Source organism: Pseudomonas sp. NPDC088444, assembly GCF_044900175.1.
GTDB lineage: Bacteria > Pseudomonadota > Gammaproteobacteria > Pseudomonadales > Pseudomonadaceae > Aquipseudomonas.
Map to the genome: position 1 here is coordinate 1 of NZ_JBJDNK010000021.1, position 53,116 is coordinate 53,116.

Here is a 53,116-nt window from a genome sequence, read left to right on the forward strand (position 1 = left end):
GAAGGGGCGTCAACCCCTTTTTTCACTTATTTTGTCATATCGGTCAGAAACAGCCCAAAAGCAAAGGGGCGAGCCTTGCGGCTCGCCCCTTTCTTGCATCTATATAGCCAATGCCTTTCTCACTTCAACGTGACGCGCCCGAATGCCTTCTTGCCAGCCTGGCAAACATGGGTCGCGCCCACTTTGAAGATAAAGCCACGATCAACCACCTCGCCATCGACACGCACACCGCCAGATGTCAGCAAATCGCGAGCAATCGCAGAGTTCTTCACCAACCCGGCCTTATTAAGAACGGCAGCAATTGGCATATCCTCGGCAGCCTCCACGGTAATCTCTGGTAGATCCTCCGGCAGCTCACCATCCTTCATTCGGTTGCCCGCCGAGCGATGCGCCGAAGCGGCCGCTTCTTCACCATGGAAACGAGCAACGATCTCTTCCGCCAGCTTGATCTTGATGTCCCGCGGATTCGCACCCGCCTCGCAATCGGCCTTGAAGGCATTGATCTCTTCCATTGAGCGGAAGCTCAACAGCTCGAAGTAGCGCCACATCAACGCATCCGGAATGGAGACCAGCTTGCTGTACATGACGCCCGGCGCTTCCTGAATACCGACATAGTTGCCCAAGGACTTGGACATCTTCTTCACACCATCCAGACCTTCGAGCAGCGGCATGGTCAATACGCACTGCGCTTCCTGACCGTAAGCGCGCTGAAGCTCACGCCCCATTAGAAGGTTGAACTTCTGATCAGTACCACCCAGCTCCACATCAGCGCGCAAGGCAACAGAGTCATAGCCCTGCACCAATGGGTAAAGGAATTCGTGGATAGCGATGGACTGGTTCGACTTGTATCGCTTGTCGAAGTCATCGCGCTCAAGCATGCGCGCAACGGTGTATTGGGAGGACAAGCGAATGAAGTCGGCCGGACTCATTTGATCCATCCACGTGGAGTTGAACGCCACCTCGGTCTTGGCTGGATCGAGAATCTTGAAGACCTGCGACTTGTACGTTTCGGCGAAGTCGAGCACTTGCTCGCGAGTCAGCGGAGGACGGGTCGCGCTCTTGCCGCTTGGGTCACCGATCATGCCGGTGAAGTCGCCAATCAGAAAGATGACCTGATGCCCCAGGTCCTGGAACTGGCGCAGCTTATTAATAAGCACCGTATGCCCGAGGTGCAAATCCGGCGCCGTAGGGTCGAAACCGGCCTTGATGCGCAGAGGCTGACCACGTTTGAGTTTCGCGACCAGTTCGGACTCGACCAGGAGTTCATCCGCGCCGCGCTTGATCAGCGCCAACTGCTCTTCAACCGACTTCATAACCGCCCCGTAATGCCCTATTTCAAAGGGAAACAACCATACAAGATCACCGCCCAAATACAAGTTCCGGAAACAGCCATGCGACGAATCGGGGAGCGATCCGCACGCGAGCTTGCCTCAGGCATGATTTGGTTATATTTTATACAGTTATTTCATCTTCATCATGTCATTCATCTTTTCCATTTCATCTTTTTTCAAAGTCAAAATCACTTATGAACGACACTCCGCCTAAAGCGCCCCCGCTTTATCCGAAGAGCCACCTGCTCGCAGCCAGCGGTATCGCGGCCCTGCTGAGCCTGGCCCTTCTGGTTTTCCCATCCAGCGATGTCGAAGCCAAGAAAACCAGCCTCAGTCTCGAACCAGAAACCCCGATTGAGCAGTTGAAGCAAGAACAAGACGCTCAAGATCAGTCTCAGGCCACAGAACTCCCCGCTGAATCTCCATTTGCACAAATCGAAAATGGCGACGACGCGACTGACGACACAGCCAAGACGGAACCTGAAACTGTGCCCGCCAAAAAGGCTGTCGCCGCCGCAAAAGGCCCCAACCATAAGGAAGTCGTCGTCGCCAAAGGTGACACGCTCTCGACCCTGTTCGAGAAAGTGGGTTTGCCGCCTGCGGCTGTCCATGAAGTCATGGCCAGCGACAAACAGGCCAAACAGTTTAGCCAGTTGAAAAATGGCCAGGTCCTGCAGTTCGAGCTGACGCCAGACGGCAATCTCAAGCAACTGCACAGCAAGCTGAATGATCTGGAAAGCATCAGCCTCTCCAGAACGGAAAAGGGCTACGCGTTTACTCGCGATGTCAGCAAACCTAACGTGCGCACAGCCTACGTTCATGGCGTGATCAACAATTCGTTGTCGCAATCGGCCCAGCGCGCTGGCCTGAGTCACAGCATGACCATGGATATGGCCAACATCTTCGGCTATGACGTGGACTTCGCGCAGGACATCCGCAAGGGTGACGAATTCGATGTGATCTACGAGCAGAAAGTCATCAACGGCAAGACTGTCGGCACTGGCAACATTCTGTCCGCCCGCTTCACTAACCGCGGCAAGACCTACACCGCCGTGCGTTATACCAACAAGCAAGGCAACACCAACTACTACACCGCGGACGGCAACAGCATGCGTAAAGCGTTCATCCGCACGCCGGTTGAATACGCGCGCATCAGTTCGCTGTTCTCGATGGGCCGCAAACACCCGATTCTGAACAAGATCCGCGCCCACAAAGGGATCGACTATGCTGCACCTCGCGGCACACCGATCAAGGCGACTGGCGACGGCAAGGTCATTCTGGCGGGACGTCGCGGCGGCTACGGCAACACGGTGATCATTCAGCACGGCGAAACCTATCGCACCCTTTATGGGCACATGCAGGGCTTCGCCAAAGGCATTCAGAATGGCTCAGTGGTCAAGCAAGGTCAGGTCATCGGCTATATTGGAACGACCGGCCTGTCGACAGGTCCGCATGTACATTACGAGTTTCAGGTAAACGGCGTTCACGTTGACCCGCTGGGTCAGAAGCTGCCCATGGCAGACCCGATCGCCAAGTCCGAAAAACAGCGGTTCATGCAAGAGAGCCAGCCATTGATGGCACGCATGGACCAGGAAAAGGCCACCATGCTGGCCTCGAGTAAGCGCTGACCCATGACTTTATATGTAGGTGTAATGTCCGGAAGCAGTCTTGATGGACTGGACTTCGCGCTCGTAGAACAGAGTGACCGCCCACGCTTGCTCGGCACTCATTACATTCCCATGCCGGATGATCTGCGCGCCGAACTGCTCGGGTTGTGCGCCAGTGGCCCGGACGAACTGGCCCGCGCGGGTATCGCCGAACAGAAATGGGTGCATCTCGCGGCCCAGGGCGTGCTTGCGCTACTGGACAAACAGAATGTTTCCGCCGGAGAGATTCGCGCCATCGGCAGCCATGGTCAGACTATTCGTCACGAACCGGCGCGCGGCTTCACCATTCAGATTGGTAACCCTGCCCTGCTTGCTGAACTAACGGGCATTACCGTCGTCAGCGACTTCCGCAAGCGTGACATCGCGGCGGGTGGCCAGGGCGCGCCTTTGGTGCCCGCGTTCCATGAAGCACTGTTCGATGACAACAAAGACTATCGTGCGGTCCTGAACGTCGGCGGTTTCAGCAATCTCAGTCTGATCGAGATCGACAAACCCGTATCCGGTTTCGATTCAGGCCCGGGCAACGTGTTGCTCGATGCCTGGATTCAGGCCCAACGCGGATTGAGTTATGACAAGGATGGGGCTTGGGGTGCGAGCGGGTCGGTCAACGCTGACCTGTTGAAGTCGATGCTGAGCGATCAATTCTTCCAGACCCGTGGTCCGAAAAGCACCGGTCGTGAGGTTTTCAACCTTGGCTGGGTTCATCACCACATGTTCCAGTTACCGACATTGAAGCCTGAAGACGTGCAGGCCACGCTGTTGGAAGTGACGGCACTCAGCATCACCGAGTCGCTACAGTCGGCTCAGGCTCAGACCAAAGAGTTGCTGGTCTGTGGTGGCGGCGCTCACAACAAGGCACTGATGGCTCGACTGGCTGCGCTGCTGCCAAACACCAAAGTGTCCAGCACTGCCGAGTTCGGTGTTGATCCTGACTGGGTCGAAGCAATGGCCTTCGCCTGGCTGGCGCATTGCGCGCTGGAAAGCGTCCCGGCCAACCGCCCAAGCGTCACTGGCGCCAAAGGCCTGCGGGTACTGGGTGCTATCTATCCCGCCTGACCTCAGTGCAAAATGCAAAAAGCCCGCAGCGATGCGGGCTTTTTTGTGCAGACACGATTCAGATCGAGAACGACGACCCGCAACCACAGGTTGTGGCAGCATTTGGGTTTTTGATCACGAAACGCGAGCCTTCCAGCCCTTCCTGATAATCCACCTCTGCGCCTGCCAAGTACTGGAAGCTCATCGGGTCGACCACCAGGCTGACGCCTTCACGCTCAACGATGGTGTCATCATCGGCCACATCTTCATCGAAGGTGAAGCCGTACTGGAAACCGGAACAGCCACCACCGGTCACGAATACACGCAACTTGAGGCGGTCATTGCCCTCTTCATCGACCAGGGTTTTCACTTTGTGCGCTGCACCTTGCGTGAATTCCAGAGCCGTAGGTGTGAAGGATTCAACACTCATGCTCGATATCTCCCGGCGGTAAGCCGTCATAATGCGTAATGACGGCCATTATCCGCTTGTCCTAGAAAACCGGTCAACTATTCCGAGTACAGCTGGAAGCTTCAAACGACAAGCTGCAAGCGAAATGCATACGACCTGACGTTCTCCTGAAGCTTGCCGCTTACGACTTGAAGCTGCCGTCAGGGCAGCATGCCCGCATGAGACAAGCCCAGGCGCTCATCCAGTTCGAACATGATGTTCATGTTCTGCACCGCTTGCCCCGACGCACCTTTGACCAGATTGTCGATGACCGACAGCACAACCACCAGGTCGCCATCCTGCGGACGGTGAACGGCAATACGGCAGACGTTTGCGCCACGAACGCTACGCGTCTCCGGGTGGCTGCCCGCAGGCATCACGTCGACGAACGGCTCATTGGCATAGCGCTTTTCAAACAGCGCCTGCAAATCGACGGACTTGTCGACCACGGTCGAATACAGTGTCGCGTGAATACCACGAATCATCGGAGTCAGGTGCGGCACGAAAGTCAGGCCAATATCCCCACCCGCTGCGCGGCGCAGACCCTGGCTGATTTCCGGCAGATGGCGATGCCCCTTCACAGCATAGGCCTTGAAGCTTTCGCTGGTCTCGGAATAGAGCGAACCAATGCTGGCACCACGACCTGCGCCGCTGATGCCGGACTTGCAGTCAGCGATCAGGCGTGTCGGATCGGCCAGCCCCGCTTCGAGCAACGGCAGGAAGCCCAGTTGAGTCGCCGTCGGGTAGCAACCCGGAACGGCGATCAGGCGAGCACCCTTGATTTTTTCGCGATTGACTTCAGGCAGGCCGTACACCGCCTCAGGCAGCAACTCTGGCGCGCCGTGAGGCTGGTTGTACCATTTGGCCCATTCGATCGGATCTTGCAGACGGAAGTCGGCGGACAGGTCGATGACCTTGGTGCCCGCCGCCAGCAGTTCGCCCGCCAGCGCGTGGGCGACACCGTGAGGCGTGGCGAAGAACACCACGTCGCAAGCGCCCAGCACCTTTACATCAGGAACACTGAACGCCAGCCCGTCGTAATGACCGCGCAGGTTTGGATACATGTCGGCCACTGGCAGACCTGCTTCGGAGCGCGAAGTGATCGCAACCACTTCAGCTTCTGGATGTTGTGCCAGAAGACGCAGCAACTCGACGCCGGTGTAACCCGTGCCACCGACGATACCGACCTTGACCATAACCTGCCCTCAACGAAACCACTGGAAAGCCGCTGATAATATGAGCCAGACGCCCTTGGGACAACCGTGAACGTGACGTACGGGCACACGAGCCACTACTATTTGCGCCACCGTGATCCTGGAAAAAACCAAAATGCTCTATCTGTGGATAAAAGCACTGCACATCGTTTCCATCGTCTGCTGGTTCGCCGGCCTCTTCTATCTCCCCCGCCTGTTCGTTTACCACGCCATGAGCGAGGACGCGGTCAGCCGTGAACGTTTCTGCACCATGGAGCGCAAGCTGTATCGCGGCATCATGGGACCGGCGATGATCGCCACGCTGTTGTTTGGTATCTGGCTGATTACACTCATCCCCGGCTATCTCCAGCAGGGCTGGCTGCACGCCAAGCTGACATTGGTGGTGATCCTGATCGGCTATCACCACATGTGCGGCGCCCAAGTGAAGCGCTTCGCTCGGGGCGAAAACGGCCGCAGTCACGTTTTTTACCGTTGGTTCAATGAAATCCCTGTACTGATTCTGCTGGCGATCGTCATTCTGGTAGTCGTCAAGCCGTTCTGATCTCAGACAAGAGACGCATTTAACCCCTGACAAGGAAGCCAAGCATGGCCGAGCACTTCAAGATCGTTTTCGAGGGACAACTGCGAACGGGTGTCGATTTGGAAACCGCGCGCCTGAATCTGGCGCAACTGTTCAAAAGCGACGTTTCCAGCGTAGACCGGTTGTTCACGGGCAAGCCGATTATTGTCAAACGTGGCCTGACTCACGATGATGCGCAGCGCTACCTGAAGGCGTTGAACGACGCGGGCGTGGACGCGCGGATCGAGTCCGAGCAGCCTGTCGCCTGGACCCTTGAAGAAATCGAAGAACCCGCGCCAGTGAAGCCGTCCCTCGAACCTGCCGCATCGCCTTACGCACCACCCCGGTCATCTGTCACCCCGGATTGGCCAACCGAGGGTGAACTCAAGGTGTTCACCGTTCAGGGTCGAATTGGTCGGCTACGCTACCTGGCCTGGACCATGGTACTGACGTTCGTGGGTCTGCTGCTCGCCGCTCTGTGCTTCGGCATCATGAGCCTGTCACTGGTGGCGGGAGGCCTATTAGGCGCAGTGCTGCTCGTTGCGCTGATCGTCGTCAGCATCCAGATGGGCTCACAACGGCTGCACGATGCCGGTTGGTCGGCGTGGCTGCTCTTGCTCAACCTCGTGCCCTTCGTGGGCAGCTTCTTTCCGTTTCTGATGATGGTCATTCCCGGCAATAGTGGCCCGAACCGCTACGGCCCATCGCCGCCACCCAATAATAAAGGCGTAAAGTGCCTCGCCGCGCTCTGGCTGATCTTCCTGGTGCTGGTGTTTATCGGTGGATTGACAGGCGGCTTACAGAAAGTCAAAGACGAAGTCGAAATCACCACCGGCGAATACGAACAATCGTTGCCGTATGACGATGACGCCGACAGCGCTGCACAGCCGGTCGTTCCGGTAGACCCGGCCGACGACCCATCCGACACCGACGATAATCAATAACTGCCTGGCAGCAAGGATGCTGTTTCGACACTCGCAACACGCTCATTGGAGAACTGCATGACCCGTTACGCCTTGGTCACAGGCGCATCCAGCGGCATTGGCCTGGCCATTGCCGAAGCCTTGGCCCGTCGTGGTCGCCCTTTGATTCTGGTTTCCCGCCACCGGGACATGCTGGAAAGCATCGCGATCGAATTCACCCAACGCTTTGGCGTGGAGGTGCTGTTTCGCGCCTGCGATCTGGGGGAGCCGCTGCGGCTGTCCGGTTTCTTGTTGGAGCTGGAGGATGGCGAACGGCAAATCGACCTGCTGGTGAACTGCGCAGGCATCGGCAACAGCGGACCGTTTCTGGCTCAGGAATGGGCGCAAGAACAGGATTTGCTCGACTTGAACGTGCTGGCGCTGACTCGTCTGTGTCACACCGTCGGCAACCTGATGGCAGTGCAGGGTGGCGGACAAATCCTCAACGTTGCCTCAATCATGGGTTTTCAACCCGGCCCATGGATGAGCACCTACGCGGCGAGCAAGGCGTTTGTGCTGCACTTTTCGGAAGGCCTGCGCGAAGAGCTGAAAAAAACCGGGGTAAAGATCTCCGTGCTGTGCCCTGGCCCGACACGAACGTCGTTCTTCCGGACCGCCCAGTTGAACGCTGATAAATTCACCGATGACAAGACCATGACCGCTGAAGAGATCGCGCTCTATACCGTGCGCGCGCTCGACAAGAATCGGGCGATCATCATTCCGGGCTGGCGCAATCGGTTCATGACCCGCCTGCCTCGGCTTGTTGGCCGCTGGCTCACGCGCAAAATCTGGGGCTCGATGCTGAAATCCCGGACACCGATCTGAACGCACGACCGCAAAGAAATGGCTGGGCGCAGCAGGAGCTGCTCAGTACACTCGGCTCATTCCTCTCATAAGGAGACACACGGCTGTGACAACTCTGTTCACCAAGATCATCAACCGGGAAATCCCGGCAAAGATCATTTATGAAGACGACCAGGTACTGGCCTTCCACGACATCGCCCCTCAGGCGCCGATCCATTTTCTGGTCATCCCGAAAAAGCCCATCGCGACCCTGAACGACGTCACTGAAGAGGACAAAGGCCTGTTGGGCCACATCTTGTTCACCGCGCAGCGTCTGGCCAAAGAGCAAGGTTGCGAGGACGGATTCCGCGTGGTCATGAACACCAATGAGAAAGGCGGCCAGACCGTCTATCACATTCACATGCACGTGTTGGGCAAGCGTCAGATGACCTGGCCGCCGGGCTGAGTCGCGATTTCAACGAGTTACATCCGCCGAGCGTCTATCTGGCGCTCCGGCGGGCTGACGCAAGACAAGCCTCGTCACATTGATTGAGGTAGACTGGCCGCCGTGGATTTATCCGGAGGTGCCCATGGCTACCGAACGTCACTACTCCCCTATCGACCGTTTCCTTCTGCAAGCCGATGCCGCGATGAAAACGCTGCTGCCTGCCAGCGCGCATTCCCATCGTCCGTCGCCGGCCATCGTCCAGCCTGATTCGAAGATGAGCGAGACCGACAGCAAACATGTCGCCGGCCTCATGCGCATCAACCATACCGGCGAGGTCTGCGCTCAAGCGCTGTACCAAGGCCAGGCCCTCACGGCCAAGTTGCCCCATGTGCGCAAGGCCATGGAACACGCCGCTGAGGAAGAGATCGACCATCTGGTGTGGTGCGAGCAACGTATTCGCCAACTGGGCAGCCACACCAGCGTGCTCAATCCGCTGTTTTACGGGATGTCGTTCGGGATTGGCGCAATGGCCGGTCTGATCAGCGACAAAGTGAGCCTCGGTTTTGTAGCCGCTACCGAAGATCAGGTGTGCAAGCACTTGAACGAGCACTTGGAGCAGTTGCCGGTAGAGGATGAAAAGTCTCGGGCGATTCTGGAACAGATGCGCACAGATGAAGAGCAGCACGCTGAAGGTGCCATCGAGGCAGGCGGTTACCGCTTCCCGGCTCCAGTCAAATTCGGGATGAGTTTGCTGGCCAAGGTGATGACCAAGAGCACGTATCGCATCTGAAGGTAGTTCTGTGCGGCCAACGCAGCTCTTGTGGGAGCCGGCTTTCGCCAGCAAGCCGGCTCCCACAGCATATCAACAAGAGCCCTTAACCCAGCTCGATGATCTCGTAGTCGTGGGTGATCTCAACGCCCGCCGCGCCCAGCATGATCGACGCCGAGCAATATTTCTCGGCCGACAGCTCGATCGCACGCTTCACTTGCGTCTCTTTCAGCCCACGCCCCTTGACCACGAAATGTAGGTGGATCTTGGTGAACACCTTGGGGTCTTCGGTGGCGCGTTCGGCTTCCAGAAACGCTTCGCAGCTTTCAACCGGCTGACGTGCTTTCTTGAGGATGCTGACGACGTCGAAGTTGCTGCAACCGCCCAGGCCAATCAGCACCATTTCCATCGGGCGCACACCCAGGTTGCGGCCACCGGCTTCAGGCGGGCCGTCCATCACGACCACATGGCCGCTGCCCGATTCGCCGAGGAACATGGCCTCACCCGCCCATTGAATACGCGCTTTCATCCCCAGGACTCCCATGTTTGAAAAAGGCGGCCAGCTTAGCACAAGGTCGAGGTGTCGCTGAGCGGGTCAGAAAATGCCGATAAGCGACAGAAATGTAGGAAATTTCTGAAAAAATGGCTAATTGCCGCTGCCGAACTGCGACAAATCGGAAATACTGCCGATACCTATAAGAATGCCGCAGGGCGCAGTTTTTTACGGGATACCTCTATGGTTGCCATGACCCCTCCGAACAAAGTGAAGCTGGTCGACAAACTTCTTCCCCACGCCCAACGGCGTCGCTGTCCCGCCAAGAGCAACATCATTTGTGCGGGCGAGCAATCCGAATCGCTGTATCTGATCATCAAGGGCTCGGTCACGATCCTGATTGAAGACAGTGACGGACGCGAAATGATCGTGGCCTACCTCAACAGCGGGGATTTCTTCGGTGAATTGGGCCTTTTTCAACCCGTGAACAGCGGTTCACGCAGTGCCTGGGTGCGTGCCAAAACCGAGTGCGAAGTGGCTGAAATCACCTACGCCAAATTCCGCGAACTGAGTCAGCACGATCCTGAACTGATGTACGCCATGGGCGGACAAATGGCTGAACGCCTGCGCAATACCACGCGTAAAGTCGGCGATCTGGCGTTTCTCGACGTCACCGGTCGTGTCGCCCGCAGCCTGCTGGACCTTTGCAAACAGCCCGATGCGATGACTCACCCCGACGGCATGCAGATCAAGATCACACGCCAAGAGATTGGTCGTATCGTAGGTTGTTCGCGTGAAATGGTGGGGCGCGTGTTGAAGTCGCTGGAAGAACAAAAGCTGGTGCACGTACGTGGCAAGACCATGGTGGTCTACGGCACTCGCTGACCGCGCAGTTACAAGCGGGCGAAAACGTCCGCGTAGCGCTCACCCAACCGGTCGAGAAAATCGGGGGCGGCGAACAACTCATGCAAGGCAATGTGACTGTCAGCGCGGCAACGCTGCTCAAGGTCGCACATCTCGTTGAAGCGGTTGACGGCATTGACCATGTCGACCCGCTCATTGTCCAGCAGCATCGCGCCATGGGCGAGCACCACAGGGCGCTGCCCACCTTGACTCTGACGCCAGCGCTGAGCGGTGCCCACCATCTTGCGACCATTCAGGTTGACATTGAAGCGACCGTCACAAAACGCCCCTTCGACTTCACCCAAAGACGCGGCGCCACCCAATTCGCTCAACACGTCGAGCATGGGCTGACACAAACGCATGTAGGCATTTTCGATGCGATCGCGATCGTGGTCGGTCGTAGGCTGAACATAGACCAGCGCGACGTTTACAGTGGCCGGGGATTGCGGAACCGGTTCGCCGCCGCTTTCGCGCAACAGAATGGGCCAGCCGATGTCGGCCAGTGTTTCGCTGGCTTCGGTGAAGCCTTCGAGGCGGCTGAGGCGACGAGGCATGACCAGCGCATGAGCGGTGGGGCGCCAGAACAACAGCCCGTAATCGGCATCACCGGCGCAGACGGAAGCCAATAGATCCTGTTCGGCCTTGAGGCCTGCTTCTACGCAGATGTCGGTTACACGCATGTTCATAGAAATCCTTGATGAGCCTCAACGCGGTCTTGAGTGAGCGGGCTCTCAGAGGATTACTCCGTTACTGATCCACCGCATTCGCCAGCAAGCGGAGCGCCGCCCGGCCGGCTCCCACAGATTCAGTGTCGAGCACAACCATTGAAGTCGGCGTGGCGTTTGTGGGAGCCGCCTTGGTGGCGAATGCCGTTAAGCAGCCACCACAGAATCTCCCCTTTGGCACGGGTCGTCTTGGCGAATGCTCCAATCACTCAATCCAGCGTGCTGGACTTGATCGCCGCTGTGCCCTTCTCCGGGAAAAACAGACGCTGCAATTCCACACCCGGCTTCTCGGCGCGCATGAACGCTTCGCCAACGAGGAAGGAATAGACCTCGTTGATTTCCATCAGCTCAACGTCTGCGCGGTTCAAAATGCCGCTTTCGGTCACGACCAAACGATCACGCGGGATGCGCGGCAGCAGGTCCAGTGTGGTCTCCAGGCTGACGTCGAACGTGTGCAGGTTGCGGTTGTTAATGCCGACCAGCGGGGTGTCGAGGGTTTTCAAGGCCCGCTCCAGTTCGTCACCGTCGTGCACTTCCACCAGCACATCAAGTTTGTTGGCCTTGGCAACGGCGGCCAACTCCGCCATCTGCACATCATCAAGGGCCGAGACGATCAGCAGGATGCAATCGGCCCCCAAGGCGCGAGCTTCGACGATCTGATACGGGTCGATCATGAAGTCCTTGCGAATGACCGGCAGCTTGCACGCCCCACGGGCTTCTCTCAGGTAAGCATCGGCGCCCTGAAAGAAGTCGATGTCGGTCAGCACGGACAAACAGGTCGCGCCGCCCGCTTCATAGCTCTTGGCGATTTCGGCAGGCTGGAAGTTCTCCCGGATCACGCCTTTGCTCGGCGACGCCTTCTTGATTTCGGCAATAACCGCAGGTTGCTTGCGCTTGGCCTGCTCGATCAAGGCGTTGGCGAAGCCGCGTGGTGCGTCGGCGGTGGCGACCAGGGTTTCCAGCTCGGACAAGCTGACGCTGGCGCGGCGCGCCGCAACTTCTTCGGCCTTACGGGCCAGAATCTTTTCCAGTACCGTCGGCACGCTCATCCTTCATTCTCCTGTTTGAATACCGCTGTAAAAGCACCCAGCTCTTCCAGTTTTTCACGGGCAAGCCCGGTGTGCAGCGCATCGTGGGCCAGCTCGACGCCTTCTTTCAATGTAGAGGCATGATCAGCAGCATAGAGCGCCGCGCCCGCATTGAGCACGATCATTTCGGCCGCTTTCTGACCATGTTCGGTTTTGCGGCGACCCAGCGCGTCCCGGATCAACTCCAGTGACTGCTGCGGGCTGTCCACCACCAGACCGAACAGGCTCTGGCTCTTCATGCCCAAATCTTCCGGCTGCACCCAGTATTCAGTGACTTCGCCGTTCTTAAGTTCGGCGACGAAGGTCGGCGCGGCGAGACTGAACTCGTCCAGACCGTCCTGCGAATGCACCACTAGCACGTGCTTGCTGCCCAGACGCAGCAACACTTCCGCCAACGGGCGGCACAAGGCCTGATTGAACACGCCGACCACCTGGTGTTTAACACCTGCCGGGTTGGTCAGCGGACCGAGCATATTGAACAGAGTGCGCAGCCCCAATTCCTTGCGCGGTCCCGCCGCATGCTTCATGGCTTGATGATGGGTCTGAGCGAACATGAAACCGATGCCGACGCTGTCGATACAGCGTGCGACCTGAACCGGCGTCAGGTTCAAATAAACGCCTGCCGCCTCCAGCAAATCAGCACTGCCGCTCTTGCCCGAAACCGCGCGGTTGCCGTGTTTGGCGACCGTGCAGCCTGCTGCCGAAATCACCAGAGAAGCGGCAGTGGAGACGTTGAAGATATTCGCGCCATCGCCACCGGTGCCGACGATGTCGACCACGCGATCCAGCGATTGCAATTGAACTTGATCGGCCAGCTCACGCATCACCGAAACGGCACCGACGATTTCGTCGATGGTTTCGCTCTTCATGCGCATACCCATCAGGAAAGCGCCAATCTGCGCCTGAGTGCACTGACCGGTCATGATTTCGCGCATGACGTCGCGCATTTCGTCGGTGGTCAGGTCCAGTTGATTCACGACCCGGCCCAACGCCGTTTTGATATCCATTGCCATATCGAAGTGTCCTTAACCCTGACGCGTGCCGCCGGTCTGTTTGAGGAAGTTGGCGAACAGCTCATGGCCCTGCTCGGAAAGAATCGACTCAGGGTGGAATTGCACACCCTCGACGTTCAGGGTCTTGTGGCGCACGCCCATGATTTCGTCGACAGAACCGTCTTCAAGCTGAGTCCAGGCGGTGATTTCCAGGCAATCGGGCAGGGTTTCGCGCTTGACCACCAGCGAATGATAGCGGGTCACGGTCAGTGGGTGCTTCAGGCCTTCAAAGACGCCCTGATCTTCGTGGATCAGGTCACTGGTCTTGCCGTGCATGACCTGACGCGCACGAACCACATCGCCACCAAAGGCCTGGCCGATGGCTTGATGCCCCAGACACACGCCCAGAACCGGCAACTTGCCCGCGAAATGTTTGATCACGTCGATGGAAACGCCCGCCTCGTTCGGCGTGCAAGGGCCTGGCGAAACCACGATTCGCTCCGGGTTAAGGGCTTCGATCTCAGCGACGGTCATTTCGTCGTTGCGGATCACTTTAACATCGGCGCCCAGCTCGCCCAGGTACTGCACGACGTTATAGGTAAAGGAGTCGTAGTTATCGATCATCAGCAGCATGGTGTGCTTAACCTCTTGAATTCTGACTTGGTGCGAACCTTCGAAATCCGTGCCCGATTTCATCGCAGCGTGCCCGATCACTGAAATGATCATCCGGCAGCGGGGGCGTCACGGTTTGAAGGCAGGGTATTGCGAAGCCGGAGGGTCCGGCAGGAGAAAAGTCAGGCGCGCCAACGCCAGCGGGCGTGGGCCTTGATAACGCGCATCAAGAGTTTGCTGACAGTCGTCACGGAAGGTGTCTCATCTAAACGTTTCGGGACATTAGCGTACCGGGTCACACGGCGCAACCGCATTCTACGATAGAAAAATCCCATTGGATGCAGTCAGAACAGCGCACAGAAAGCGGATCAGCGCACATCGAGACAAACGGCGCGCGAGGCGCCGTTCCCGGCAGCGATCAGGCCTCAGGCGTCTGCTCTGCCAACGCCACGGCGCGGAACATCGCACGGCGCTTGTTGAGGGTCTCTTCCCACTCCAGCGCAGGCACAGAGTCGGCCACGATACCGCCGCCCGCCTGCACGTGCAGTTCGCCATTTTTGATCACAGCGGTCCGGATGGCGATGGCGGTATCCATGTTGCCGTTCCATGCCAGATAGCCCACCGCGCCACCGTAAACGCCACGTTTGACCGGCTCCAGTTCGTCGATGATTTCCATCGCCCGAATTTTCGGCGCACCAGACAACGTGCCCGCTGGCAGAATCGCCCGCAAAGCGTCCATCGCACTCAGGCCTTCCTTCAACTGGCCGGTGACGTTGGACACGATGTGCATCACGTTGGAATAACGCTCGATGACCATCTTCTCGGTCAATTTCACCGAACCGATCTCGGAGACGCGCCCGGTGTCATTACGGCCCAGATCAATGAGCATCAAGTGCTCGGCAATTTCCTTGTCGTCGGACAGCAGGTCGACTTCCAGCGCGTGGTCGGCTTCTTCGGTCGCGCCGCGAGGGCGTGTCCCGGCAATAGGACGCACGGTGATCAGGTTGTCTTCGACCCGCACCAGCACTTCCGGCGAACTGCCGACAACGTGGAAGTCGCCGAAGTTGAAGAAATACATGTACGGCGTTGGGTTAAAGCAGCGCAGCGCGCGATACAGATCGATCGGCGCGGCCTTGAAATCGATGGACATGCGCTGCGACGGCACCACCTGCATGCAGTCGCCCGCCAGGATGTATTCCTTGATGGTGTCGACGGCTTTTTCGTAGTCGCCCTGAGTGAAGCTGGAGCGAAATACCGGATCGGCCGCCTGTGGACGAGTCAGGTCCAGACCGCGACGTGGCGTGATCGGCTGACGCAATTTATCCATCAATCGATCGAGGCGCGCGCGACCATTTTCAAAGGCTTCCGGTTGCGTCGGATCGACCAGCACGATGGCGTGCATCTTGCCCGCCAGGTTGTCGAACACCACCACGGCGTCGGACACCATCAGCAGAATGTCAGGCACGCCCACTGGATCAGGGTTCGGGCATTTGCCCAGACGCGGTTCGACGTAACGCACGCAGTCATAACCGAAGTAACCCACCAGACCGCCGTTGAAGCGCGGCAGGCCAGGGATGGTCGGCACGTTGTAACGCGCTTTGAAGGTCTCGACGAAAGCCAGCGGGTCTTCAACCTCCAGACGCTCGGTCTCGACACCGTCATGGGTCACGCTGACGGTATGATCGTGCACACGCATCACGGTGCGGCACGGCAGGCCGATGATCGAATAACGCCCCCACTTCTCGCCGCCCTGCACCGACTCCAATAGATAGGAGTTCGGCTCATCGGCAAGTTTCAGGTAGATCGACAGCGGCGTGTCGAAGTCAGCGATGGTTTCAAGGGCAAGCGGAATGCGATTGTAGCCTTCAGCGGCCAAACGCAGGAATTCTTCGCGGGTCATGATCAGCCTCGTGGTCTGAGGGTAAAACGGTCAGGTGTGCAAACGCGCCGCAGGTGCGGCCAGATTCAAGTCAGGCGCGCCAACGCCAGCGGGCCAAGGCCTTGATGACTTTCATCCAGAGTTTGCGAGTGACCACCACGATGGATTCTCTAAAGGAGGGGGCTTGAACGTCGGGCAACGTTATCTCAGCCCCAGCCTCTAAGCAACCGGGAATCAGTTTGCGCAAGTCGTCGATGACCAGCGCCGGAGATTCTTCGGCAATCGGGCGTCCATGGTTGTAGCCGTAGCTCAACGCGACACACGCTACGCCAGCGGCCTTGGCCGCCAACACGTCATTGCGCGAGTCACCCACGAACAGCGATTGCGACCCCGGAATACCGGACATTTTCATGACGAAAAACAGCGCAGCCGGATCGGGCTTCTGCTGGGGAAGCGTGTCGCCGCCGACGATCCAGCGGAAGAATCGTCCCAGCTTCATGTCATCCAGCAGCGGCGCGACAAAGCGTTCCGGCTTGTTGGTGATCAGGGCCATTTCGACACCCTGCTTTTGCAGCCACTTGAGCGTCTCACGCACGCCCGGGTAAACCCGGGTCAACGAGTGATTGTCGCCGTAGGCTTCCATGAAGATGGCCAAGGCTTGCTCGGTCTCGGCCTCATCGACCGCCGAGTGATCCATGTCGTTGGCCAGCGCGCGACGTACCAGTACCCGCACGCCATTGCCGATCCAGTCGCGAACCCGCTCGATACCGGCAGGTGCGCGACCGAGCTGGATCAGTGTCTTGTCTACAGCTGCGGCCAGATCCGGCACCGAGTCGACCAGCGTGCCATCCAGATCGAACATGATCAGTTTGGGCAGGCGACCTGGAAACAGCTGTTCGAAGCCGCTCATCAGCGCGCCAACGCCAGTTCTGCACGCATCTTTTCAATGACTTCTTTGTAGTCAGGCGCATTGAAAATGGCCGAGCCTGCCACGAAGGTGTCCGCGCCAGCGGCGGCGATTTCGCGGATGTTGTTGACGTTGACGCCGCCATCGATTTCCAGACGGATGCCACGACCGGACGCATCGATCAGCGCGCGGGCTTCGCGCAACTTGTTGAGCGTGCCGGGGATGAATTTCTGACCGCCGAAGCCTGGGTTGACGCTCATGAGCAGGATCATGTCGACCTTGTCCATGACGTACTCAAGCAGGTTCAACGGGGTCGCCGGGTTGAATACCAGACCGGACTTGCAGCCCGCTTCGCGGATCAGTTGCAAGGAACGGTCGATGTGCTGGGTCGCTTCCGGGTGGAAAGTGATGTAGGTCGCACCGGCTTCGACGAAGTCGCCGATGATGCGGTCGACCGGGCTGACCATCAGGTGCACGTCGATCGGTGCAGTGATGCCGTATTTACGCAGTGCCGCGCAGACCATCGGGCCGATGGTGAGGTTGGGGACGTAGTGGTTGTCCATGACGTCGAAGTGAACGATGTCGGCGCCAGCGGCCAGAACATTGTCGACTTCCTGCCCCAGACGGGCGAAATCGGCGGACAGAATCGACGGAGCAATAGCGAAGGGCTGCATGACGCACCTTTTTTGAGCGAAATCACGGTGGCGCGCATTGTACTCCAAGAGTTTGAAACATGGTGTGTGTGGCGGATGAATGCGGGGGCATGTAGTCGCAATGTAACTGATGCGCACGCCCCTGCAGCAGTCCGCCGGACTTGATCGTACCCACGCTCTGCGTGGGCACGATCAACATGCGGTGGTACATCCGAAAGAGATGGATTGGATGTACCGGCCAATCGCGAATGAATTCGCTCCTACAGGGCCCGTGTTTATAGCTCACAGGGGATGTGTCTCGATCAATCCACCAACGCTTCTTCCTTTACGCGCTCAGCCTTGGCCGCTGGCTTGGCATCCACCGCTTTCAAGTCCTTGCTGAACGTGCCGTCCACTTCGCCCTTGAAGAAATTCTTGCCGTAGATCAGCAGGCACAGCACCACGCCAATCCCGAACGCCCAGCTCGCGCCCTTGATCGCCAACACTGCGCCGATCACGCCCGCGATCCCCAAGTCGCGCTGGCTACGGGCTTCGAGGATACCCAAACGCACGCTTACGTAACCTTGAATCAGCAGAGTCAGCGACAACGCCACACCCAAAATTGGCTGCACCAGCGTCACGACTGGCAACAGCAGCAAACCGGTGTTGGTGCCCCAACGGAACGAGCCCACGCCGCCGATGATCGACTGCATGGCTTTCGGGCCGCCTTTGAAACGCTCGATCACCACGACCAACATCGCCGCCCATTTCGGTCCACACATGGCGACATCCGGGCCAAAGATGCTCATGAAGGCGTTACGCGCGCCAAAGATCCAGTGAGCACGATCCGGGTTGTAATCGACGACTTCGTCGGTACGCACCGTTTCCGCCTCATCGAGCAGCGATTTCGCACTCAGCACGTCGCCAAACACGATGATGTACACCGCCAGCATGGTCGGCAGGGCCGAGATGAACATCGACAGTGGCGGCATGCCCAGCCCAAAAACGGTGTAGTTGTGCCACAGCCCGGCGAAGTCCGGCTTGCTGATGCCCCATTGAATGGTCGGCCACGGCGCTTCGCCGAACAACGGTGCAATGACCACGGCCAGCAGGATGATCGGCAGAATCCCCAGTTTGGCGAAGTTCCACCAGAAGCGGTTGCGCTGTTTCAGCTCGTTGAAGTGCTGCGAGAAGATCAGGTAGAACGCGATGCCGACGGCGATGGAAATGGTCCAGGGCAGTACGTTGAATTTGCCGCCGACCTGAAATACTGCAATCACCGCACTCAGACCGGCGCCCACGATGATTCCGGACTTGATCGCCGGGGGCACGTATTCGACGACCTTCCTAGCCATGCCCGTCGCGCCGAGTGCTATCGAGAACACCCCGAGCATTAACTGAAAGGCAATCAGCGCATGAACACGCTCAGGTCCCATGGGGAATTGCGCGCAGTAGGCCATCAGCAAAGGAACGGCAGGGGTGATCCAGCCGGGAACGGTCGGGTCGCCCAGCAGGTGGTGTGTCAGGTAGAGCAAACCGTTGAGCATGACGACCGCCAGCGCCACTTCGAATGGCATGCCGAGCAGTTCAGTCATCAACGGAATGGCCGCCAGGTCCACTGCACACATCAGCAGACCTTGCAGGTAATCCGGCATCTCGAACTTGTAGTGAATGAACGGCAACCGGACCTTGAATGGGCCGAGCGGGATGTACGGGCTTTCGCTCCGCTGTTGAGGAGAGTTGGACATGCTGTGTACCTGTTTTATTGGTCTTATTTCTGGGTCGTGTCGCGGCATACGCCCGAACCGCTGGATCGGGCGTTGTGTTTCTGGGATCAGTAAGCGGCGCGGTAGATCTTCTCGATATCAGCGGCGGTCAATTTGCGAGGGTTGTTGCGCATCAGGCGGTCGATTTTACTGGCCTCTTCGGCCATGGCCGGGATCGCGTCTTCCGGCACGTTGAAACTGCGCATGCCTGTCGGGATATCGACGGCGGCGCACAGGTCGGCCATGGCTTTGACGGCCTGATCGGCGGCGTCTTTATCGCTCAGATCAGCAACCCGCACGCCCATGGCTTCGGCGATGTCACGGAAACGCTCGACGCAGGCCATCTTGTTCCACTCCATCACGTAGGGGAGTAGCAAGGCATTGCTGACGCCATGGGCGATGTTGAAACGACCGCCCAAGGGATACGCCAACGCATGCACAGCGCCTACGCCCGCGTTGCCGAAGGACATGCCCGCCATGAGGCTGGCAGTGGCCATGTCTTCGCGGGCTTGCAGATTGGCCGGGTTGGCGTAGGCCTTGGGCAGAGCCTTGGCGATCAGCTTGATGGCGCCAAGGGCAATGGCGTCGGTGATCGGCGAGGCGTTGACCGACAGGTACGACTCGACCGCGTGCACCAGTGCGTCCACGCCGCTGGCCGCCGTCACGCTGCGTGGGCAAGTGAGGGTCATGACCGGGCTGACGAGGGCGACATCCGGCAGCAGGTAATCGCTGACGATGCCCTTTTTCAGTTGGGCCTCTTTATCGGAGAAGATCGCCACGTTGGTCACTTCCGAACCGGTGCCTGCGGTGGTCGGGATCGCGATCAGCGCAGGGCCTTTGCGTTTTACCAGATCGACACCGAACAACTCGGCCAGCGGCCCCTCGTGACCGGCAAACGCCGCAACGCCCTTGGCGATGTCGATGGCGCTGCCGCCACCCAGACCAATGAGGCCATCATGACCGCCTTCGCGAAAGGCGCGGGTACAGTCTTCGACGATGGAAATTTCAGGCTCGGGTTTGACTTGATCGAAGATGCCGTAACGACGACCACCCAGTTGCGCCAGCGCAAGGTCGACGGTGCCGGACTTGACCAGAATGGCGTCTGTGACGATCAGGGGGTTATTGACGTTGAGGCGAGTCAGTTCGCCAGCCAACTGTTCGATGGCGGCTTGGCCAGTAATCAGTTTGTTGGCGATTTTGAAGGCGCTGATTTGAGAGGCAGAGAGGCTCATCGGGCTCGTCCTGTGTGCGTTGTTTTATTGGAAGACGTGCCGAAGGAAATAGCTAAAGCTGTGCCAACCCTCGCAAAGCCGCGTGCTAGAAGGCTTTGCGAGAATCACGCGGTGTTTGAAGGGGTTTGACCGGCCAGTCTTGATCAGCTTTCTGATCGAATCAGACGGGCTTGATTGAAATGCTAATCAGAGCGTTCCCAGCGCTTCATCTTCTGCACCACGGTTGCCTGACTTACACCCAGCGCCTTGGCCGCAAGCCGCGTGGTCTTGTGCATCTGCAACGCCGCCTTGATCGCCGAGCGCTCGGCGTTCTCCAATACTTTGCGCAGCGGCAGACGGCTGTCGTCGGTGCTCTGCGGATTGAGGTTGAGGATCTCCTCGGGCAGATCCAGCGCTTCAATGGTGCCGCTCTGGTTAGTGACCACTAATCGCTCAACAATGTTGATCAACTCGCGAATGTTGCCTGGCCAGGCGTACTCGCACATCAGGTCGAGGGCTTCGAGGCTCCATTGCACCTGCCGTTCGTAGCGGGTGTTGAAGCTGTCGAGGTAGTAATGCAGCAATGGCGGGATCTCTTCGCTGCGCTCGCGCAGGGCCGGGATACTGATCGGCACGACGTTCAGGCGATAGAACAGGTCGGCGCGAAACTTCCCTTCGGCCACCAATTGCTTGAGATCGTGATGCGTGGCGCTGATGATGCGTACGTCCACTTCCTTCAGCTCCAGCCCACCGACGGGGATGAAGCGATTTTCTTCGATGACCTTGAGCAGCTTGACCTGCACCGGGAGCGGCAAATCGCCGATTTCGTCGAGAAACAGTGTGCCGTGATGCGCGAGTTCCAGCAGGCCGCGCTTGCCCTTCGGCCCCGCCCCGGTGAACGCGCCGGGGGCATAGCCGAACAGCTCGGCCTCGATCAGGTTCTCAGGCAGCGCACCACAGTTCAGCGCCAGAAACGGCTCGCTGGCCCGGGGGCTAGCGTTGTGGATGAACTGCGCGACGAGGGTTTTACCCACGCCGGTCTCGCCTTGCAGCAGGACTTTGACCGAGCTGCTGGCGACTTGACGGGCCAATGCGAACACGCGACCAAACACTTCCTGATCGGCCATCAGTGGCGAGTGCAGCAAGTTGTCCCGCTGACCGGCGTGAAGCTTGGCAGTGCTGTTGCGCAGTTGTTTGAGCTGTTGAAGCTCATCACGCTCGTGCTTCATGCGCAGCAGTTCGGTCATGTCGCGCACGGTGCTGACGACGTAGGAAATGCGGTGATCAGCGTCAAGAATTGGCGTGGCACTGACGAGGAGCTTTTTCCCCTGGCTCAGGCTCTGCATCACCGAGACGGGGCGGCCTTCCTGCAAAACGCGCAATGACGCCGATTGCGAGATGACGCCCTCCTTCACCAACGCCTGCATCGAACGGCCAATGAGGTCCGCGCCACTCAGGCCAGTGAGCCGTTCGTAGGCGTGGTTGACCTTGAGCGTCGTGCCCTGGCCGTCGGTGATGTACACGCCATCGTGCAAAGCGTTGAGCAGTTCTTCGAAACTGGCATCGTTGACGTTCACCGAGGGGCTCCGTGGCGAGGTGAGGAGCGGTGAAGTTTAACGGATTGGAGGGCGACGCAGAGCGTCACGGGATGCATGCCCACGCAGAGCGTGGGCACGATCAAAACGTTGTGGGAGCCGGCTTGCTGGCGAATCCGGCGAGTCAGTCACCAAAGTCGGCACAGACATTCCGCTTTCGCCAGCAAGCCGGCTCCCACAGGGGAAAGCATTTCAACTCAAACGGATCACTCCGCCGAGGTGCGCAACTTCTCACTACGCCCGCGCAGCCATTCCAGCAGCAGAAGCAACAGCACCGAGAAGCCAATCAGCAGGGTCGCCGCGGCAGCAATGGTCGGGCTGAGGTTTTCGCGAATGCCGCTGAACATCTGCCGAGGCAGGGTCGCTTGCTCAGGACCGGCGAGGAACAGCGTGACCACGACTTCATCGAACGACGTCGCGAAAGCGAATAGCGCCCCCGAGATCACACCCGGCGCGATCAGTGGCAGGGTCACGCGGCGGAAGGTGGTCACGGGCGACGCACCGAGGCTCGCAGCCGCACGCACCAGGTTATAGTTGAAGCCTTGCAGCGTGGCCGACACGGTGATGATCACGAACGGCACACCCAACACGGCGTGCACCAGAATCAGCGAGATATAGCTGTTGCCCAGCCCCAACGGCGCGAAGAACAGGTAACTCGCCACGCCGATGATCACCACCGGCACGACCATTGGCGAGATCACCAACGCCATGACCAGCGATTTACCGGGAAAGTTGCTGCGGGTCAGGCCAATCGCCGCCAGCGTGCCGAAGCCCATGGCGAGTAGCGTGGAGGCCGGAGCGACGATCAGGCTGTTTTTCAGCGAACGCATCCATTCGGCTGAGCCGAAGAAGTCCTGATACCAATGCAGCGAGAAACCTTGCAACGGGTACACCAAAAAACTGCCCGAGTTGAACGACAGTGGCACGATGACCAGCACGGGCAGCACCAGAAACAGCAGAATCAGCCCACACAGGATGCGCAGCGTGTAGTACCAGACCCGCTCAGTGGGCGAGGAATAAGGGCTCAACATGGTCATTCTCCTCAGCTCAGGCGCAGGCGGCTGGCGCCAACCAGCCAGCTATAAATCAGGTACAGCACGACAGTTGCCAGCAGCAGCAAGCCACCCAACGCGGTCGCCATGCCCCAGTTGATACTGGTGTTGGTATAGAAAGCGACGAAGTAGCTGACCATCTGATCGTTCGGGCTGCCAAGCAGCGCCGGGGTGATGTAGTAACCAATCGCGAGAATGAATACCAACAGGCAGCCGGCGCCTACACCTGCATAGGTTTGCGGGAAGTACACCCGCCAGAAGCTGGCGAACGGGTTGCAGCCCAGGGAAATCGCGGCACGCATGTAGGTCGGCGAGATGCCCTTCATCACGCTGTAGATCGGTAGAATCATGAACGGCAGCATGATGTGGACCATCGAGATGTACACGCCGACCCGGTTGAATACCAGTTCCAGCGGCTTGTCGATAATGCCCATGGCCATCAGCGCGCCGTTGATCAGGCCGCCGGATTGCAGCAATACGATCCACGCTGCCACCCGCACCAGAATTGACGTCCAGAACGGCAACAGCACCAGAATCATCAACAGGTTGCTCTGGCGTGCAGGCAGGTTCGCCAGCAGGTAAGCAAGCGGGTACGCGAGGAACAGGCAGATCACGGTGATCACCAGGCCCATCCAGAAGGTGCGGGCGAAGATGTCGAGGTAGATCGCTTGATCCGGGGTCGCGGGGGCGATTTCGCCGAGGTCGTCGATACGATGATCGACCGACGCCAGCAGATAATAGGCGGTGAAGCTTGAGGTGTTACGACGGATCGCCTGCCAGTACGCAGGATCGCCCCAACGCTCGTCGATGGCCTCCAGACCTTCTTTATAAGAGGCGGGTTCTTCGCTGAATGGCAGGGCGCGAGCGGTTTTGGTCAGCAGGCTGCGATAACCGGCCAGCTCCTGGTTCAGACGTTTGGACAGGTCGCCCAGCGTCTGGTTTTTACGGGCTTCGGCCAGATCCTGGCTCGCTGCCTTGTAGACCGCTTCAGGAGGTAAGCCTTTACCGTCCCACTTGGCCACTTCAGTCACGGTGAGCGGCATGCCGCCGACCACTTCGGGGTTGTTCACGCTCTTGTAGAGCAGTGCCGCAATCGGCACGAGAAAGACCAGCAACAGGAAAATCGCCAATGGCGCGATCAGCGCCTGAGCCTTCCAGCGGTTGACGCGCTCGGCACGGGCCAGGCGTTGCTTCAAGGTCGGGCTGGCGCCTTCAGTCAGGGGCACGGCGGTGGCCATAGCGAACTCCGAAATCTTTCAACAAAGGATGGGACTGTTTACTCGATGAGAAAGAACAGTCACATCCGGGTCTGACGCAAAAATGGCATGGACGAAAATCCGTCTGTGGGAGCCGCCCGCAGCAAGCGGCTCCCACAATTTCTGTCCAAGCGGTTTACCGCATGGGTCTTACTTGGCAGCCCATGCGTTGAAGCGCTGCTCCAGTGACTCGCCGTTGTCGGTCCAGAAGCTCACGCTCAACTGCACCTGATCCTTGATGTTCTCAGGGGTGGTGGGCATGTTTTTCTGGTTGTCGGCGGTCAACAGGCTGACAGCCTGGGAGTTGGCCGGACCGTAAGCGATGTTCTCGGAATAGGTCTTTTGTTGCTCTGGCTGGAGGGTGTAGGCCAGGAATTTCTTGGCTTCTGCTACGTTTTTCGCGCCCTTCGGAATGGCCCAGGAGTCGAAGTCGTAGACGCCGCCGGTCCAGACGATTTTCAGGTTGCTTTCTTTTTGTACCGCAGCGATACGGCCGTTGTAGGCCGAGCTCATTACAACGTCACCCGATTGCAGGAATTGCGGCGGCTGAGCACCGGCCTCCCACCACTGAATGTTTGGCTTGAGCTTGTCGAGCATCTTGAAGGCGCGGTCCTGACCGTCTTTGCTGGCCAGCACTTTGTAGACGTCTTTCGGTGCAACGCCGTCGGCCATCAGTGCGAATTCCAGGGTGTATTTGGCGCCTTTGCGCAGGCCACGCTTGCCCGGGAATTTTTCAGTGTTCCAGAAATCAGCCCAACTGGTTGGTGCGGTTTTCAGTTTGTCGGCGTTGTAAGCCAGCACGGTCGACCACACGAAGAAGCCCACGCCGCAGGTCTGAATGGCGCCTGGTACGTAATCTTCTTTCTTGCCCAGAATGGCCGGGTCGATCTCTTCGAACATGTCTTCGTCGCAACCACGGGACAGCTCTGGGGATTCAACTTCTACCAGGTCGTAGGTCACGCTTTTGGTGTCGACCATCGCTTTGACTTTGGCCATTTCACCGTTGTACTCACCGGCAATGATCTTGCCGTTGCCCGCTTTTTCCCAAGGTGCATAGAAGGCCTTTTCCTGAGCCGCCTTGTTCGCACCACCGAAGGAAATGACAGTCAGGTCGGCCGCCATGGCTTGCGCCGCGCACATCATGCCGACCGAAAGGGCGGTGAGCTTCAATGTCTTGAGCATTTGTTTTTCTCTCCACGAACAATGTTGGTTAAGCAATGGGGCGATTCGTTCGCCTCTGGGTGCATCGGGTTACGCATACCGCAGGTGAATCAATGCGCTTCCTGCAAAGGGTCCAGCGCGCGTGCGTGCTCGACCTGCCATCCAATGGGCACAACGTCGCCAACGCTCAATGCCGGGTCCAGCTCGGCAATCGGCTGCTTGACGAAGAAATCGGTTTTACCGGCCACTTCCAGACGTACACGCACGTGGTCGCCCAGATAGATGAATTCAGCGACGCGGCCGGAGAAGCGGTTCACGCAACTTTCGCTGCGACCGTTCAGATTCACGCGTTCAGGGCGGATCGACAGCGTCACCGGACTGCCCGCAGCGCCCACGTTGACTGCCAGCGCCTCAACCTTCTCGCCGCGGCCCAACGTCACCAGGCAACGGTCACCGGTCTGGCTGAGCAAGGTGCCGTTGATGCGATTGTTTTCGCCGATGAAGTTGGCGACGAAGGTGTTCTTCGGCTCTTCGTAGAGGGTACGCGGCGGGGCGATTTGCTGGATTTCGCCTTGATGGAAAACCGCCACGCGGTCCGACATGGTCAGCGCTTCGCCCTGATCGTGGGTCACGTAGACCACAGTCACGCCCAGGCGCTGATGCAGGTGTTTGATTTCCATCTGCATGTGTTCGCGCAATTGCTTGTCAAGGGCGCCGAGGGGTTCATCCATCAACACCAGTTGCGGCTCGAACACCAGCGCGCGGGCCAGGGCCACACGTTGCTGCTGGCCCCCGGACATCTGCGCCGGATAACGATGGGACAACGCGCCGAGCTGCACCATGTCCAGCGCACGTTTGACCTTCTCGGCGACGTCAGTTTTGCTCATGCCACGCACCGACAGCGGGAACGCCAGGTTCTCGGCCACCGTCATGTGCGGGAACAGCGCGTAGTTCTGGAACACCATGCCGATGTCGCGCTTGTGCGGCGGCACGTTGTTGATCGAACGACCCGCCAGCAGGATCTCGCCCGCAGTCGGCGTTTCGAAACCGGCGAGCATCATCAGGCTGGTGGTCTTGCCAGAACCCGACGGCCCCAGCAGGGTGAGAAATTCGCCTTTGCGAATGTCCAGGTTGAGGTCTTTGACGATCAGGGCTTCGCCGTCGTAGCTCTTTTGCACACCACGAAAGCTGACCAGAACATCATTCGCCCCAGCGCTTGAATCGACGTTGCTCATTACCCACACCTTTGTTTAATCAACCGTGGAAACAAGCCTAGATGAGGCTACAAGCCGCGCAAATCGGGGCGTAGGAGAGATTGGCCTAAGCGAGATGGAAGGTTCTGTGTAGGGATTGCCCTACACGGATGGCGGGAATAGATACGTTAGCTTGTAGGCCTTTTTTGTATCTCTTGTCAGACGGATTACCTCGCTGGAACAGACACCGTACCTGTGGGACCGAATTCATTCGGGATGACAGATGTTCAGACGCCACATCTGTGTGATCAGAACCAACGTATCGCGAATGAATTCGCTCCCACAGGGATAAACAGCGTCGGCGAGGATGTCGCTTTCAGACCAGCTTATGCTCCATCGCGTACTTCACCAGCTCGGCCAGCGAGGTAATGTTGAGCTTCTGCATCAGACGCGCCTTGTGGGTACTGATGGTCTTGCTACTTAGCGCCAGTTGCTGGGCGATGTCGTTGACGTTGGCGCCCTGGGCCAGACGCTCGAACACCGAAAACTCGCGTTCGGACAACAGCGAGTGCAACGGCCGACTGTCGGTCAGCCCCACCTCGAAGACCATGCGATCGGCCAGGTCTGGATCGATGTAACGCCCGCCCGACGCCACCCGTCGGATCGCCGTCAGCAACAATGCCGGGTCGCTGTCTTTGGTCGCATACCCTGCCGCGCCGATCTTCAACGCGCGGGCAGCCATCTGGGCCTCATCGTGCATCGACAACACCAGAATCGCAGGCGGGTTGTTCAACGCTCGGATTCTTGGGATGGCCTCAAGCCCGTTAACGCCCGGCATGGAAATGTCCAGCAGCACAACCTCGCACTCGGTGTGACGCAAGGCCTCCAGCAACTGCTCGCCGTTGCTGGCCTCCCCGGCCACTTGCAGGTCTTTGGCCAGACCGATCAACTGCTTGATGCCTTCACGAACGATGGTGTGGTCTTCGGCGACCAATACGCGAATCACTGCACGTGCTCCTGAGCGACCTGTTCCAGCGGAATGTAGATACGCAAGGTTGTGCCTTCTCCCAGCGTGCTGTCCAGTTGCAATCGTCCGCCCATGATCAACACCCGCTCGCGTATTCCCACCAGACCGAACGATGCAGGCCGTTCTTCTCGTTGATCGAAACCCCGTCCATCGTCCGCCACACTCATGCACAACACGTCGTGGCTGAGGCTCAGATTCAGCTCGACAGTATGGGCTCGGGCGTGACGCATGACGTTGGTGAGCGACTCTTGAAGAATACGGAACAGACCAATGGCCGTCGCGTCAGGCAAGGTCGGCAGGTTTTCCGGGACTTGGACGAGACAGGGAATTTGTGTGCGCGCTTCAAAGCGTCGCGCCTGCCATTCGATAGCTGACGCAATGCCCGCATCAAGAATAGGGGGGCGCAATGCCGTGGCCACGTCTCGCACCAACTGAAACAACTGGGCAATCAAACGCTTCATGCTGTTCAATCGGTCACGCAGTCCAGGATCGAGATCGGCGTAGGCCAGTTCACACATCGACGTTTCCAGCTTCAGCACCGTCAGCATCTGACCCAGTTCGTCGTGCACTTCCCGCGCAATTCGCGCCTTTTCCTCTTCCCGAACCGTTTCCAGGTGCGCCGACAGCTCACGCAGTTGCTCGGCCAACACCTGAAGACGCGCCTCGCTTTCTTGCAAGGCCGCAAGGGAGCGGCGCCGTTCGGTGACATCGGTGATGAAGACCACGAGATACTCGGCATCCCGGAATCTCAAAAAACTCAGTGACACGTCGGCGGGCAAAATGCTGCCATCGGCGCGCACGCAATTGCTCTCGAAGTTCTGTGGGGTCTCATCGCTGGAGCGCGCGTTCTTCCACAGGTTGAGCCAGCGGTCCATATTCAGGTTGGGCTCGAAATCGATCAACGGCCGATCCACAACACCACCCGGCGCATACCCCAGCATGGTCTCGGCGGCCTGATTGGCGTAGCGCACGTGGCTGTCCCAGTTGACCCAGAGAATCCCGACCGTGCTTTGGTCGATGGAGAACTGCGCCAGACGCAACGCTTCCTCATTGGCCAGGCGCTTGGCGATGTCTTCGCGAGCGGCCAGCAGATCTCGTTCCAATATTTGCTGTTCTTTGCGCTGCCAGAACACGATGGCGGCGCTGGCCATCAGCAGCACCAGCAGCAACAACGAAATGTTTTTCCACAGGCCAGGCATCTCGCTGACCTGCGGGTACTTGGGTTGCAGCCACTGGGCGTGCAGTTGGTCCAGATCCTTCGGCGCAATAGCGCTCAGTGCCTGACTGATGATGTCAGCCAGTATGGGCATGTCACGACGGGAGGCCACTCGCAGCAGTTGCGGAAAACCAATGTCGCCCACGACCGCCAACCCGGCGAATTCGCTTTCGCGAGACAAACGGCTGAGCTGCGCCTCGTCGACCACCGCATAGCGCGCTTGCTGGCTCAACAACAATTGCAGCGCTTGTCGCTCCAATGGCACGCCTTGCACATTCAAATGAGTGTAGTTGGAGCGCAAATAGTCGGCAGTGGCACTGGGCATGCGCACGGCGATCCGCACCTGGCTGTCGAGCTTCTCAAGGTCCACGGCGCCCGAGCCATCACGCTCACCGACCACCAGTTGCGGCACCCGCATGTAGGGGTCTGAATACAGCCACATGCGCAGGCCCGCAGGCGTTTGGGTCAGCCCCGGCGCGAAATCGATCTGCCCATCGGCCAATGCTTTTTCAAGCTCGGCCTGATCGCTGAAATTACGCCACAGCAATTCAACTTGCAGGGTTTTGGCCATCAGATTAACGAGGTCGACGTTCGCACCTGACAGCACCTGTGCGCGTCTGTCGTATTGCGCGTACGGCGCCTGCAACACCAACCCCACACGTAACTGGCCGCGCTGGTTGAGCCACTCACGCTGAGCCGTGCTCAAGGCGTCCGGAGGCACTGTCGGCACGCCCGCAAACGCTGTGGAGAACAACGTGCTTATGACCATCGCCATCAAGAGCACAATTGGACGGCCGATAACCCAAAGGCACCGCACAGGGATTCTCAACCTGTCATCTCCACTTTTCTGAATCCTGATCAAACGTGTGGGGTGCGCGGCACGATTGGCCGACGCCATTCGCTTGCCTGACAAACCGCCATGAACCCATTAGGCTGCCAGAATTGTTTCTGGCCTTTGGAATATTCGATGTCCTACACCTTTCGCGCAATGTTTCCCGCGCTCTGTCTGACGCTGATACTACCTTGCTCGTCGCTTGTGATGGCAGCCGATCCCGCCCCTGCCAAGGATGACAAGCCTGCCGAGGCGCCTGTCGAACGTGCAGCGCTGCCGTCACGCAGCCAGGAAGACGCGGTAGCGCTGGAACGCCAGGTGCCGCCGTCCGAGCAGCAACAGTTGCAGGCCGGTGACGAAAACTTTCTGGCCCTGTGGAAACAGGCCAATACGGACGACCCTAAAGGCGCGGTGATTATTGTGCCGGGCGCGGATGAGTCAGCGGACTGGCCAAACGCGGTGGGTCCGCTGCGACGCAAACTGCCGGACGTGGGTTGGGCGAGTCTGAGCCTAAGCCTGCCAGACGCCTACAACGACGGCGTTTTCGCACGGGAAGCGGACGCGCCTGCGGCGGACGACAAGGCTGCGGCTGACAAAGATAAAACCAAGGCACCCGACCCGGCAGCCGCGGCCGAGGCAGATGCCGCAGCGACAGCGGCACAAGCGGCAGCGCAGGCTGAAATCGCCAAGGCCAATGCCGAGAAAATCTTCGCACGCATCGACAGCGCCATCGCGTTTGCACAACAGAACAAAGCCCGTAGCGTGGTTCTGTTGGGGCACGGCACAGGGGCGTATTGGGCGGCGCGGTATTTAAGCGAGCGTCCGGCGCCGGCCATTCAAAAGCTGGTAATGGTCACCGCCGTCGAGAATGGCAAGGACACGCCGTCCTTGGTCGACATTTTGCCGACGCTCAAGGTGGCGACGGCGGACTTCGTCAACAAGGAAAAATCAGTGCCCCGCCAGCAGGCTCAGGATCGCCTGGACGCGAGTAAACGGGTGAAGAACTCGCGTTTCACGCAAGTGGCCTTGAGTGCGATTCCGGGTAATTCGGCGATGGAACAGGATCAGTTATTCCGCCGGGTTCGTGGGTGGCTGGAGGCGGAGTAACCCCGACATTGCTTTTGAGTCTGCCCTGTGCCCCCCCTTATCGAAACCCGCGCCTGTCGCGAATCACCGCATAGGCGTTGTGCAACTCACGGGTTTTCTCGGTGGCGTCACGCACCTGCACCTGACTGGCCCCCGTCCCCGCCACTTTGTCGGGGTGATGACGGCTCAACAACCGCCGGTACGCGCGTTTGATCTGCGCAGGCTCCGAATCCGCCCTGACGCCCAACAAACGCAGCGCTTCCTGATATTCCCCTCCGCTGCTGGCAGGCGCTCGTGCACGTTGATCATCTTCAGTCGCCGATAGCGCCTGGACCTTGTCTGCCGTCCAACCCAGCCACTTCCCCCACAGTACGATCAGCTCACGCTCGGTGCGGGACGCCTTGCCGTCCGCCCAGGCCATGCGCCAGCACGCTCGCAGCAACCCTTCCGCCGCGTTGGGCTGTGGTTTGAGGCGCGTCAGGTGAACCCGCAAATTGTCGCGGCCATCCTTGCCTCGATTGAACGCGGCAATCGCACGACGCGTCGCAGGCTCGCTCAGGTCCAGACGACGCATTTCGACACGCGCCTGCTGGATATGGCCATCGACTACCCGCCCTTCACTCTTTGCCAGGCGGCCCAGCAAGATGAAAATCAGCTCGTCGTCCCGTGGGACTTTTCGCCCACTGGCCCGCTCGCGCAACTCGGCCAGGCTCTGCACGTGCAGTCGCCGGTCGAGCGCTTGCCCCAGCAGCGCACCCAGCATTGCGCCGGGGATGCTGGCAATTGCATACCCGGCGCCACCGCCGATCACTGTGAATGGCCAGAGCATCTAGGATTTCACCGCAAGGATCTGCTCGACTTCCGCCAATCGTTCATGGGTTCCGACGTCCACCCAGCGACCGGTGAAATGCTCACCAGTCACCTGCCCTTTCGCCATCGCTTCACGTAACAGCGGCGCGAGCTTGAACGCGCCATCACTGCAACCGGCAAACAACTGTGGATGCAGTACAGCGATACCACTGTAGGTCAGCCGTGAAAGGCTGGCATCGTCGCGTACTTCACCACCCACCAGGGCGAAATCACCCGAGGGGTGATGCAGCGGGTTGTCCACCAGCACCAGATGGGCCAATCCGTTGATCGGCGCATTCAACGCCGTGAAGTCGCAGTCGGTCCAGATATCACCATTGACCACCAGAAACGGCTCGTCGCCGAGCAGTGGCAGCGCGCGAAAAATTCCGCCACCGGTTTCCAGCGGCTCGCCTTCGGAGGAATAGCGAATGCTCAAGCCCAGCCGCTGACCATCGCCCAGATACGTCTCAATCTGCTGGCCCAGCCAGGCGTGGTTGATCACCACCTCGGTAAAACCCGCTACCTTTAACGCGTGCAGGTGATATTCGATCAGCGGAACACCACCGGCACGGACCAACGGTTTGGGCGTGTGCAGGGTCAACGGGCGCAGGCGCTCGCCCTTGCCTGCTGCCAGAATCATCGCTTTCATGCATCCCTCTTAAAAACAGTCGTCACATCCATCCCTTCACGATGGCTTTTATTTTGGCTGGGCGAGGCTGATCAACAAATGGCTCAATTCAACCAGCTCAGGCCGGCGCGCCAGGACCGCCTCTATATAAGAGAAGAAGCGCGGGACATCGGCGACATAACGCGGCTTGCCGTCACGATGGCAAATACGCGCAAAGATACCAATGACCTTCAAATGCCGCTGCACGCCCATCAGGTCACTGGCACGACGAAACTCCTCGAAGTCATCCTGCACCGGAATTCCGACAGCCGCGGCACGTTCCCAGTACGCCTTCAACCAACCGACGACACGCTCTTCCGGCCAGCTCAGGAAGGCGTCCTTGAACAGGCACGTGATGTCATACGTCACCGGGCCATAAACCGCATCCTGAAAATCCAGTACACCAGGGTTCGGCTCGCTGACCATCAGATTGCGCGGCATATAGTCGCGATGCACCAGAACCTTGGGTTGCGCCAAGGCACTCTCGATCAACACATCACTGACACGCTGCCAACTCGCTTGCTGCGAGGCGTCAAACTCGATACCCAAATGGCGCTTCACGTACCACTCGGGAAACAGCTCAAGTTCGCGACGCAACAGGGCGACGTCGTAGCTGGGCAATGGCGTATCCATCGGCAATTGCTGATAGGCCAGTAACGCATCGATGGCATCTGCGAACAGTTGATCGGCATTTTGCTCATCAATCACGTCGAGATATGTTTTTCGACCCAGATCATTGAGCAGAAGAAAGCCTTGAGTCAGGTCTTCGGCATAAATTTTCGGAACATTAATACCCGACTTGCTTAATAAATGAGCAATGTCCACGAACGGTTTGCAGTTTTCCTGAGGGGGTGGCGCATCCATCACGATAAAAGTTCGGCCCTCACCTTCCCAACGAAAATACCGACGGAAACTCGCGTCACTGCTGGCCGCGGTCAATGTGGCCGGGGGAATCGCGCCCCAGCCCTGGGCTGCGAACAATTTTGGCAACTGCTCATCGAGCCAGACTTTCAGGTGTTGCAGACGTACATCTTGATCTTGCATTACAAGGGTCTCCGACGGCGCTAGCCGTCAAGCGGGTCATGCTTTATTATCCGACATCTTTTTCAGCCCATCGAGAGGCGTGCGGCCCCCCCGCGGGCAGATGGCGCGCAGGAAGCCCGGACTAATAAGATGGCATTGAAATCCCCCGCGTTTCGTAAAAAATTTCCGTTGCTGGTAACCGGCAGTTTGCTGGCGATGCAACCTCTGGCCACCCAGTTCGTGTTTGCGGCTGAACAGTTCGACTGTGCGGCGTCGGCAACGGGTTCCTGGGATTGCTCCCCGAAAACCAATACTGCCCAGTTGCCTCCGCGCCCTGTGCACGACGCCAACAGCGTGTCGTCCAACAGCAGCACGGCGACGACCGAGTCGACGACGACCACCGAAAGCGGTGAGGTCGTGCCCAAGACGATGCTGGTCACCGAAGCCAAGGGCCGTGGCCTGAAATCGCGCAGCGCCGACTACAGCCACCTGGACTGGGTGCCTCGCGAGAAGCTGACCGCTGCCCAGTTGGCAGAGACCGGCCCTTATTGCTCCGGTGCCTACATCGAGCCGATTCGCCCTGGCATGGACGACAAGACCGCCAAGAGCGACGCGCCGACCTTCATCGGTGCCAAGGCTTCGCGCTATCAACAGGACGAACAGATCGCCAGCCTGGCCGGTGATGTCGTCATGCGTCAGGGTTCGATGCAGGTCGAGGCCGACGAAGCGAGTCTGCACCAGGCCGAAAACCGTGGCGAGCTGAACGGCGATGTCCGTCTGCGTGACAACGGCGCCCTGATCGTCGGCGACCACGCCGAGATCCAGCTGGACACCGGCGAGGCGAAAGTCGACAACGCCGAATACGTGCTGCACAAATCCAACGTGCGCGGTAATGCGCTGTACGCGCGTCGTGCAGAAAACGCCATCATCCGCCTGAAGGACGGTACGTACACCACGTGCGAACCGAGCAGCAACGCCTGGACGGTGAAGGGCAACAACATCACCCTGAACCCGGCCACCGGTTTCGGTACGGCGACCAACGCAACCCTGCGCGTGAAGGACATTCCGATCCTCTACACGCCGTACATCTATTTCCCGATCGACGACCGTCGCCAGTCCGGCTTCCTGCCACCGACCATCGGTGCCAGCAGCGACACCGGCTTCTCGTTGCTCACCCCGTACTACTTCAACCTGGCGCCGAACTACGACGCCACGTTGTACCCGACCTACATGGCCAAACGTGGTCTGTTGCTGGAAGGCGAGTTCCGTTACCTGACCAAGAGCAGCGAAGGTCAGTTCGGTGCGGCTTACCTGAACGACGACAACGATGATCGCAAGGACCAGTCCGATTACAAGGACACGCGCTGGATGATCAACTGGCAGGATCGCAGCGGGCTGGATTCACGCCTGACGTCCAAGGTCGATTACACCAAGGTCAGTGATCCTTACTACTTCAAGGATCTGAAGAGCGGCCAGGAAGGCGTCAGTCAGCATGACTTCCTGAACCAACAGGGCGCATTGTTCTATCGCGGCGACAGCTATAACGCGATGCTCAATGTCCAGCAGTATCAACTGACGACAGTGACTCAGATCACGCCATACGGCCGTCTGCCACAGCTGACCCTGAACGGCGTATTGCCCTACAACCCGGGTGGTCTGAAGTTCGGTTATGACACTGAGCTGGTTCGTTTTGATCGTGATTTGCGTACGGGCAACTACACCGACGAAGACGGTAATTCAACCGCTCGCCTGGACAGATCCATTTTTGGCATCGAACGCGCCAACGGCAACAGATTGAACCTGGCGCCTTCGATCAGCTTGCCGCTGACCGCCAGCTATGGCTATGTCACACCAAAGCTGAAGTACGTTTACACGAAGTATGATCTTGATCTGGATGGACAAGGCAAAGCGGACCTCCTTACCGCAAGGAACCAGACTGCTGGCTATCAGGAAAACTTCGACAGCGGTGTCGACCGTTCCATCCCGGTTGCCAGTATCGACAGCGGCCTGTACTTCGATCGCAACACCAACTGGTTCGGCACAAACTATCGCCAGACGCTCGAACCGCGGGCTTACTACCTGTACGTGCCTTACAAGGATCAGACCGACATCCCGATTTTCGACTCGGGTGAAACCACGTTCGATTACGCCTCGCTGTTCCGCGACAACCGTTTCGTCGGCTCCGACCGTGTCGGCGACGAGAACAAGCTGTCGCTGGGCGTGACCAACCGCTGGATCGAAGACAACGGCTTCGAACGTCAGCGCTTCAGCATTGGTCAAGCGTTGTACTTTGCAGATCGCAAGGTTCAACTGCCAGGCATCAGCTATCAGGACCGTAAAGACGCACAGTCTGACGTATCGCCTTACGCGCTTGAATACGAATACCGCTTCAACCGCGACTGGCGCCTCAACTCGACCTTCAACTGGGACCCGGACAGCCGCAGCACCCGCTCGGGCAGCGCGATGTTCCATTACCAGCCTGAAGACGAGCCGGGCAAAGTGTTCAACGCCGGTTACCGCTACCGTAACGACCAGGTTCGCTACGACCAGACCACCGGTCGCTGGAGCGTGGGCGGTGGTGACGCAGTCCTGCCAGATGGTTCGGTCATCAAGGACTATTACAAGATCGAACAGCATGACTTCTCGGTCATCTGGCCGGTCGTACCACAGTGGAGCGCCATTGCTCGCTGGCAATATGACTACAACCGTAGCCGCACGCTCGAAGCCTTTGGCGGCTTTGAATATGACAACTGCTGCTGGAAGCTGCGTCTGATCAACCGTTACTGGGTTGATTATGACGAGTCCACTCAAGAGGTCGCGCAGAACGAAAAAGGCGACCGCGGCATCTTCCTGCAAATCGTGTTGAAGGGGCTTGGCGGCGTTGTTGGCCAGAAAGTTGAAAGCTTCCTCGACAAAGGCATCCAAGGTTATCGTGAACGTGAAGACCAAGCTTTCTGATTGTCTGCGCCCGCTGATGCTGGGCGCTCTACTCATCGGTACCGTGGTGCACGCAGAAGTGCGCCCCATCGACAGTGTCGTTGCCATCGTCGACAACGACGTGGTCATGAAAAGCCAGCTCGATCAGCGGACCCGCGAAGTTCAACAGACCATCGCCAAGCGCGGGCAAGGCGTTCCGCCTGCCAGCGCGCTGGAGTCTCAGGTTCTGGATCGTCTGATTCTGGAAAACCTGCAACTGCAGATCGGCGAACGTTCCGGCATTCGCATCACCGATGAAGAACTGAACCAGGCCGTTGGCACCATTGCTCAGCGCAACAACATGAGCATCGACCAGTTCAAGGCCGCACTGGCTCACGACGGTCTGTCGTACCAGAGCGCCCGCGAACAGATTCGTCGTGAAATGATCATCAGCCGCGTGCGTCAGCGCCGTGTGGCCGAGCGCATCCAGGTGTCGGAACAGGAAGTGAAGAACTTCCTGGCTTCGGATCTGGGCAAGGCGCAATTTTCCGAAGAGTACCACTTGGCCAACATCCTGATTCCTACACCGGACAGCGCAACTTCGTCGCAGATCCAGGAAGCAGCGGCCAAGGCCAAAGACATCTACGGCAAGCTGCAACAAGGCGCGAACTTCGAGCAACTGGCCATTTCCTCTTCTGCCAGTGAAAGCGCACTGGACGGCGGCGACATGGGCTGGCGTAAAGCCGCGCAACTGCCTCCGCCGTTCGGCGACATGCTGAACTCGATGAGCCCTGGCGAAGTGACGCCTCCAGCCCGCACGCCGGGTGGCTTCATCATTCTCAAGCTGTTGGCAAAACGCGGCGGCGAGACAGAGACCCAGATGCGCGACGAAGTTCATGTCCGTCACATCCTGATCAAGCCAAGCGAGATCCGTAGCGAAGCTGAGACCAAAATGCTGGCTCAGCGCATCTACGATCGTATTCAGAACGGTGAAGACTTCGCCGAACTGGCGAAGAACTTCTCGGAAGACCCGGGTTCGGCGCTCAATGGCGGCGACATGAACTGGGTTGACCCACGCAACCTGGTCCCTGAATTCCGCGACGTGATGAACGAAACGCCACAAGGCGTGGTGTCCAAACCGTTCCAGACTCAGTTTGGCTGGCATGTTCTGGAAGTTCTGGGCCGCCGCGCTACCGACAGCACCACCCAGGCTCGCGAACAGCAGGCCATGACCGTGCTGCGCAACCGCAAATACGACGAAGAGCTGCAAACCTGGCTGCGCCAGATACGCGACGAAGCCTACGTTGAAATCAAGCTGCCTGGCGCTGACCAGGCTGCCAAGTGAAGCCCCGGCGCTTCGCGCTGACACCCGGCGAGCCCGCCGGCATTGGTCCTGACCTTTGCCTGCTGCTCGCCGCGCAGTCCCAGCCCTACCCCCTGATTGCCATCACCAGTTGCGACCTGCTCAACGAGCGGGCCGCGCAACTGGGCGTGGCTGTTCGACTGATTCCCGTCACGCCGGACGCATGGCCTGACGCCCCAGCACCGGCTGACAGCCTGTATGTCTGGGATACCGCTCTTCAAGCGCCCGTGGTTGCCGGGCAATTGAACACAGCGAACGGCCCGTTTGTGCTCGAAACCCTGACCCGTGCGGGTCTAGGCTGCATGAACGGCGATTTTGCCGGAATGATCACAGCGCCCGTTCACAAGGGCGTGATCAACGAGAGCGGCATCGCGTTTTCAGGCCATACCGAGTTTCTGGCTGAACTGACTCGAACCGAACAAGTGGTGATGATGCTTGCCACAGGCGATCTGCGTGTGGCGCTGGTGACCACTCACCTGCCGCTGCGCGACATCGCCGACGCCATCACCCCTGAACGACTGGAGCGCGTTACACGTATTCTTCACGCCGATCTGGTCAACAAGTTCGGCATCGCCCAGCCGCGCATTCTGGTCTGCGGACTGAATCCGCACGCGGGAGAAGGCGGTCATTTGGGCCGCGAAGAGATCGACATCATCGAACCCACTCTGGAGCGTCTGCGCAACGACGGCCTAGATCTACGCGGCCCGTTGCCCGCCGACACTCTGTTTACCCCAAAATATCTGGAGCACTGCGATGCAGTGCTGGCGATGTACCACGACCAGGGCCTGCCCGTGCTGAAGTACAAAGGCTTCGGCGCGGCGGTCAACATCACACTGGGTCTGCCGATCATCCGTACGTCTGTCGATCACGGCACCGCGCTGGATCTGGCGGGCAGCGGAAAAATCGACACCGGCAGCCTCAAGGTCGCTCTGGAAAACGCCTATCAGATGGCCGAGACCCGTACGTAAATGACTGAGCAATACCAACACAAGGCGCGCAAGCGCTTCGGCCAGAACTTCCTGCATGACGCGGGCGTGATCGACAAAATCCTGCGCTCCATCCGCGCCAGGGCCGACGATCGCATGCTGGAAATCGGCCCGGGTCAGGGTGCGTTGACCGAAGGTCTGTTGAGAAGCGGCGCCAAGCTGGACGTCGTCGAACTGGACAAGGACCTGGTGCCGATCCTGATGGGCCAGTTCAGCCATTTGCCGAACTTTAACCTGCACCAGGGCGATGCCCTGAAGTACGACTTCAACACCCTGAACGCAGCGCCCAATACACTGCGCGTGGTCGGCAACCTGCCCTACAACATTTCTACACCGCTGATCTTCCACCTGCTCGATAGCGCGCATCTGATTCGCGACATGCACTTCATGCTGCAAAAAGAAGTTGTCGAGCGTCTTGCTGCCGGTCCGGGCGGTGGCGACTGGGGCCGTCTGTCGATCATGGTTCAGTACCACTGCCGCGTGGAGCACTTGTTCAACGTTGGGCCTGGCGCGTTCAATCCGCCGCCGAAAGTCGATTCGGCGATCGTGCGCCTTGTACCGCACGAGACCCTGCCGCATCCGGCCAAGGATCATCGCGTACTGGAGCGCATCGTGCGCGAAGCCTTCAACCAGCGCCGCAAGACCTTGCGCAACACGCTCAAGGCGCTGCTGACCAGCGACGAAATCGCTGACGCAGGCGTGGACGGCAGCCTACGCCCTGAGCAACTGGACTTGGCCGCTTTCGTACGTCTGGCCGACAAGCTTGCGGATAAATCTGTCGCAAGCTGATGCACTCAGGACATGTCCGGTCAGAACCGCGATTGGTCTTTTACCTGCGACATGTCCTAGACTCTTTCATCTCCGGGCTTTTCCGGCTTTTTCCGCCCCAGCTTCCAAGGCCTTTTGCATGTCTGATCCTCGTTACCAGGTCGACGTCAGCGTCGTGACCCGCTTTCTCGCAGAACAATCACAGCCTGAGCAAAACCGCTTCGCTTTCGCGTACACCATCACGGTACACAACAACGGCGAGCTACCGGCCAAACTGCTCTCGCGGCACTGGGTGATTACCGATGGCGACGGCAATGTCGAAGAAGTGCGCGGCGAAGGCGTCGTGGGTCAGCAGCCATTGATTCAGCCCGGGCAAAGCCACACCTACAGCAGCGGCACGGTCATGAACACCAAAGTCGGCAACATGCAGGGCAGCTACCAGATGCTCGCGGACGACGGCACCCACTTTGATGCCATCATTGCGCCGTTCCGTCTGGCGGTGCCAAGGGCGCTTCACTGATGGCGGTTTACGCAGTCGGAGATCTGCAAGGTTGCCTTGAACCGCTGAAGTGCCTGCTCGAACGAGTAGCGTTCGACCCCGTCAACGACAAGCTGTGGCTGGTGGGTGACCTGATCAACCGTGGCCCGCAATCGCTGGAAACCCTGCGTTTTCTCTACAGCATGCGTGACGCTGTCGTCTGCGTACTGGGCAATCACGACCTGCACCTGCTCGCAGCGGGGCGCAATATCGAACGCCTCAAAAAAGGCGACACGCTGCGAGAGATCCTCGAAGCGCCCGACGCCAACGACCTGCTCGACTGGCTGCGCCAGCAGAAGCTCATGCATTACGACGCCGAGCGCGATATCGCGCTGGTTCACGCGGGCATTCCGCCCCAATGGAGCCTGAAAAAAGCGCTGCGTTGCGCGCAAGAAGTCGAGGAAGCCTTGCGTGACGATAACCGCTTCGAGCCGTTCCTCGATGGCATGTATGGCAACGAACCGGCCAAATGGGACAAAGACCTGACGGGCGTCACCCGGCTGCGCGTGATCACCAATTACTTCACCCGCATGCGCTTCTGCACCAGCGACGGCAAGCTCGACCTCAAGAGCAAGGAAGGCCTGGACAGCGCACCTGCTGGATACGCCCCCTGGTTCAGCCACAAGGATCGCAAGACCAAAGGCCTGAACATCATTTTCGGCCATTGGGCAGCCCTTGAAGGCCGCTGCGACGAACCTGGCGTCTACGCCCTGGACACCGGTTGTGTGTGGGGCGGCGCGATGTCGATGCTCAATGTCGACACACGGGAAATGATCCGCTGCAAGTGCGACGACCGAGGCAACATCGCGACAGCATCCCCCGCCCAAGCGACCGAGCACTCGACCGCATCCCCGCGCTAAAATCCCTTTTTCGTTCTCGACGGGTCGAGAACCCACTGGCCCAGGAGCCCAATGCCATGACCGACTTCAAACGCATTCCGCCGGAGCAGGCCCATGCCTTGCGTGAAAAAGGCGCCGTGCTGGTCGATGTCCGCGACGCGCAGACGTTCGCCAGTAATCACATCCCTGACTCGCACCACCTGGACAACCATTCGGTCGCCGATTTCATCCGCAATGCCGATCTGGACAAACCACTCGTCGTCGTCTGCTATCACGGCAACTCAAGTCAGAGCGCGGCGGCCTATCTTGTAGGGCAGGGCTTCTCTGAGGTCTACAGCATGGATGGCGGTTTCGAGCTTTGGAAAACCACGTTTCCGAGCGAAACCGCGCAAGGCTGATCGAAAAATATTTTTTCCGAGCGCAAGCCCGCGTCCTACGCGGCTTCGCGCATCCAACTGACGAACGGTTGCCTCACATTCACACGCCTTCCTTCTTTCTGTGTGCGAATCCGAACTATCCTTGTCCTCAGGCCATCCGAATCAGGGGAGAGCCGGTACACCGGCGCGTGGGTCATCGGTAGCTACTTTTATGGTGTTTGGGGGGTAAATGGCGACTGACTGATCAGCCGTCATCCAGCATCGACTGACGATCCGCCGCCGGCTCCACGTATCGAGCGAGGTGACGTCATGAGTATTTTTAGCCACTTCCAACAACGCTTTGAATCGACCCGCCAGGAAGAGCTCTCGCTACAGGAGTACTTGGAGCTCTGCAAAACCGATCGCAGTGCATACGCCTCAGCCGCAGAACGTCTTCTGATGGCCATTGGCGAGCCTGAACTGTTCGACACGTCGACCAACTCCAGGCTGTCCAGAATCTTCTCCAACAAGGTGATCCGGCGCTATCCGGCGTTCGAGGATTTCCACGGCATGGAGGACTGCATCGAGCAAATCGTCTCGTACTTCCGCCATGCGGCCCAAGGCCTGGAAGAGAAGAAACAGATCCTTTATCTGCTCGGCCCGGTAGGCGGTGGTAAATCGTCTCTGGCTGAAAAACTCAAACAGCTTGTCGAAAAAATACCTTTCTACGCCATCAAGGGCTCGCCGGTTTTCGAATCGCCCTTGGGCCTGTTCAAACCTTCCGAAGACGGGGCGATCCTCGAAGAGGACTACGGCATCCCGCGCCGGTATCTGAACACCATCATGTCGCCTTGGGCGACCAAACGTCTGGCTGAGTTCGGGGGCGACATCAGCCAGTTCAAGGTGGTGAAGCTGTATCCGTCGATCCTTAATCAGATCGCCGTGGCCAAGACCGAACCGGGTGACGAGAATAACCAGGACATCTCGGCACTGGTCGGTAAAGTCGATATTCGCAAACTTGAGGAATACCCACAGAACGACGCCGACGCTTACAGCTACTCGGGCGCGCTGTGCCGGGCCAACCAGGGCCTGATGGAATTCGTGGAGATGTTCAAGGCGCCGATCAAGGTCTTGCACCCACTGCTCACGGCCACTCAGGAAGGTAACTACAACAGTACCGAAGGCCTGGGCGCGATCCCCTTCACCGGTATTCTGCTGGCCCACTCCAACGAATCGGAATGGCACAGCTTCCGCAACAACAAGAACAACGAAGCCTTCATCGACCGCATTTACATCGTGAAGGTGCCGTATTGCTTGCGCGTCAGCGACGAAATCAAGATTTACGACAAGCTGCTGTTCAACAGTTCGCTGTCCAAGGCCCATTGCGCGCCCGACACGCTGAAAATGCTGGCGCAGTTCACTGTTTTGTCACGCCTCAAAGAACCGGAAAACTCGAACATCTATTCCAAGATGCGGGTGTACGACGGGGAAAACCTCAAGGACACCGATCCGAAAGCCAAGTCGATTCAGGAGTACCGCGATGCGGCGGGTGTCGACGAAGGCATGAACGGCCTGTCGACCCGTTTTGCGTTCAAGATTCTGTCGAAGGTCTTCAACTTCGACCCGCACGAAGTCGCCGCGAACCCGGTTCATCTGCTGTACGTGCTTGAGCAGCAAATCGAGCAGGAGCAGTTCCAGGCCGAAACCCGTGAGCGCTACCTGCGCTTCATTAAGGAATACCTGGCGCCGCGCTACATCGAGTTCATCGGCAAGGAGATCCAGACGGCTTATCTGGAGTCCTACAGCGAATATGGTCAAAACATCTTCGACCGCTATGTGCTGTACGCGGATTTCTGGATTCAGGATCAGGAGTACCGCGATCCGGAAACCGGCGAGATCCTTAATCGCGTTGCGCTCAACGAGGAACTGGAAAAGATCGAAAAACCGGCCGGCATCAGCAATCCGAAGGATTTCCGCAACGAAATCGTGAACTTCGTGCTGCGTGCCCGCGCCAACAACAACGGCAAAAACCCGACCTGGCTTGGCTACGAGAAGCTGCGGGTGGTGATCGAGAAGAAAATGTTCTCTAACACCGAAGACCTGCTGCCGGTGATCAGTTTCAACGCCAAAGCCAGCAAAGAGGACCAACAGAAGCACAACGACTTCGTTACCCGGATGGTCGAGCGGGGCTACACCGACAAACAGGTACGGCTGCTCTCCGAGTGGTACCTGCGCGTGCGTAAGTCCCAATAACACAGCTGTGAGCTACAAGCTTCAAGCGGCAAGCTGAACGGAGCGGCGCCTGATGTCCGGCCAGATCAGCTTGCAGCTTGTGGCTGTTTTTACCTTGTAGCTGCCCGGAGGGCTTATGAGCTATGTGATCGACCGACGTCTCAATGGCAAGAACAAGAGCACGGTAAATCGTCAGCGCTTTCTGCGGCGTTACCGTGATCACATCAAGAAAGCAGTGGAAGAAGCGGTCAGTCGTCGCTCTATCACTGACATGGAACACGGCGAACAAATCAGCATTCCGGGGCGAGATATCGACGAACCGGTGCTGCATCATGGGCGTGGCGGCAAACAGACAGTCGTCCACCCCGGTAATAAGGAGTTCACCACTGGCGAACACATCGCCCGGCCTCAAGGCGGCGGCGGTGGCAAAGGCGCTGGCAAAGCGAGCAACTCCGGCGAAGGCATGGATGAGTTCGTGTTCCAGATCACCCAGGAAGAGTTCCTCGAATTCATGTTCGAAGACCTCGAACTGCCCAACCTGGTCAAACGCAACCTGACCGGTACCGACACCTTCAAAACCGTACGCGCAGGGATCAGCAACGAAGGCAACCCGTCGCGCATCAACATCATTCGCACATTGCGCTCGGCACACGCACGACGCATCGCCCTGTCCGGCAGCAGCCGCGCCAAACTCAAGGAAGCGCTCGCCGAACTTGAGCGCATGAAACGCGAAGAACCTGACAATTTTGGTGATATTCAGGAGCTGGAAACTGAAGTCGAACGGTTGCGCGCACGCATCAAGCGCGTGCCCTATCTCGACACCTTCGACCTCAAATACAACTTGCTGGTCAAACAGCCCAACCCAAGTTCCAAGGCGGTCATGTTCTGTCTGATGGACGTGTCGGGTTCCATGACCCAGGCGACCAAGGACATCGCCAAGCGCTTTTTCATCCTGCTGTACCTGTTCCTGAAGCGCAACTACGACAAGATCGAGGTCGTGTTCATCCGCCATCACACCAGCGCCCGCGAGGTCGACGAAGAAGAGTTTTTCTATTCTCGGGAAACCGGGGGCACCATCGTTTCCAGTGCGCTGAAACTGATGCAGGAAATAATGGCCGAGCGCTATCCCACCAACGAGTGGAACATTTACGCAGCGCAAGCCTCGGACGGCGATAACTGGAACGATGACTCGCCAATCTGCCGAGACATTTTGATCAAACAGATCATGCCGTTCGTGCAGTACTACACTTACGTCGAAATTACCCCGCGCGAACATCAGGCGCTGTGGTTCGAATATGAGCGCATCGGTGAAGCCTTCGCTGACACCTTCGCGCAGCAACAGTTGGTCTCCGCCGGGGACATCTACCCGGTATTCCGTGAACTCTTCCAGCGCAGGTTAGTGACATGACCGGTAGAGAACAGAAACGCCAACCCCTTTCCACGGGTTCAGAGTGGACGTTCGAACTGATCCAGGCCTATGACCGGGAGATCAGCCGCATTGCCGAACGGTACGCACTGGACACCTATCCCAATCAGATCGAGGTGATCACCGCCGAGCAGATGATGGACGCCTATGCGTCAGTCGGCATGCCGCTGGGCTATCACCATTGGTCCTACGGCAAACACTTCCTCAGTACGGAAAAGTCCTACTCGCGAGGGCAGATGGGTCTGGCGTACGAGATCGTCATCAACTCCGATCCGTGCATCGCCTATCTGATGGAAGAAAACACCATCTGCATGCAGGCACTGGTCGTGGCTCATGCCTGCTATGGCCACAACAGCTTCTTCAAAGGTAATTACCTGTTCCGCACCTGGACCGACGCTAGCTCAATCATTGATTACCTGGTGTTCGCCAAGCAGTACATCATGCAGTGCGAGGAGCGCCATGGCATCGACGCCGTGGAGGACTTGCTCGACTCCTGCCATGCGCTGATGAATTACGGTGTGGACCGTTACAAACGCCCCTATCCGATCTCGGCGGAAGAAGAACGTCGGCGCATGAAGGATCGGGAAGAGCACCTGCAGAAACAGATCAACGACCTGTGGCGCACCATCCCGAAAAGCGCGAGCAAGAACGACAAGGAGGACAACGCGCGCTTCCCGGCCGAACCGCAGGAGAACATCCTCTATTTCATCGAGAAACACGCGCCGTTGCTGGAGCCATGGCAGCGTGAAGTGGTGCGTATCGTGCGCAAGATCGCCCAGTATTTCTATCCGCAACGCCAGACGCAGGTGATGAACGAGGGATGGGCAACCTTCTGGCATTACACCCTGATGAATGACCTGTACGACGAAGGTCTGGTCACAGACGGGTTCATGATGGAATTCCTGCAATCCCACACCAGCGTAGTGTTCCAGCCCGGTTTTGACAGCCCTTATTACAGCGGCATCAACCCCTATACGCTGGGCTTCGCCATGTATCAGGACATTCGGCGGATGTGCGAGCACCCCACCGAAGAAGACCGTCGCTGGTTCCCCGACCTTGCAGGCACCGATTGGCTGACCGCCGTGAAGTTCGCGATGAGCAGCTTCAAGGATGAAAGCTTCATCCTTCAATACCTGTCGCCCAAGGTCATTCGCGACCTGAAACTGTTCAGCATTCTGGATGACGATCAGAAAGACGATCTGCTCGTTCCCGCCATTCATGACGAATCAGGCTACAGAACGATCAGAGAAACCCTCGCTGCTCAGTACAACCTGGGTAATCGCGAACCCAATGTGCAGATCTACAGCATCGACCGCCGTGGCGATCGCTCGCTGACCCTGCGCCATCAACAACACGACCGCAAGCCACTGGGCGACTCGACCGAAGAAGTGCTCAAACACCTGCACCGTCTGTGGGGTTTCGATATTCATCTGGAAACACTGCAAGGCGACCAGGTCATGAAAACCCATCACGTCCCACCGAGAGGCGATCACGCCGACAGTGAATATCCCCGGCTCGACCTGGCCGTCGTTCACCTTTAGAAGATAAAGCGGTTTGCACCTCCGCAAGAGCGACGTAAGGTTTATCCTGTCGCGCTTACGGAGGTTTTTTATGCAGATCTATAAAGTTGGCGGAGCCGTTCGCGATCGCCTGCTTGGCAAACCGGTCTCGGACACGGACTGGGTGGTTGTCGGCGCGACGACCGACGAAATGCTGATCAAGGGTTATCGCCCGGTGGGGACGGATTTCCCGGTTTTCCTCCACCCGCTCACGGGTGAGGAATACGCGCTGGCGCGCACCGAACGCAAGAACGGCCGAGGCTATGGCGGCTTTGTGTTCCACACCGACCCCGACGTCACGCTCGAAGAAGATCTCATTCGGCGCGACCTGACGATCAACGCAATGGCCGAAGACAAGGACGGCCACCTCACCGATCCGTACCACGGTCAACGGGATCTCGAAGCACGCATCTTGCGCCACGTTTCCCCCGCTTTCGCCGAAGATCCACTGCGTGTGTTGCGGGTTGCCCGCTTCGCCGCTCGCTATGCACCTGACGGTTTCACCATTGCCCCCGAGACGCTGGAATTGATGCGTGAGCTCAGCGCGTCAGGCGAGCTCGAAGCCCTGACACCCGAGCGCAGTTGGAAGGAAATCTCTCGCGCATTGATGGAGTCGGAGCCTCAAGTATTCATTCAGGTGCTGCGGGACTGTGGCGCGCTCAACGTGCTCATGCCCGAAATAGACACCCTGTTCGGCATCCCTCAGCCAGAAGCCCATCACCCTGAAATCGATACTGGCGTGCATGTGCTGAGCGTGTTGCATCAGTCTGCGCTGCATCACCAGCCACTTAGCGTGCGCTGGGCGTGCCTGCTCCATGATCTGGGCAAGGGGCTGACCCCGCAGGAGGACTGGCCACGACACATTGCTCATGAACAGAAGGGACTGAAAGCGATAAAGGCTGTGAACCTGCGCTTCAAAGTGCCGAAAGAGTGTCAGGAACTGGCGCTGTTGGTCGGCCAGTACCACACCCATGGTCATCGCGCTTTGGAACTGAAGCCATCGACCCTTCTGGACCTGTTGCAAAGCTTCGACGTGTACCGCCGTCCTCAGCGGTTCGAAGAGTTCATCATTGCCTGCGAAATGGACGCCCGTGGCCGCAAAGGTTTTGAGGATCGCAGTTATCCACAGGCCGAGTACCTGCGCGGCGCAGCGGAAGCGGCCAGGCAAGTGGCGATTCAACCGCTACTGGACAAGGGTTATCAAGGGCAAGAGTTGGGCGAGGCGTTGAAGCGTGAACGTCTGGATACGCTGACGTTCTACAAGGCGGCATCTCAGGCGTGACCGAGGTTTCGCTGGAGGCCATCTGACCTCTGTGGGAGCGAATTCATTCGCTCCCACGAGAGATATGCGGTGCTGATTAGACCGCAGACAAGATTGAATCCGGGGTCAACTGCTGCCCCCGCCACTCAAACGCCACTGGCCACAACTGCTGTTCGATCTGAGCAATTTCCCACTGCCGGGCAAACGTAAGCCCCGTCTCCGGATGCACCTTTTCCGGCGCAATCAAAGAAAGTGGCCACAGCACGAAGGCGTTTTTCAGGATTTCAGCGCGCGGCAGAACAAGACCATCGAAGTTCCCCACGTGCTCGCCATACAGCAGCACGTCGATATCCAGCGGCAGACCTTTACGATCAGGCGCGTAACGACCGTTATCCGCCTCGATGAACTTCAAGCGGCGATCCAGCTCGATCAGTGGCAGATCGGTCAGCGCCGACACCACCAGATTGATGAACGGCCCGCTCTTGATCCCGACAGGATGGCTCTCGAACACCGCAGAGCACGACATGTCCGTCAAAATGCCTGCCAATGCATCAAGCCCGGCACACAGGTGACGGTGCCGATCGATATTACTGCCCAGGCCGAGAAAAACCCGTGTCAGCGGCATCCGCGCTCGATCTCCACACCCACGCCCTTGGCCGCTGCTACGGCCCCTGGCTTGGTCAATTTCAGATGCAGCCAGGGAATATTGAATTCGCTCATCAATACCTCGGCCAACCGCTCAGCGAAGGTCTCCACCAGTTGGAATTGAGAGACGTCGGCGAAGGCCTGAATGCGTGCAGACACACTGGCGTAATCGAGGGCCTTGCTCAGATCGTCGCCCGCCGCTGCGGGGCGGTTGTCCCAGGCAAAACTCAGGTCCAGACGCAGAACCTGGCGAATGCCACGCTCCCAGTCATAGGCGCCGATCACCGTATCGACCTCCAGACCCTCAATGAAAACTCTGTCCAAGCCTTTCTCTCCGCTGCACGACAAGGGCGCAATGCGCCGTTAGAATCAGGGCATCCCCGCCCGGAATGGTTAGCATGTTTTGGTTACTGGCGATCCTCGCCTACCTGCTCGGCTCGCTGTCCTTCGCCATCCTGCTCAGCCGCCTGAACGGCAGCCCGGACCCGCGCGACAGTGGCTCGGGCAACGCGGGCGCGACCAACATGTTGCGTCTGGCAGGCAAGAAGCTCGCTATCCTGACCCTGATCGGCGATGTCTGCAAAGGATTGATTCCCGTGCTGATCGCCGCCTGGGCCGGGCTCGACGCCAGAGGCCAGGCCTGGATCGGGCTTTGCGCGGTGCTCGGTCACCTGTTTCCACTGTACTTCCGCTTTCGTGGTGGCAAGGGCGTGGCGACGGCAGCCGGCATGTTACTCGGCCTGTATCCCCCCGCCGCCCTGCTGGCAATTGCCGCATGGCTGCTGACGTTCTACCTCACCCGCACCAGCTCGCTGGCTTCGCTGATTGCCACGCCGCTGACCCTGCCGCTGCTCGCCTGGCAGCAACCTCACGCGCTGTTGCCCATGAGCGTTCTGACCCTGCTGATCGTCTGGCGCCATCGTGGCAATCTACGCGACCTCTTTGCCGGGCGCGAACGGCATTTCTGAAACCAGAATATGAAAAAGGCTCATACGAGCCTTTTTCTTCTATCTCATCCGGACGTTACAACCCCGGCAATTGCTCCATCGGCCAGCGGGCCTGAACACTGATGCTCAGGTCTTCCTTCTGACCGGCCTGCAAACGCTGGCATCCGGCAAATGCGATCATCGCGCCATTATCGGTACAGAATTCCGGACGGGCGTAGAAAACGTTCCCCCCCATACCGCGCAGCATCTCTTCCAGCGATTGACGCAGCGCCTTGTTCGCACTCACGCCCCCCGCAATCACCAGACGTTTGAGGCCCGTCTGTTTCAGCGCGCGTTTGCACTTGATGGTCAGAGTCTCCACCACCGCATCCTGGAAGGCCAGCGCGATGTCGCAACGGGTTTGCTCGCCGTCGTCCCTAGCGCTTTGACATTGCTGCCACGTGTTCAGCGCGGAGGTTTTCAGACCGCTGAAACTGAAAGTCAGACCCGGACGATCGGTCATGGGTCGTGGAAACGAGAAGCGCCCTGGGGTGCCCCTTAGTGCAAGACGCGAAATTTCGGGGCCTCCGGGGTAATTCAGGCCCATCATCTTGGCCGTTTTGTCGAAAGCCTCACCGGCGGCGTCATCCAGCGTCTCGCCCAGCAGTTCGTAAAGGCCGATGCCATCGACACGCACCAGTTGCGTGTGACCGCCCGACACCAACAAAGCGACGAACGGAAACTCAGGCGGTTGCGCCTCCAGCATGGGGGCCAGCAGGTGGCCTTCCATGTGATGAACCCCCAGTGCCGGAATGTCCCAGGCGAATGCCAGTGCCTGGGCGCAGGAGGCCCCAACCAGCAAGGCGCCGACCAGCCCAGGGCCTGCGGTGTAGGCAATCGCATCGATCTCGGTCGCGGCACAGTCGGCCTCGGCCAACACCTGACGAATCAAGGGCAGCATGCGTTTTACGTGATCACGAGAGGCAAGCTCAGGCACCACGCCACCATAGACCCGGTGCAGGTCGATCTGGCTGAACAATGCATCGGCGAGCAGACCGCGTTCGCTGTCGTACAACGCTACGCCGGTCTCGTCGCATGAGGTTTCCAAACCCAGTACTAACATGGGGTACGCCTTGTGGACGCTGATTTCGAAGGCGCGCATGATAGTCGCCGCTCATGCCTGCGACCAGTGCTTTTCGATCAGAGGCTTTGCATTCCTCTCGCCGAGGGGTTAACATCCGCAACCCTTAAAACCGGCGTACTCAGTACAAGCGTTGTGCGAGGCGTCGACCCCGGTAATGAATGAAGGTAGCTCTGGATGCCAGCCGTCAAAGTTAAAGAGAATGAACCCTTCGACGTAGCTCTGCGTCGTTTCAAGCGCTCCTGCGAGAAAGCCGGCACTCTGGCCGAAGTTCGTAGCCGCGAATTTTACGAGAAGCCAACTTCCGAGCGTAAGCGTAAAGCAGCTGCTGCTGTTAAGCGTCACGCCAAGAAAGTTCAGCGCGAACAGCGCCGCGCCGTTCGTCTGTACTAATACAGACGTCTGTCGCAAGCTTCTGCCTTGCCCGGCCTCAAAGCCGGGCTGTCGGCAGTTATAGATTTAGCCCCACGCAGCACAGACAAAGGCTTTCAGCGTCCTCGACGTAATCACGACAAGCCCAGTCAAATTCTTCCAGCCTGAACCAGGCTACGCTGACCGGTCTACACTGACCAGGCAACCGTCGTTACGCTTTGGATTCTCCACGATCTTTCTGGCGGGGCGCCTGATGATGAGAACGCCATGGCTGGATTGATTCCCCAAGGTTTTATTGACGACCTCCTGAACCGCACCGACATCGTCGATGTTGTCAGCTCACGCGTCCAGCTCAAGAAAACCGGGAAGAATTTCAGCGCCTGCTGTCCTTTCCACAAGGAAAAGACGCCGTCCTTCAGTGTCAGCCCGGACAAACAGTTCTATTACTGCTTTGGTTGTGGCGCAGGCGGCAACGCCCTCGGCTTCATCATGGACCACGACAATCTGGACTTTCCCCAGGCCGTCGAGGAACTGGCCAAAGCCGCGGGCATGGAAGTACCCCGCGAACAGGGCGTCAGAGGTCAAAAGCCAAGACAGCCCACAGATTCGCCGCTTTACCCTTTATTGACCGCCGCTGCCGATTTTTACCGTGCTGCGCTGAAAAGCCATCCGACACGCAAAGCTGCAGTGGATTACCTGAAAGGCCGTGGCCTGTCAGGCGAGATTGCCCGTGATTTCGGACTGGGGTTCGCTCCGCCCGGCTGGGACAATCTCTACAAGCATTTGAGCAGCGACACGCTTCAGCAAAAGGCAATGATCGACGCTGGTCTGCTGATTGAAAATGCCGAAACCGGCAAGCGCTACGATCGCTTCCGCGACAGGGTCATGTTTCCCATCCGCGATACGCGAGGCCGAGTCATCGCCTTTGGCGGCCGCGTGTTGGGTGACGACAAACCGAAATACCTGAACTCTCCGGAGACGCCGGTATTTCACAAGGGCCAGGAACTCTACGGCCTGTTCGAGGCGCGCAAACATAATCGCAACCTAGACGAAATCATCGTTGTCGAAGGTTACATGGACGTCATCGCCCTCGCCCAACAGGGCCTGCGCAATGCCGTCGCCACGCTGGGTACCGCAACCAGCGAAGAACACTTGAAACGCCTGTATCGCGTCGTCCCGAACGTGCTGTTCTGCTTCGACGGCGACCAGGCGGGGCGAAACGCCGCTTGGCGAGCACTGGAAGCCACCCTTTCCAGCCTGCAAGACGGCCGACGGGCACGCTTTCTATTTCTGCCGGAGGGTGAAGACCCGGATACGCTGGTTCGAGCCGAAGGCACAGACGCGTTCAAGGCGAGAATCAACCAACATGCGCAGCCACTGGCCGATTATTTTTTCGAGCAACTGACCAAGGAAGCGGATCCGCGCTCTCTGGAAGGCAAGGCGCACATGGTCACCCTGGCTGCGCCACTGATCGAAAAAGTGCCAGGCGCCAATCTGCGCGAATTGATGCGTCGGCGACTCAAGGAAATAACCGGGCTGGATACGGCGACGGTAAACCAGTTGGTGCAATCAGCCCCTGCCGAGGCGCCACCGCCTTACGATCCGGGCTTTGATTACGATTCAGTGCCCGATTATGGCGACTACCAGCCACACGACGCTTACGAACCACAGCAGGAATGGGCACCACAAACGCCAAGCAGTGGCGGCCAGAAAAAGAAATGGGAAAACAAGCCTTGGGACAAAGGCAAAAAGTGGGACAAGAACGGCAAACGGTCGGATTTTGAACCACGCTGGGTCCCGATAGGCGTTGAAGCGCCGATCCTGACTGCACTCAGGACACTGCTTCATCATCCTGACCTTTCGGCAAAAGTGGCCAATGCGAGCACGTTCGCCGACGAAGAACACAGCACATCTCAGCTTTTGGTGGCCCTGATCGAAGCCATGCAAAAAAACCCAAAGCTGAAACCCATGCAACTCATCGCTCGATGGCATGGAACCGATCAGGGAAAATTATTACGACAACTGGCGGAAAAGGAATGGCTGATCGCGGCCGACAACCTTGAACAACAGTTTTTCGACACTATAACTAGGTTGTCCGCTCGCCAACGCGAGCGCCACCTGGATGAATTGATCAGGAAGGAAAGGCAGACAGGATTGAACGCCGATGAAAAAGTTCGGCTGCTCAGCCTGTTAAATCGCAATCTTCCTGCACAAACCCCGACCTCAACTGGCGCGTGAGGTCCTAGCTCGGGTATAATCCTCGGCTTGTTTTTTGCCCGCCAAGACCTTCAGTGGATAGGGTGTTATGTCCGGAAAAGCGCAACAGCAGTCTCGTATCATTGAGTTGAGCACACAGGGCCGTGAGCAGAAGTATCTGACTTACGCCGAGGTCAACGACCACCTGCCC

Annotated in this window: 50 protein-coding genes; 24 read left to right on the forward strand and 26 right to left on the reverse strand. The window is 58.5% G+C overall.

The window, feature by feature from the left end; translation table 11 throughout:
* Window positions 1-119 precede the first annotated feature (119 nt).
* Window positions 120-1,313: a tyrosine--tRNA ligase gene (gene tyrS / locus ACI2KB_RS27905; RefSeq protein ID WP_404640131.1), complete on the reverse strand. Its 1,194-nt coding sequence runs from the start codon at window positions 1,311-1,313 to the stop codon at window positions 120-122.
* Between the two features lie 212 nt (window positions 1,314-1,525).
* Between tyrS and ACI2KB_RS27910 the strand changes: the two genes are divergently transcribed.
* Together ACI2KB_RS27910 and ACI2KB_RS27915 are read left to right on the forward strand one after the other, a co-directional pair.
* Complete coding sequence (locus ACI2KB_RS27910; RefSeq protein ID WP_404640133.1) at window positions 1,526-2,959, forward strand: peptidoglycan DD-metalloendopeptidase family protein; 1,434 nt, start codon at window positions 1,526-1,528, stop codon at window positions 2,957-2,959.
* A 3-nt stretch (window positions 2,960-2,962) separates the two neighbouring features.
* A complete protein-coding gene (locus ACI2KB_RS27915; RefSeq protein WP_404640135.1) occupies window positions 2,963-4,054 on the forward strand; it encodes an anhydro-N-acetylmuramic acid kinase in 1,092 nt (363 codons plus the stop codon).
* Window positions 4,055-4,112: 58 nt separating this feature from the next.
* On the opposite strand, the gene erpA is transcribed toward ACI2KB_RS27915, so the two are convergent.
* Both erpA and argC read right to left on the reverse strand, forming a co-directional pair.
* Window positions 4,113-4,463, reverse strand: a complete 351-nt coding sequence (erpA, locus tag ACI2KB_RS27920) for an iron-sulfur cluster insertion protein ErpA (RefSeq protein WP_074752191.1) — start codon at window positions 4,461-4,463, stop codon at window positions 4,113-4,115.
* Between the two features lie 179 nt (window positions 4,464-4,642).
* A complete protein-coding gene (argC, locus tag ACI2KB_RS27925) occupies window positions 4,643-5,677 on the reverse strand; it encodes an N-acetyl-gamma-glutamyl-phosphate reductase (RefSeq protein ID WP_404640137.1) in 1,035 nt (344 codons plus the stop codon).
* 133 nt (window positions 5,678-5,810) lie between these two features.
* Between argC and hemJ the strand changes: the two genes are divergently transcribed.
* From hemJ to coq7, 5 genes are all read left to right on the forward strand, one after another.
* Window positions 5,811-6,236, forward strand: a complete 426-nt coding sequence (gene hemJ, locus ACI2KB_RS27930; RefSeq protein ID WP_404640139.1) for a protoporphyrinogen oxidase HemJ — start codon at window positions 5,811-5,813, stop codon at window positions 6,234-6,236.
* Window positions 6,237-6,280: 44 nt separating this feature from the next.
* Window positions 6,281-7,198 carry a DUF805 domain-containing protein gene (locus ACI2KB_RS27935; RefSeq protein WP_404640141.1) on the forward strand — a complete coding sequence of 306 codons (918 nt, stop codon included), beginning with the start codon at window positions 6,281-6,283 and terminating at the stop codon, window positions 7,196-7,198.
* Window positions 7,199-7,255: 57 nt separating this feature from the next.
* Window positions 7,256-8,041, forward strand: a complete 786-nt coding sequence (locus ACI2KB_RS27940; RefSeq protein WP_404640143.1) for an SDR family NAD(P)-dependent oxidoreductase — start codon at window positions 7,256-7,258, stop codon at window positions 8,039-8,041.
* A gap of 85 nt (window positions 8,042-8,126) precedes the next feature.
* Window positions 8,127-8,465 (forward strand): histidine triad nucleotide-binding protein, encoded by a 339-nt coding sequence (locus ACI2KB_RS27945; RefSeq protein ID WP_274136442.1) that lies wholly within the window; start codon window positions 8,127-8,129, stop codon window positions 8,463-8,465.
* A 124-nt stretch (window positions 8,466-8,589) separates the two neighbouring features.
* A complete protein-coding gene (gene coq7, locus ACI2KB_RS27950) occupies window positions 8,590-9,237 on the forward strand; it encodes a 2-polyprenyl-3-methyl-6-methoxy-1,4-benzoquinone monooxygenase (RefSeq protein ID WP_404640145.1) in 648 nt (215 codons plus the stop codon).
* A gap of 85 nt (window positions 9,238-9,322) precedes the next feature.
* On the opposite strand, the gene ACI2KB_RS27955 is transcribed toward coq7, so the two are convergent.
* Window positions 9,323-9,745: an OsmC family protein gene (locus ACI2KB_RS27955; RefSeq protein ID WP_404640147.1), complete on the reverse strand. Its 423-nt coding sequence runs from the start codon at window positions 9,743-9,745 to the stop codon at window positions 9,323-9,325.
* Between the two features lie 207 nt (window positions 9,746-9,952).
* Between ACI2KB_RS27955 and crp the strand changes: the two genes are divergently transcribed.
* Complete coding sequence (crp, locus tag ACI2KB_RS27960) at window positions 9,953-10,594, forward strand: cAMP-activated global transcriptional regulator CRP (RefSeq protein ID WP_404640149.1); 642 nt, start codon at window positions 9,953-9,955, stop codon at window positions 10,592-10,594.
* Between the two features lie 8 nt (window positions 10,595-10,602).
* Here the strand turns inward: crp and ACI2KB_RS27965 are convergent, their stop codons facing one another.
* The 16 genes from ACI2KB_RS27965 to ACI2KB_RS28040 form a co-directional block, all read right to left on the reverse strand.
* The gene (locus ACI2KB_RS27965) at window positions 10,603-11,298 is read right to left on the reverse strand and encodes a biotin/lipoate A/B protein ligase family protein (protein WP_404640151.1); all 696 of its coding nucleotides are present in this window, start codon (window positions 11,296-11,298) and stop codon (window positions 10,603-10,605) included.
* A gap of 248 nt (window positions 11,299-11,546) precedes the next feature.
* A complete protein-coding gene (gene trpC / locus ACI2KB_RS27970; protein WP_404640153.1) occupies window positions 11,547-12,386 on the reverse strand; it encodes an indole-3-glycerol phosphate synthase TrpC in 840 nt (279 codons plus the stop codon).
* Entirely contained in the window at window positions 12,383-13,432 is a 1,050-nt protein-coding gene (gene trpD, locus ACI2KB_RS27975; protein WP_404640219.1) for an anthranilate phosphoribosyltransferase, read from the reverse strand. Before trpD ends, trpC begins: the two co-directional genes overlap by 4 nt.
* Window positions 13,433-13,450: 18 nt before the next feature.
* Window positions 13,451-14,050 (reverse strand): aminodeoxychorismate/anthranilate synthase component II, encoded by a 600-nt coding sequence (locus ACI2KB_RS27980; RefSeq protein WP_404640155.1) that lies wholly within the window; start codon window positions 14,048-14,050, stop codon window positions 13,451-13,453.
* A gap of 397 nt (window positions 14,051-14,447) precedes the next feature.
* A complete protein-coding gene (gene trpE / locus ACI2KB_RS27985; protein WP_404640157.1) occupies window positions 14,448-15,929 on the reverse strand; it encodes an anthranilate synthase component I in 1,482 nt (493 codons plus the stop codon).
* Window positions 15,930-15,999: 70 nt separating this feature from the next.
* Window positions 16,000-16,818 carry a phosphoglycolate phosphatase gene (locus tag ACI2KB_RS27990; protein ID WP_404640159.1) on the reverse strand — a complete coding sequence of 273 codons (819 nt, stop codon included), beginning with the start codon at window positions 16,816-16,818 and terminating at the stop codon, window positions 16,000-16,002.
* Window positions 16,818-17,489: a ribulose-phosphate 3-epimerase gene (rpe, locus tag ACI2KB_RS27995; RefSeq protein ID WP_404640161.1), complete on the reverse strand. Its 672-nt coding sequence runs from the start codon at window positions 17,487-17,489 to the stop codon at window positions 16,818-16,820. Before rpe ends, ACI2KB_RS27990 begins: the two co-directional genes overlap by 1 nt.
* Window positions 17,490-17,770: 281 nt before the next feature.
* Window positions 17,771-19,195, reverse strand: coding sequence for a hypothetical protein (locus ACI2KB_RS28000; RefSeq protein WP_404640163.1), 1,425 nt, complete (start codon window positions 19,193-19,195; stop codon window positions 17,771-17,773).
* Between the two features lie 86 nt (window positions 19,196-19,281).
* Window positions 19,282-20,445: an iron-containing alcohol dehydrogenase gene (locus ACI2KB_RS28005; RefSeq protein ID WP_404640165.1), complete on the reverse strand. Its 1,164-nt coding sequence runs from the start codon at window positions 20,443-20,445 to the stop codon at window positions 19,282-19,284.
* A 182-nt stretch (window positions 20,446-20,627) separates the two neighbouring features.
* Entirely contained in the window at window positions 20,628-22,001 is a 1,374-nt protein-coding gene (locus ACI2KB_RS28010) for a sigma-54 interaction domain-containing protein (RefSeq protein ID WP_404640167.1), read from the reverse strand.
* Window positions 22,002-22,225: 224 nt separating this feature from the next.
* Window positions 22,226-23,050 carry an ABC transporter permease gene (locus ACI2KB_RS28015; RefSeq protein WP_404640169.1) on the reverse strand — a complete coding sequence of 275 codons (825 nt, stop codon included), beginning with the start codon at window positions 23,048-23,050 and terminating at the stop codon, window positions 22,226-22,228.
* 11 nt (window positions 23,051-23,061) lie between these two features.
* The gene (locus ACI2KB_RS28020) at window positions 23,062-24,309 is read right to left on the reverse strand and encodes an ABC transporter permease (RefSeq protein WP_404640171.1); all 1,248 of its coding nucleotides are present in this window, start codon (window positions 24,307-24,309) and stop codon (window positions 23,062-23,064) included.
* Between the two features lie 168 nt (window positions 24,310-24,477).
* Window positions 24,478-25,509, reverse strand: a complete 1,032-nt coding sequence (locus ACI2KB_RS28025) for a polyamine ABC transporter substrate-binding protein (RefSeq protein ID WP_404640173.1) — start codon at window positions 25,507-25,509, stop codon at window positions 24,478-24,480.
* A gap of 89 nt (window positions 25,510-25,598) precedes the next feature.
* The gene (locus ACI2KB_RS28030; RefSeq protein WP_404640175.1) at window positions 25,599-26,723 is read right to left on the reverse strand and encodes an ABC transporter ATP-binding protein; all 1,125 of its coding nucleotides are present in this window, start codon (window positions 26,721-26,723) and stop codon (window positions 25,599-25,601) included.
* A gap of 334 nt (window positions 26,724-27,057) precedes the next feature.
* Window positions 27,058-27,687, reverse strand: coding sequence for a response regulator (locus ACI2KB_RS28035; RefSeq protein WP_404640177.1), 630 nt, complete (start codon window positions 27,685-27,687; stop codon window positions 27,058-27,060).
* Window positions 27,684-29,822 carry a histidine kinase gene (locus ACI2KB_RS28040; protein WP_404640179.1) on the reverse strand — a complete coding sequence of 713 codons (2,139 nt, stop codon included), beginning with the start codon at window positions 29,820-29,822 and terminating at the stop codon, window positions 27,684-27,686. The genes ACI2KB_RS28035 and ACI2KB_RS28040 overlap by 4 nt, the downstream gene beginning before the upstream one ends.
* A gap of 69 nt (window positions 29,823-29,891) precedes the next feature.
* Between ACI2KB_RS28040 and ACI2KB_RS28045 the strand changes: the two genes are divergently transcribed.
* Window positions 29,892-30,863 (forward strand): alpha/beta hydrolase family protein, encoded by a 972-nt coding sequence (locus tag ACI2KB_RS28045; RefSeq protein WP_404640181.1) that lies wholly within the window; start codon window positions 29,892-29,894, stop codon window positions 30,861-30,863.
* Window positions 30,864-30,900: 37 nt separating this feature from the next.
* On the opposite strand, the gene ACI2KB_RS28050 is transcribed toward ACI2KB_RS28045, so the two are convergent.
* From ACI2KB_RS28050 to ACI2KB_RS28060, 3 genes are read right to left on the reverse strand one after another with little or no spacing between them, the layout of a single operon-like run.
* Window positions 30,901-31,671, reverse strand: coding sequence for a DnaJ domain-containing protein (locus tag ACI2KB_RS28050; protein WP_404640183.1), 771 nt, complete (start codon window positions 31,669-31,671; stop codon window positions 30,901-30,903).
* Complete coding sequence (murU, locus tag ACI2KB_RS28055; protein ID WP_404640185.1) at window positions 31,672-32,340, reverse strand: N-acetylmuramate alpha-1-phosphate uridylyltransferase MurU; 669 nt, start codon at window positions 32,338-32,340, stop codon at window positions 31,672-31,674.
* A gap of 48 nt (window positions 32,341-32,388) precedes the next feature.
* Window positions 32,389-33,402, reverse strand: coding sequence for an aminoglycoside phosphotransferase family protein (locus ACI2KB_RS28060; protein WP_404640187.1), 1,014 nt, complete (start codon window positions 33,400-33,402; stop codon window positions 32,389-32,391).
* A 129-nt stretch (window positions 33,403-33,531) separates the two neighbouring features.
* On the opposite strand from ACI2KB_RS28060, the gene ACI2KB_RS28065 reads away from it, so the two are divergent.
* From ACI2KB_RS28065 to ACI2KB_RS28115, 11 genes are all read left to right on the forward strand, one after another.
* Entirely contained in the window at window positions 33,532-36,339 is a 2,808-nt protein-coding gene (locus tag ACI2KB_RS28065; RefSeq protein WP_404640189.1) for an LPS-assembly protein LptD, read from the forward strand.
* On the forward strand, window positions 36,320-37,642 hold the full coding sequence (locus tag ACI2KB_RS28070; protein WP_404640191.1) for a peptidylprolyl isomerase: 1,323 nt from the start codon (window positions 36,320-36,322) through the stop codon (window positions 37,640-37,642). Before ACI2KB_RS28065 ends, ACI2KB_RS28070 begins: the two co-directional genes overlap by 20 nt.
* Entirely contained in the window at window positions 37,639-38,628 is a 990-nt protein-coding gene (gene pdxA / locus ACI2KB_RS28075; protein ID WP_404640193.1) for a 4-hydroxythreonine-4-phosphate dehydrogenase PdxA, read from the forward strand. Before ACI2KB_RS28070 ends, pdxA begins: the two co-directional genes overlap by 4 nt.
* Entirely contained in the window at window positions 38,629-39,435 is an 807-nt protein-coding gene (gene rsmA, locus ACI2KB_RS28080; RefSeq protein ID WP_404640195.1) for a 16S rRNA (adenine(1518)-N(6)/adenine(1519)-N(6))-dimethyltransferase RsmA, read from the forward strand.
* Between the two features lie 118 nt (window positions 39,436-39,553).
* Window positions 39,554-39,934, forward strand: coding sequence for a Co2+/Mg2+ efflux protein ApaG (gene apaG / locus ACI2KB_RS28085; protein ID WP_404640197.1), 381 nt, complete (start codon window positions 39,554-39,556; stop codon window positions 39,932-39,934).
* A complete protein-coding gene (locus ACI2KB_RS28090) occupies window positions 39,934-40,812 on the forward strand; it encodes a symmetrical bis(5'-nucleosyl)-tetraphosphatase (RefSeq protein ID WP_404640199.1) in 879 nt (292 codons plus the stop codon). The genes apaG and ACI2KB_RS28090 overlap by 1 nt, the downstream gene beginning before the upstream one ends.
* A 56-nt stretch (window positions 40,813-40,868) precedes the next feature.
* Window positions 40,869-41,189, forward strand: a complete 321-nt coding sequence (glpE, locus tag ACI2KB_RS28095) for a thiosulfate sulfurtransferase GlpE (RefSeq protein WP_404640201.1) — start codon at window positions 40,869-40,871, stop codon at window positions 41,187-41,189.
* A 288-nt stretch (window positions 41,190-41,477) separates the two neighbouring features.
* Window positions 41,478-43,400, forward strand: a complete 1,923-nt coding sequence (locus ACI2KB_RS28100; RefSeq protein ID WP_404640203.1) for a PrkA family serine protein kinase — start codon at window positions 41,478-41,480, stop codon at window positions 43,398-43,400.
* Between the two features lie 115 nt (window positions 43,401-43,515).
* Entirely contained in the window at window positions 43,516-44,787 is a 1,272-nt protein-coding gene (locus ACI2KB_RS28105; protein ID WP_404640205.1) for a YeaH/YhbH family protein, read from the forward strand.
* Complete coding sequence (locus ACI2KB_RS28110) at window positions 44,784-46,346, forward strand: SpoVR family protein (RefSeq protein WP_404640207.1); 1,563 nt, start codon at window positions 44,784-44,786, stop codon at window positions 46,344-46,346. Before ACI2KB_RS28105 ends, ACI2KB_RS28110 begins: the two co-directional genes overlap by 4 nt.
* 70 nt (window positions 46,347-46,416) lie before the next feature.
* A complete protein-coding gene (locus ACI2KB_RS28115; RefSeq protein WP_404640209.1) occupies window positions 46,417-47,646 on the forward strand; it encodes a multifunctional CCA addition/repair protein in 1,230 nt (409 codons plus the stop codon).
* A gap of 76 nt (window positions 47,647-47,722) precedes the next feature.
* Here the strand turns inward: ACI2KB_RS28115 and folK are convergent, their stop codons facing one another.
* Together folK and folB are read right to left on the reverse strand one after the other, a co-directional pair.
* Window positions 47,723-48,250, reverse strand: a complete 528-nt coding sequence (gene folK / locus ACI2KB_RS28120; RefSeq protein ID WP_404640211.1) for a 2-amino-4-hydroxy-6-hydroxymethyldihydropteridine diphosphokinase — start codon at window positions 48,248-48,250, stop codon at window positions 47,723-47,725.
* Complete coding sequence (gene folB / locus ACI2KB_RS28125) at window positions 48,241-48,594, reverse strand: dihydroneopterin aldolase (RefSeq protein WP_404640213.1); 354 nt, start codon at window positions 48,592-48,594, stop codon at window positions 48,241-48,243. The genes folK and folB overlap by 10 nt, the downstream gene beginning before the upstream one ends.
* Window positions 48,595-48,668: 74 nt before the next feature.
* Here folB and plsY point away from each other — a divergent pair, with 74 nt between their 5' ends.
* The gene (gene plsY / locus ACI2KB_RS28130) at window positions 48,669-49,238 is read left to right on the forward strand and encodes a glycerol-3-phosphate 1-O-acyltransferase PlsY (protein WP_404640215.1); all 570 of its coding nucleotides are present in this window, start codon (window positions 48,669-48,671) and stop codon (window positions 49,236-49,238) included.
* Window positions 49,239-49,293: 55 nt separating this feature from the next.
* On the opposite strand, the gene tsaD is transcribed toward plsY, so the two are convergent.
* Window positions 49,294-50,319: a tRNA (adenosine(37)-N6)-threonylcarbamoyltransferase complex transferase subunit TsaD gene (gene tsaD / locus ACI2KB_RS28135; RefSeq protein WP_404640221.1), complete on the reverse strand. Its 1,026-nt coding sequence runs from the start codon at window positions 50,317-50,319 to the stop codon at window positions 49,294-49,296.
* A 195-nt stretch (window positions 50,320-50,514) separates the two neighbouring features.
* Here tsaD and rpsU point away from each other — a divergent pair, with 195 nt between their 5' ends.
* From rpsU to ACI2KB_RS28150, 3 genes are all read left to right on the forward strand, one after another.
* Window positions 50,515-50,730, forward strand: a complete 216-nt coding sequence (rpsU, locus tag ACI2KB_RS28140; RefSeq protein WP_108239945.1) for a 30S ribosomal protein S21 — start codon at window positions 50,515-50,517, stop codon at window positions 50,728-50,730.
* Between the two features lie 246 nt (window positions 50,731-50,976).
* Window positions 50,977-52,947, forward strand: coding sequence for a DNA primase (gene dnaG, locus ACI2KB_RS28145; RefSeq protein ID WP_404640217.1), 1,971 nt, complete (start codon window positions 50,977-50,979; stop codon window positions 52,945-52,947).
* Between the two features lie 67 nt (window positions 52,948-53,014).
* Window positions 53,015-53,116 (forward strand): RNA polymerase sigma factor region1.1 domain-containing protein (locus ACI2KB_RS28150; RefSeq protein WP_404640223.1); only part of this gene is annotated, 102 nt, incomplete at its 3' end.

Excerpts from the sequence above, each read along its gene's own strand:
- tyrS (WP_404640131.1), bottom strand. The coding sequence starts at position 1,313 with ATGAAGTCGGTTGAAGAGCAGTTGGCGCTGATCAAGCGCGGCGCGGAT.
- ACI2KB_RS27910 (WP_404640133.1), top strand. The coding sequence starts at position 1,526 with ATGAACGACACTCCGCCTAAAGCGCCCCCGCTTTATCCGAAGAGCCAC.
- ACI2KB_RS27915 (WP_404640135.1), top strand. The coding sequence starts at position 2,963 with ATGACTTTATATGTAGGTGTAATGTCCGGAAGCAGTCTTGATGGACTG.
- erpA (WP_074752191.1), bottom strand. The coding sequence starts at position 4,463 with ATGAGTGTTGAATCCTTCACACCTACGGCTCTGGAATTCACGCAAGGT.
- argC (WP_404640137.1), bottom strand. The coding sequence starts at position 5,677 with ATGGTCAAGGTCGGTATCGTCGGTGGCACGGGTTACACCGGCGTCGAG.
- hemJ (WP_404640139.1), top strand. The coding sequence starts at position 5,811 with ATGCTCTATCTGTGGATAAAAGCACTGCACATCGTTTCCATCGTCTGC.
- ACI2KB_RS27935 (WP_404640141.1), top strand. The coding sequence starts at position 6,281 with ATGGCCGAGCACTTCAAGATCGTTTTCGAGGGACAACTGCGAACGGGT.
- ACI2KB_RS27940 (WP_404640143.1), top strand. The coding sequence starts at position 7,256 with ATGACCCGTTACGCCTTGGTCACAGGCGCATCCAGCGGCATTGGCCTG.
- coq7 (WP_404640145.1), top strand. The coding sequence starts at position 8,590 with ATGGCTACCGAACGTCACTACTCCCCTATCGACCGTTTCCTTCTGCAA.
- ACI2KB_RS27955 (WP_404640147.1), bottom strand. The coding sequence starts at position 9,745 with ATGAAAGCGCGTATTCAATGGGCGGGTGAGGCCATGTTCCTCGGCGAA.
- crp (WP_404640149.1), top strand. The coding sequence starts at position 9,953 with ATGGTTGCCATGACCCCTCCGAACAAAGTGAAGCTGGTCGACAAACTT.
- ACI2KB_RS27965 (WP_404640151.1), bottom strand. The coding sequence starts at position 11,298 with ATGAACATGCGTGTAACCGACATCTGCGTAGAAGCAGGCCTCAAGGCC.
- trpC (WP_404640153.1), bottom strand. The coding sequence starts at position 12,386 with ATGAGCGTGCCGACGGTACTGGAAAAGATTCTGGCCCGTAAGGCCGAA.
- trpD (WP_404640219.1), bottom strand. The coding sequence starts at position 13,432 with ATGGATATCAAAACGGCGTTGGGCCGGGTCGTGAATCAACTGGACCTG.
- ACI2KB_RS27980 (WP_404640155.1), bottom strand. The coding sequence starts at position 14,050 with ATGCTGCTGATGATCGATAACTACGACTCCTTTACCTATAACGTCGTG.
- trpE (WP_404640157.1), bottom strand. The coding sequence starts at position 15,929 with ATGACCCGCGAAGAATTCCTGCGTTTGGCCGCTGAAGGCTACAATCGC.
- ACI2KB_RS27990 (WP_404640159.1), bottom strand. The coding sequence starts at position 16,818 with ATGAGCGGCTTCGAACAGCTGTTTCCAGGTCGCCTGCCCAAACTGATC.
- rpe (WP_404640161.1), bottom strand. The coding sequence starts at position 17,489 with ATGCAGCCCTTCGCTATTGCTCCGTCGATTCTGTCCGCCGATTTCGCC.
- ACI2KB_RS28000 (WP_404640163.1), bottom strand. The coding sequence starts at position 19,195 with ATGTCCAACTCTCCTCAACAGCGGAGCGAAAGCCCGTACATCCCGCTC.
- ACI2KB_RS28005 (WP_404640165.1), bottom strand. The coding sequence starts at position 20,445 with ATGAGCCTCTCTGCCTCTCAAATCAGCGCCTTCAAAATCGCCAACAAA.
- ACI2KB_RS28015 (WP_404640169.1), bottom strand. The coding sequence starts at position 23,050 with ATGTTGAGCCCTTATTCCTCGCCCACTGAGCGGGTCTGGTACTACACG.
- ACI2KB_RS28020 (WP_404640171.1), bottom strand. The coding sequence starts at position 24,309 with ATGGCCACCGCCGTGCCCCTGACTGAAGGCGCCAGCCCGACCTTGAAG.
- ACI2KB_RS28025 (WP_404640173.1), bottom strand. The coding sequence starts at position 25,509 with ATGCTCAAGACATTGAAGCTCACCGCCCTTTCGGTCGGCATGATGTGC.
- ACI2KB_RS28030 (WP_404640175.1), bottom strand. The coding sequence starts at position 26,723 with ATGAGCAACGTCGATTCAAGCGCTGGGGCGAATGATGTTCTGGTCAGC.
- ACI2KB_RS28040 (WP_404640179.1), bottom strand. The coding sequence starts at position 29,822 with ATGGCGTCGGCCAATCGTGCCGCGCACCCCACACGTTTGATCAGGATT.
- ACI2KB_RS28045 (WP_404640181.1), top strand. The coding sequence starts at position 29,892 with ATGTCCTACACCTTTCGCGCAATGTTTCCCGCGCTCTGTCTGACGCTG.
- ACI2KB_RS28050 (WP_404640183.1), bottom strand. The coding sequence starts at position 31,671 with ATGCTCTGGCCATTCACAGTGATCGGCGGTGGCGCCGGGTATGCAATT.
- murU (WP_404640185.1), bottom strand. The coding sequence starts at position 32,340 with ATGAAAGCGATGATTCTGGCAGCAGGCAAGGGCGAGCGCCTGCGCCCG.
- ACI2KB_RS28060 (WP_404640187.1), bottom strand. The coding sequence starts at position 33,402 with ATGCAAGATCAAGATGTACGTCTGCAACACCTGAAAGTCTGGCTCGAT.
- ACI2KB_RS28065 (WP_404640189.1), top strand. The coding sequence starts at position 33,532 with ATGGCATTGAAATCCCCCGCGTTTCGTAAAAAATTTCCGTTGCTGGTA.
- rsmA (WP_404640195.1), top strand. The coding sequence starts at position 38,629 with ATGACTGAGCAATACCAACACAAGGCGCGCAAGCGCTTCGGCCAGAAC.
- apaG (WP_404640197.1), top strand. The coding sequence starts at position 39,554 with ATGTCTGATCCTCGTTACCAGGTCGACGTCAGCGTCGTGACCCGCTTT.
- ACI2KB_RS28090 (WP_404640199.1), top strand. The coding sequence starts at position 39,934 with ATGGCGGTTTACGCAGTCGGAGATCTGCAAGGTTGCCTTGAACCGCTG.
- glpE (WP_404640201.1), top strand. The coding sequence starts at position 40,869 with ATGACCGACTTCAAACGCATTCCGCCGGAGCAGGCCCATGCCTTGCGT.
- ACI2KB_RS28100 (WP_404640203.1), top strand. The coding sequence starts at position 41,478 with ATGAGTATTTTTAGCCACTTCCAACAACGCTTTGAATCGACCCGCCAG.
- ACI2KB_RS28105 (WP_404640205.1), top strand. The coding sequence starts at position 43,516 with ATGAGCTATGTGATCGACCGACGTCTCAATGGCAAGAACAAGAGCACG.
- ACI2KB_RS28110 (WP_404640207.1), top strand. The coding sequence starts at position 44,784 with ATGACCGGTAGAGAACAGAAACGCCAACCCCTTTCCACGGGTTCAGAG.
- ACI2KB_RS28115 (WP_404640209.1), top strand. The coding sequence starts at position 46,417 with ATGCAGATCTATAAAGTTGGCGGAGCCGTTCGCGATCGCCTGCTTGGC.
- folK (WP_404640211.1), bottom strand. The coding sequence starts at position 48,250 with ATGCCGCTGACACGGGTTTTTCTCGGCCTGGGCAGTAATATCGATCGG.
- plsY (WP_404640215.1), top strand. The coding sequence starts at position 48,669 with ATGTTTTGGTTACTGGCGATCCTCGCCTACCTGCTCGGCTCGCTGTCC.
- tsaD (WP_404640221.1), bottom strand. The coding sequence starts at position 50,319 with ATGTTAGTACTGGGTTTGGAAACCTCATGCGACGAGACCGGCGTAGCG.
- rpsU (WP_108239945.1), top strand. The coding sequence starts at position 50,515 with ATGCCAGCCGTCAAAGTTAAAGAGAATGAACCCTTCGACGTAGCTCTG.
- dnaG (WP_404640217.1), top strand. The coding sequence starts at position 50,977 with ATGGCTGGATTGATTCCCCAAGGTTTTATTGACGACCTCCTGAACCGC.